The organism is Serratia sp. J2 (assembly GCF_046269175.1).
GTDB lineage: Bacteria > Pseudomonadota > Gammaproteobacteria > Enterobacterales > Enterobacteriaceae > Chania > Chania fonticola_C.
The window spans coordinates 57,672-114,128 of sequence record NZ_JBKABN010000009.1 but is presented as its reverse complement, the minus strand read 5'-3'; the positions used below and the strand labels follow the sequence as shown (position 1 = coordinate 114,128).

The following is a 56,457-nucleotide window of genomic DNA, read 5'->3' as shown; positions in this document are numbered from 1 at the left end:
TTCGCGGCGCCGTGGCTCTTGATCACGGTCCCCCGCAATCCTAACAGACATGCACCATTATACTGGTCGGGGTTCAGATGACCAAAACGCCTTGCCACCCTTTTTTGTAACCAACGACCCAACAATTTTAACCACCACGCCTGCTTCCCCCCTTCGGAGGATGACTTGAGTAGCGACAAGAACAGTCTTATCACACCTTCCATGGTTTTCAGAGTGACGTTGCCGACGAAGCCGTCGCAGACCATCACATCGGTTTTGCCAGTGAGCAGGTCGTTGCCTTCCAGATAACCAATATAGTTGATTGCCTGAGTTTTTTTAAGTACGGCGGAGGCTTCGCGGATATTATCCAGCCCTTTGGTTTCTTCTTCGCCGATATTGAGCAGTGCCACACGTGGCTGCGCGATACCCAATACCTCTTCCGCCATCACGGCTCCCATGACCGCGAACTGCACTAGCATCGTGCTGTCGCACTCTACGTTGGCTCCCAGATCCAACACCACGGTTTTACCGCGCTGCTGGTTAGGTATCACGGTCATCAACGCCGGGCGTTCAATGCCGTCCAACGGTTTGATCAGCAGCTTGGCCAGCCCCATCAACGCCCCGGTATTCCCTGCACTGACACAAGCCTGCGCCTCACCGCTTTTAATCAACTCCAGCGCAATACGCATAGAGGTACCTCGGCTGGCCCGGATCGCTTGTGAAGGCTTGGCGTCACCGGCAATAACCGATTCGGCAGGTACGACTTGCAAGCGTTCCCGGACAGACGGATCGGCTTTGGCAAGTAACGGGGAGATGACGTCGGGATCGCCGACTAACAGGAGATGAAGCTGTAAATTAGAGGCCAGTGCCTGCAATGAAGCAGGCACTGTGACGCAGGGACCGAAATCCCCGCCCATTGCATCTAACGCCAGGGTTAGACGAGTCAAAGTATCGCTGACTTAGCCGATAACCTTGCGACCGCGGTAGAAACCGTCGGCAGTGATGTGGTGACGACGATGAGTTTCACCGGAAGTCGCATCTACAGACAAGGTGGTGGTGGTCAGGGCATCGTGTGAACGACGCATGCCACGTTTGGAACGGGTTGGTTTATTTTGTTGTACGGCCATGGACCTTACTCCTCGATTACTTACGCTTTAAACTGGCTAATACGGCAAATGGATTTGGTTTCTCCGCCTCAGGAGGCAGTTTGCCAAACACCATGTCCGCTTCGGACACTTCACAGTGTTCAGATTCATGTACCGGAACGACAGGCAGTGAAAGAATAATTTCATCTTCAATCATTGCCAACAGATCGACTTCGCCAAACTCGTCAACTTCGATCGGTTCGTACGCTTCCGGTAATGCCTCAGCCTGCTCATCATTGACGACCGGGCTAAAACAATATGTTGTGTGGACCTGATGTGCAAACGGGACACCACAGCGTTGACACATCAGCGTTACCGCGACGTCCGCATGCCCTGTTATCACCGCGAGGCGCTGGTTATCAATATCAAACGACAACTGCACTTCGACATCACTGTCCACACTGACCACGGAGTCGGCAACACGTGTAACCAGCTCAGGCGCATAGGAACCAACATAGTCCAAGCGTTTCTGAGCGGTACGTACCGCATCAATGGTCAAGGGTAATTTTACCTTTTGCATAGGGCGCGCATATTAACTTTGTAACGTCATAGAGTCAAAGAAAAAGGCCCTAAAACGGCACCTTTCACCAATATTCGCTTCCAGAGCGGCCGACAGTTTAAGATGAGCGACATATTTACGCTACGGTTTGTGGAAAAAATTATGCAAAGACTCTTACTCGCCTCAACGTCAATCTACCGCCAGCAGTTGTTGGAGAAGCTGCACCTGCCCTTTATTTGTGCAGCGCCGCAAACCGATGAAACACCGCTGCCTGGGGAAAGTGCCGAGGCTTTGGTACTGCGCCTGGCGGCGGCCAAGGCTCAGGCGCTGGCTATAGCCTACCCTGATTATCTGATTATCGGTTCCGATCAGGTCTGCGTGATTGCCGGAGAAATCACCGGTAAGCCCCATAGCGAAGAGAACGCCCGCCAGCAGTTACGCAAGGCCAGCGGCAAGCAGGTGACCTTCTATACCGGTTTGGCGCTCTATAATAGCCGTAGCCAACGCCTACAGGTGATGTGTGAGCCTTTCCACGTTCATTTCCGTACGTTGAGCGAAGTGGAGATCGAAACCTACGTGCGCCTCGAGCAGCCGCTCTTTTGTGCTGGCAGCTTCAAGAGTGAAGGTTTGGGGATTGCGCTATTTGAAAAGCTGGAGGGCCGCGACCCGAATGCGCTGATTGGCCTGCCGCTGATCGCATTGCTGGAGATGTTGCGGGCTGAAGGGATCAACCCGCTGGTATAAGCTTATTTCTTGGCAGCGGCGGTTCTTTGCCGCAATACCTGCAGGCAATGACGTAGTTCGTCATCCATCGGCGCTTCGATGCGCATCGTTTCGCCGGTGGCAGGATGTTCAAAGCGCAGCGCCGCCGCATGCAGGAACAGGCGCTTCAGGCCGGTGCCCGCCAATTGGCGATCGAACTCCCGGTCACCATAACGGTCGTCAAAGGCGATCGGATGCCCGGCATGCAAGGTATGCACGCGAATCTGGTGGGTACGCCCGGTGATCGGACTGGCCTTCACCAACGTGGCATGTTCAAAGCGCTCTTCGATCTTGAAGCGGGTCTCCGAAGGTTTGCCTTCGCTGTTGACGCGGACAATGCGCTCACCGCTCTGCAAAATATTCTTCAGCAACGGTGCCTGCACCGCTTTGCAGTGCGACTGCCACTCGCCGCGCACCAGCGCCATATAATCCTTCTGCATCCCCTTGAGGCGCAACTGCTCGTGCAGCGAACGCAGCGCCGAACGCTTCTTGGCCACCATCAACACGCCGGAGGTATCGCGATCCAAGCGGTGCACCAGCTCCAGAAAACGTGCTTCCGGGCGTAATGCACGCAATCCTTCGATCACCCCAAAACTCAGGCCGCTACCGCCGTGCACCGCCGTTCCCGAAGGTTTGTTCAGCAGTAGCAGGTGATCGTCCTCATAAAGGATACAATCCGCCAGGGCTGCAACTTTATCCAGCTTGGCGGAAACCGGTGCATCTTCACGCTCGGCGACCCGAACCGGAGGAATGCGCACCACGTCGCCCGCTGCCAGTTTATATTCAGCCTTGATGCGGCCTTTATTGACCCGCACCTCGCCCTTGCGCACGATGCGATAAATCATGCTCTTCGGCACGCCTTTCAGGCGGGCAAGCAAGAAATTGTCGATTCTCTGACCGGCTTCGTCGTCAGAAATCGTCACTAATTGTACTGCGGGAATGTTCGTTTTCATGGGGCGGGATTCTAAATAGAGCGCGTCAATAGCGCCACCTCTTTTTATGTGCTTAACTGTCTCTCAGACTGTGAAAGAAACGCCAGCGAACAATAAGGCAGCAAGCCAGGTTGATCGTTTGCGGTTTCGATCATAGTTAAGGAAAAGTCACCTTGCTATAAAGGTGCTTGCAATGGAATAATGCTGTAACTTTCCGTGCAGATCCCCTTGAAACGAGGAGAATTGCGGAATTATACAGTTTGTCTGGTTGCACAAAAACGCAGCAATGGCGTAAGACGTAATGTGAAATCAAACAATTAGCGGGCTGCGGGTTGCAGCTTGGCCGGCAAATGGAATCAGATCTGTCATCATAAATCAGAGGCTATTCCCTGAGTCAAAAGCGCTGTGTTTCACAAAGAAATACAGGCTTACCGAGATAATGCGCCCCTATGCAGGCGACAACCGTGAGGTTGACGGCTTTGCGAGAAGACACGGGGTTTTCGGTTTTAACCTGGCCATGAGGTTATTTTGCCCGCAGCTTTGTCGATAATGTAAAAAAAACGAGTAAGTTAAGATGAAAAGAATGTTGATTAACGCAACTCAGCAGGAAGAGTTGCGTGTTGCCCTTGTAGATGGACAGCGGCTGTACGATCTGGATATTGAAAGCCCTGGCCATGAGCAGAAAAAAGCGAATATTTACAAAGGTAAAATCACTCGTATTGAACCTAGTCTAGAGGCCGCGTTCGTTGATTACGGCGCTGAAAGACATGGTTTCCTCCCGCTAAAAGAAATCGCTCGCGAATACTTCCCAAGCAATTACTCTTCCCATGGTCGCCCAAACATCAAAGATGTGCTGCGTGAAGGCCAGGAAGTCATCGTTCAGGTTGATAAAGAAGAACGGGGTAATAAAGGCGCTGCCTTGACTACCTTCATCAGCCTGGCCGGTAGCTATCTGGTTCTGATGCCGAACAATCCGCGTGCCGGTGGTATTTCTCGCCGCATCGAAGGTGACGACCGTACCGAACTGAAAGAAGCGCTCTCCTCGCTGCAATTGCCAGACGGCATGGGATTGATTGTCCGCACCGCTGGCGTAGGCAAATCTGCCGACGCTCTGCAATGGGATCTGTCATTCCGCCTCAAGCACTGGGAAGCGATTAAAAAAGCCGCCGAAGGCCGCCCTGCTCCATTCCTGATCCACCAGGAAAGCAACGTTATCGTGCGAGCATTCCGCGACTACCTGCGCCCGGACATCGGCGAAATCCTGATCGACAACCCGAAGGTACTCGATCTGGCCAAAGAGCACATCGCTGCCTTGGGCCGCCCGGATTTCAGCAGCAAGATCAAATTGTACAGTGGCGAAATCCCGCTGTTCAGCCATTACCAGATCGAATCGCAGATCGAATCCGCGTTCCAACGTGAAGTGCGTCTGCCTTCCGGTGGTTCCATCGTGATCGACACCACCGAAGCCTTGACCGCTATCGACATCAACTCCGCGCGTGCAACCCGCGGTGGCGACATCGAAGAAACCGCATTCAATACCAACCTGGAAGCCGCAGATGAAATTGCTCGCCAATTACGCCTGCGCGACCTGGGTGGCCTGATCGTTATCGACTTTATCGATATGACCCCGGTTCGTCACCAGCGTGAAGTGGAAAACCGTCTGCGCGATGCCGTCCGCCAGGATCGTGCGCGCATTCAGATTGGCCGTATCTCGCGCTTTGGCCTGCTGGAAATGTCCCGTCAGCGCCTCAGCCCGTCACTGGGTGAGTCCAGCCACCACGTGTGCCCGCGCTGTACCGGTACCGGCACCATCCGTGATAACGAATCGCTGGCGCTGTCTATTCTGCGCCTGATCGAAGAAGAAGCGCTGAAAGAGAACACCAAAGAAGTTCACGCCATCGTACCGGTTCAGGTTGCTTCCTACCTGCTGAACGAAAAACGTGATTCTGTCAGCGCGATCGAGAAGCGCCAGGGTGGCGTGAAAGCGATCATCGTGCCAAACGATCAGATGCAAACTCCGCATTACTCCGTGCTGCGCGTACGCAAGGGTGAAGAAACACCGACCCTGAGCTACCTGCTGCCGAAGCTGCATGAAGAAGAAATGGCCCAGCCGCAGGATGATGCGCCAGTCGAGCGCAAACGCGAGCAACCGGCTCTGGCTTCCTTCTCCCTGTCACAGGATGCTCCACCGCAGGAAGAAGAGCCTGTGGTTAGCAAGCCTGCCGTTGCCGCCAAACCGGCAGTTGCATCAACCCCCACTGCTGAGGCCAAACCTGGCCTGTTGAGCCGTCTGTTCGGTGGCTTGAAGTCACTGTTCGCCGGTGAAGAAACGCCGGTGGTTGAAGCTAAACCGGTCGTAGCTGAGAAAACGGAAGACAGCGACAACCGTCGTCAGGATCGTCGTGGTCAACGCCGCCAAGGCTCTGGCCGTAAAGGTGAACGTGGCGAGCGTAAAGAACGTGGCGAAGGGCGTGACAACCGTGAACGTGGTGATCGTGAACCACGCGAAAATCGCGAACCGCGCGAACCGCGTGAAAGTCGTGACGATCAGCGCCGCAACAACCGCCGTAACGCACAACAACAGACTGCACCAGCGGCTGCCAACACCGAAGTGCAGACTGAAGAAGCGGCCAAGGCACAGCGCGAAGATCAGCAACAGCGCCGTGAACAACGTGCCGAGCGTCAACGCCGTCGTCAGGAAGAAAAACGCCAGGCTCCACAAGACGTCAAAGTGCCGGAAACTGCGGAAGTCGTTGTTGCCAGCAATAGCAATGACGAAGATGAAGACCGTCATCAGCAGCCAACGCAACGTCGTCAACGCCGTCCACTCGCGCAGAAAGTTCGCGTCCTGTCGGCGGAAGAAGAACTGCATCGCGCCGCTGAAGAGCTGTTAGCGCCTAAGGCACCGGTTGCCAAGGTTGAAGAACGCCAGGCTCCGGTATTGGCTGAGAGCGTTAAACTGTTGCCACAGGCCATTGCGGCCCAGGCTGAAGATGACACGCAAGCTGACAACCGTGGTAACGGTGAAAACGGCATGCCACGTCGCTCTCGTCGTTCTCCACGCCATCTGCGCGTCAGTGGTCAGCGTCGTCGTCGCTATCGTGACGAGCGTTATCCGAACCAGTCGCCAATGCCGTTGGCCGGGGCGTTTGCCTCACCAGAGATGGCTTCAGGCAAGGTTTGGGTCAGCTATCCTGTGGCACAAGCAGCCGTCTACGTTGAACACGAAGAAGCTCAAGCGCCAGTGGCAATTGAAACCGTAGCCGTGGCTGCTGCACCGGTGGCTGTTGAAGCCGCTCCTGTTCAGCCTGTGGTCAACGAAGCGCCAAGCGTAGTTGACACCGCTTCGGTAGTGGCTGAATCTGTGGCAACACCGGTAGTTGAAGCCCCGGTAGAAACTGCACCTGTTGAAACCGATGCCGACGCTGTCGTCGCTGCCGAATCAGCCGCTGTTGTGGTAGATGAAACCGTTGTCAGTGAAACAACTGAAGATGAGACGGTTACAGATGCTGCAGTACAAGCTGAGCCGGTTATCACTGAATCCTTGGTGCAAGAGCCTGTAGTTGAAGAAGCGGTAGTTGAAGAAGTTGTAGTGGAAGCCGTTGTGGCTGCCCCTGCAGAAACTGCTGTAGCCGCAGAGCCGGAAGTCGTGTCAGCACAGCCAGAGGCTGCTCCAGCTCCTGTGCAGGCGGCCCCAGTGGTTGCACAACCGCAACCGGCGCTCTACAAGCATATCGCTACCGCCCCGATGACCAAAGCGCCTGCGCCGGATTATCAGCCGGAAGCCACCAAGACCAGCGAGTGGCAGCGCCCTTCCTTCAACTTTGACGGAAAAGGTTCTGCTGGCGGCCATGCAGCGGCTAATCAGGCCACTGCTCCAGCGACCAAACCGCAGCCAGTTAACGACTAAGTTAATCCCTGCCCTACAAAACCCGCCTAAATGGCGGGTTTTTTTCACCCCTTTCCAGAAGATGCCCCCTCCCTAGATCTGGCCTGAGATAATCAGTGCTTCCCGGTTACCCAAGCTCTCGCAGCCAACTGATTTCAATTTGCCATTAACTAACAGATGCATCCGGAACGTTTTCCGCTTATCCTTTCACCCCGGCGTGAATAACCCAAAATTATTCGCTTTTACTAAGATTTTTTGACCGCCGGAGCTCTGCACCATGACCGCACAACCCCAAGCCCTGAAAATCCGCCGCCCTGACGACTGGCATATCCATTTGCGTGACGACAACATGCTGAAAACGGTTCTGCCCTATACCAGTCAGGTGTTTGGCCGGGCGATTGTGATGCCGAACCTGGCCCCACCGATCACCACCGTTGCCGCAGCACGTAGCTATCGTGAACGCATTCTGGCAGCCCTCCCGCCGGAACATAACTTCACGCCATTGATGACCTGCTACTTGACGGATTCACTGGCTGCTGCGGAGCTGGTCAAGGGGTTTGAGCAAGGGGTGTTCACCGCCGCCAAACTCTATCCAGCCAATGCCACTACCAACTCCAGCCACGGCGTGAGCGATGTGACCGGAATTTATCCCCTGCTTGAGCAGATGCAGAAGATCGGTATGCCGCTGCTGATCCATGGAGAAGTCACCGATGCCAGCGTGGATATCTTCGATCGCGAGGCTCGCTTTATCGAACAGGTGATGGAGCCGGTGCGCCGCCAGTTCCCGGAATTGAAAATCGTATTCGAGCATATCACCACCCGGGAAGCCGCTCAGTACGTGCAGGAAGGCAATCGTTTCCTTGGTGCCACCATTACGCCACAGCACCTGATGTTTAACCGCAACCACATGCTGGTCGGTGGGATCCGTCCACACCTGTTCTGCCTGCCGATCCTCAAACGTAACATCCATCAGGAAGCGTTACGCAGCGCCGTTGCCAGCGGTTGTGACCGCTTCTTCCTAGGCACCGACTCGGCACCTCATGCCAAACACCGCAAAGAGACCAGCTGTGGCTGTGCAGGGGTATTTAACGCCCCTAACGCGATGCCCGCCTACGCCACCGTGTTTGAGCAATTAGACGCGCTTGAGCATCTGGAAGCCTTCAGCTCGCTGAATGGCCCACGCTTCTACGGCTTGCCGGTGAACCAGGACTTTATCACGCTGCAACGCCTACCGGTGGCCCAGCCAGAGGAGATAACTCTGGGTAATGAAGCCGTGGTGCCCTTCCTGGCGGGTGAGATCATTAACTGGTCAGTGACCGACTGCTAAATATTTTATTTCTGCTCTTGCCTCCGGCGTCATTTGACTGTATAAATATCCAGTATACAGTTCCGGGGGCAATTATGCGTGTTGAAGTCACTATAGATAAAACCAAACCACTGCCGCCGGGGGCTATCGAAGCCCTGACCGGTGAATTCAGTAAACGGGTCAATCGCCAGTTTCCTGACACTACCGTCCAGATCCGTTATGCCGGTGCCAATGGCCTTTCCGTAATGGGCGGTGCCAAAACAGATAAAGACCTGATCGAGGAGATACTCCAGGAAACCTGGGAAAGTGCCGACGATTGGTTCAGTGCAGAATAATTCTGCAATGTCGTTGTTGCCGGGGGTCGCTCTCCGGCTTTTTTGTTTCCGCCGTATTGCCCTTTCCCCTGGAACAAACAGCACTTGTGGTCTGTAATGATTAGACGACTTATGGTGCAACAAAGGTGTAAACAATGGTTCCGGATAAAGACAAACCCGAAGAAGCGATGACCTTTGGCGAGTTGCTGGCCCTGATCGCCGATCAAAAACGGCGGCTGAACGTGCTCGAGGTCGCTTTCTCTTATTTGTCTTTTGGCTTGAATGACAAAACCAATCAGTTGCTGATCCACAGCCTGAAACTGGAAGCACAAAATCAGAACCGCGATCCTGAGATGCAAAAGCATTTCGCTCATCTGGCAGCCGAATTGGAAAGCCATGCGCACGTGCAACTTCCTCCCGCATCCGAAGAGTAATATTTGAACGGGCGCAGCATTCAGCGCCCCTACCATTTGCCGATTAATTGCGCAAAAAATATTTATTTGCAATAAACCGCAGGAAAACACCCCACGTCAGATCCCGGATGCGTATACTGTAAAAGCTCACCATGAAGATGAGACGCATTGATCCTCGTTAGTAACTCCAGCTAGTCACTACTTGATAAGGGGTCTTTATGGACAGAAATGATGAAGTAATACAGACACATCCGCTTGTTGGCTGGGATATCAGTACCGTCGATGTTTATGATGCCATGATGATTCGCCTTCATTACCTGTCTTCACTAGACCAAACAGCCGAAGAAGCGCAAGTGGATCGGACTCTTTGGCTAACCACAGACGTTGCCCGCCAATTGATCAATATTTTAGAAGCTGGCATCGCCAAGATAGAATCTACGGATTATTTAGACCTTGATCGAAGAAAACATTAACCCATTCACCCTCAACCGCTAAGGCGTCGGCAATTAACCGGCGCCTTTTCTTTTGTATCGGCTCGCATCGGTTCATGGTGCATTACCGCCGCCAAACTTTTATCATAACGGCCATCAGCGACACATCAAAGAAAGGACATGGCACGTGGAATATGACTTGATCATCGTGGGTAGCGGCTCGGTTGGGGCTGCTGCAGGCTATTATGCGACAACCGCAGGCCTTAAGGTCTTAATGATCGACAGCGCTTTCCCCCCGCATCGTCAGGGCAGTCACCACGGCGATACCCGCATCATCCGCCATGCTTACGGTGAAGGCGAAAAATATGTGCCTTTTCTGCTGCGTGCCCAGGCACTGTGGAACGGATTGGAACAGAAAAGCGGCGACAAGCTGTTTCATCCCTGTGGCGTACTCACTCTGGGGCCACAAAACAGTGAGTTTGTCACCACGGCACAGCGCAGTGCCAAAAGCTTTAACCTCAATACACAGTTACTGAGCGCCGAACAGATCCAACAGCGCTGGCAAGAGTTCACTGCGCCAGCGGGTTATGTCGGCCTGTTCGAACCGGATGCAGGAATACTGCGTTCTGAGCTGATTGTCGCCAGCTATATCAGACTGGCCAGAGAAGCGGGCTGCGCCCAACTGTTTAATTGCCCGGTGACCGCGATAGAGCCAATCGAGCAAGGGGTTGAGGTCGTTACTTCAGAAGGGCGCTACCAAGGGCGTAAAGCCGTGGTCTGCGCAGGTACCTGGGTCAAAAATCTGTTACCACAGCTTCCTGTTTCACCGGTACGTAAGGTGTTTTCCTGGTATCAGGCCGATGGCCGTTACAGCGAAAACAACCGCTTTCCGGCGTTCACCGTTGAAGCGCAAGACGGCTGCCACTATTACGGTTTCCCATCGGAGAATGACGGCTTAAAGGTCGGTAAACATGAGGGTGGACAACCGATGGAGACAGCAGATCAGCGTAAGCCGTTCGGCTCCCTGGCCAGCGACGGTACCGAAGTATTCGGCTTTCTGCGCCACTTCTTGCCTGGGCTTGGCGTTTGTCTACACGGTGAGGCCTGTAGCTATGATATGAGCCCGGATGAAGACTTTATCATCGACACCCTGCCTGACTGTCAACAGTTGATGGTGATCACCGGCCTGAGTGGCCACGGCTTTAAGTTTGCCAGTGTACTGGGCGAGATAGCAGCGCTGTTTGCGCAAGATAAGCCTTCATCCCTGGATATCACCCCCTTCAGCCTGCGGCGTTTCTGACCGATCAATCCCCTGTTCGCACCGCTCTGGCCAGCGGCAGGGGAAAACCACAGCGATAGAAATACGACAACATACTGATATTACTGAAAAATAGGCTATGGACGGAAATATCTTCCTATAGCCACTGGATTTCCGAATTGATCCTACTGCCGGGTAAGGCCTATTTTACATAATTAGGCTCTAGCCCGTTTTGTATCTTCAACAAGGACGTCACCATGAAACTACTCGTTGTAGACGAATGCTGTTTCACTCGTATTGGGATCGCCAGCCACTTTACTGACAACGTGTTTGCGTCAGTAAAATGCTGCCCAGACATCGACACCGCGCTCCCTCTACTGGCCAGTTTCAAACCCAGCCATATTTTGGTGAATCTAACCAACTACTGCCGCTGTACAACAGATAATCAACTGCTTTCAGCGTTTATCACGGCGGCCTGGCGTGCAACGGTACATATTTACCTTGATGCTCCTTATCCCTATAGTGAAAGCCCGCTGCGCATCGCCAGCAATACTTTTTTATTCAACAAAGCCGTGTTACCCATTGCGCTAAAAACGCTAAGTAAAATCCCCAGTGAGCTAATGAAGGATCAAGAGGCTCATTCGCTTTTCAGCCCGCAAGAATTGACGGTAATGCGCTATTGGATGTCCGAAATGCCGAATTACCGCATCGCCAAGAAATTACAGATCAGCTCCCATACGGTGTACGTGCACAAGCGCCATATCACCGAGAAAATCAACGTGCGTAACCGGCTGGAATTTTATTCACTGTATAACATACTGCGCTATTTCTATCCGCCAGAACCCACCACCTTTAAACAGGTGGGTTCGGCTTCGTTAGCACTGCAGGCCGTCGTTTAAGCCTCATTTCGGCGTAATTTCGTTTATCTCGCGCCCATCACCGAGGAGCATTGCCACCTTGCGTCCTCCATCCATGGTTTCCAACGTGATGCGCGCGATAATGGTCAAGGGGACCGAAAGCAGCATCCCCACGGGCCCCATCAGCCAGCCCCAGAAGATCAGGGAAAGGAACACCACCAGCGTAGAAAGCCCCAGCCCACGGCCCATGATCCGCGGCTCCAGCATATTACCGATGATCAGGTTGATCAGAATATAGCCCGCAGCCACCACGGCCGCATCGGCAAAGCCGTTAAACAGCAAAGCCTGGATCAGCGGCGGAATAGCGGCAATGATCGAACCAATATTGGGCACATAGTTGAACATGAACGCCATCATGCCCCAGATAAAGGCAAAACGAACGCCAACCCAGCTCAGAAAGCCCCAGACGATCAGGCCAGTTGCCAGGCTGATGGCGGTCTTGATCACCAGATAGTGTGTAACCCCTTGCAAGGCCCGGCGGATAGTGGCCATCCCTTCGGTGGGATTATCCAGCGCCTGCTGCAGCTTAAAGGGCAATACCTTCACCTCAAACAGCATAAAGACTACCGTCATCAATAACAGGAAGATGCTGGTCATCGCCCCGGAAAGGTGCCCCAGCAGGCGGGTCACCAGGTTCATGGTGGCACCAGGATCGACGTATTTGACCACCGCTTCTGCCGAGAAGTTAATATCCAGATTGAAGCGCTGCGCCTGGTATTGCAGTTCACTCAGCTTCTCCAGCATCACGCCCCGATACTGCGGCAATGAGCGAGCAAACTCATTTAATGAAGCACCCAGCATACCGATCAAGGTCAGCAACAGCACGACGATGGCAATCACCAATAGCGTCACCCCCAGCGCTCTAGGCACACGAAAGCGTTCCAGTAGCAGCACCAGCGGGTTTAACACGATGGCCAAGAACACCGCCAGCAGGAATGGCACCACAATATCTGCCGCCGCCTTTATGCCAGCCAGGATCACCACCAGCATGGCCAGCATCATGATCAGACGTAACTTGCGGTCATTAAACTCGGGTATGCCCATGAAATTTCCTTGTGTGATACAGGCCCGCCAGAGCCGTCGATAAATACATGTTAGCAAATTATTCCTTGCTGTCGCAGGCATATTACCCTCAAGTTGCTGAAGGAATTAAATTAATCCTGGTAGATAAGGCGAACAAATAATCGGCGTTAGTCGTTTTTCAATTATTTGCCAAGGTTTCTGGTGGTATTTACGAAAAATGACAAAAGCTGACAATTAAGAATAAAGTCGATAGATTTCAATTGGCCAGAGTTTCTCCAGCATTGCCAGAAAAGCGCCCTCTCCAACGATTCCTTTGACCAACTCGCCACAACTCAAACAAATCTACTGATTAATATTTTTATGCAGTAACTTAGTTAAATTTATTATTGATTTATATTTCTTAAAGTTTAAGTATTGCTGTCGGTAAATGAGATTTGTAAGGAAAACTGATGCTCTGGAAAAATACCGCCGACCGCTTTGGTCACGTTTCTGTGCTGATCCACTGGCTGGTGGCACTGACCGTTTACGGCATGTTTGCCCTCGGATTATGGATGGTGACGCTGGGTTACTACGACGTTTGGTATCACCAGGCGCCGGAGATCCACAAAAGTATTGGCACGCTGCTGTTTATCGTAATGGTGGTACGAGTGGTTTGGCGCTTTATCTCGCCGCCGCCCAAGCCCCTGGCCAGTTATAGCCGTCTTACGCATATCAGTGCGGTACTCGCCCATATCGCGCTTTACACCGTGCTATTCGCCATCCTGATCAGTGGCTACCTGATCTCGACCGCCGACGGTCAGGCAATCAGCGTATTTGGCTGGTTTGACGTACCGGCCAGCGTGACCGGTTTGCCACAGCAGGCCGATACCGCCGGGACTATCCATCTTTATCTGGCTTGGGCCGTCGTCGTGCTTTCGGTACTGCACGCCCTTGCTGCGCTTAAACATCACTTTATTGATGGTGATGTTACTTTGAAACGGATGCTGGGTCGCAGCACCGATTAACCCTTTGGATTTATGGAGATATTGCTATGTTGAAGAAAACCGTATTAGGCCTGGCCGCGGGCGCTCTGCTGTTAAACGCCGGTTCCGCCCTGGCTGCCAATTATAAAATCGACAAACAAGGCCAGCACGCCTTTATCGAATTCCGCATCCAGCACCTGGGTTACAGCTGGATTTATGGTTCTTTCAAAGATTTTGACGGTGGCTTTACCTTCGATGAAAAAGACCCGGCTAACGATAAAGTCAACGTAACCATCAACACCGCCAGCGTAGACACCAACCACGCCGAGCGTGACAAACACCTGCGCAGCGCCGAATTCTTGAACGTTGAAAAGAACAAGCAGGCCACCTTTACCTCTACCGAGGTGAAAAAAGACGGTGAAGGTTATGCCGTAGTCGGCAACCTGACGTTGAATGGCGTGACCAAGCCAGTCACGCTGGCAGCCAAACTGGTCGGCGAAGGTAAGGATCCTTGGGGCGGTTACCGCGCCGGTTTCGAAGCCAACGGTAAAATCAAGCTGAAAGACTTTGGCATCACCACCGACCTAGGCCCAGCCTCTCAGGAAGTTGAGCTGATCATCTCGGTCGAAGGCGTTCGCGAGAAGTAATACATTCTTTATACAACAAGGGCGCTGAATTTCAGCGCCCTATTTCTATCCTATGAGCAACACCCTACTCTTTCGGTTCTGGGATATGCATGGTGGTTTGCAACAGCCCTTTGGACTTATTGAAGATTTTTACGCCATTCTCGCGGCCAGCCCGGCGGGCTCGCTGTTCTTCACGCGGTAGTTTCAGTTCTTCACGGCAGGTCTCGCTGCAACAGCCAGCAAACTTCTCGGCACAGCTTGGGCACTGGATAAACAGCAGATGGCAGCCGTCGTTCAGGCAGTTGGTGTGAGTATCACATGGCGCACCGCACTGATGGCAGTTGGCAATCACGTCCTCTGAGATACGTTCCCCCATGCGCTCGTCAAACACAAAGTTCTTGCCGATGAACTTCAATGGCAACCCTTGCGCCTTCGCCTGGCGGGCATATTCGATAATACCGCCTTCCACGTGATAGACGTTTTTGAAGCCATTATGCAGCATATAGGCGCTGGCTTTCTCACAACGGATCCCACCGGTACAGTACATGACAATATTCTTGTCTTTCTGCTCCTGTAGCATTTCCACTGCCATCGGTAGCTGATCGCGGAACGTGTCGGAAGGCACTTCGATCGCCTTCTCAAAGTGCCCAACCTCGTACTCATAATGGTTGCGCATATCAACAAACACCGTATTCGGATCGTCGATCATCTGGTTAACACGATCGGCCTGCAGGTACTCACCCACATTGGCAGGATTGAAGGTTTCATCTTCAATACCGTCGGCCACAATACGTTCACGCACTTTCAGGCGCAGTACCCAGAAGGATTTGCCGTCGTCTTCCAGCGCAATATTCAGGCGCACTTGATCCAGCGCCGGGTGCGAAGCAAACAGCACGGTTTTGAACGCGTCAAAATGACTCTGTGGCACGCTGATCTGCGCATTGATGCCCTCTTTGGCCACGTAGATACGGCCAAACACCTTCAGTTTATCGAACTGAATATACAGGCTATCGCGAAATGCCTTTGGGTCGTCAATGGTGAAATATTTATAAAAAGAAACTGTGGTGCGTGGCTCGGTTTCGGCCAGCATACGCGCCTTCAGTTCCTCATTAGAAATTCGGTTATGTAACACTGGCATGGTGTACTTTCCTGTCTTTCGGGAGGTGACTGATTGAGTGCCCACGGGCCGTTAGCCCGCGCGCGGCGCACATCATACCCGAAAATAGGCTGCAACACAGCATTAACCCGGCGGCAATCATTTCCGCACAAAGCTTGACGTTATTGGCAAATACCGATAAGCCTAGTGCAAGTTGTAGCAACGAATTTTGACGGACCATGAGGAAATTATGAGCCAGCTGTTTACTCCGATCACCCTGGGGCTACTGCGGTTGCCTAACCGCATCATTATCGCCCCCATGTGCCAGTACTCTGCCGACAACGGCAAAGCCACCGAATGGCATACGATGCACCTCGGCCATCTGTCCCTTTCCGGGGCAGGTTTGCTGATTGTGGAAGCCACTGCGGTTTCACCGGAAGGACGTATTTCTCCGGGAGATCTGGGCCTGTGGGACGACGATACCGAACAGGCACTTGCCGACGTGGTTCAGGCGGTAAAAAAACACGCCACCATGCCTTTGGGGATCCAACTGGGGCATGCTGGCCGCAAAGCTTCTTGCGCCCTTCCCTGGCATGGCGGTGCCCAACTGACCAGGAGTGAGGGTGGTTGGCAAACGCTCTCTGCCTCTACCCAGCCCTTTAACCCTCTGGATGAGACTCCACAGGCTATGAGCCTGGAGCAAATTGAGCAGCTGAAGGCACAGTTTGTTGCAGCGGCACGGCGTGCCGACCGTCTCGGCTTCGAGCTGATCGAACTGCACGGGGCACATGGTTACCTGTTGCACCAGTTCCTTTCGCCACTGGCCAATCATCGCACCGATCAATATGGTGGGTGCCTGCAAAATCGTATGCGATTGTTGCTGGAGATTTTTAGCGAGGTGCGGGCGGTATTCCCGGCCAACAAAGCGCTTGGCGTGAGGATCTCCGCCAGTGACTGGGTTGAAGGAGGCTGGGACGAACAACAATCTGTTGAACTGGCCAGCGCTTTAAAGGAGTTGGGCTGCGATTATATTCATATTTCCAGCGGCGGCCTGTCACCACAGCAAAAAATCCCGGTGGGGCCGAACTATCAGGTGCCGTTTGCCGAAACCATCAAACATAAAGTGGGGATGCCAACCATCGCCGTGGGGTTGATCACCGAACCAGAGCAAGCGGAAGCGATCGTCGCCACCGGTCAGGCCGATATGGTCGCGCTAGCGCGCGGTATTCTCTATAACCCTCGTTGGCCATGGCACGCGGCCGCAAAACTGGGGGCCCAAGTGCAGGCTCCGCCACAGTATTGGCGCTCAGAACCGCATCGGGTAAAAGGTTTGTTCAAAGACCATTAAAACGACCTCAAGCGGGTGTTTAGCGCCCGCTTGACCATTCCGTAGCCCCAGAGATAATCGCCCCAGACAGCAGTCCGGTTCCCGCTACGGCCAGCAAAGGGTTGTACTGCAAATATGCCCCTAGGCAACCAAGCAGCCCCCCCATCACCAGCAGTCCAACACTTAACCATGATGCCAACATAGTTACCTCCTGAATCAATGAACGCATAAAACGCCGTCTGATTTATAGGTCGATCCTCACTGGATTTGGCGAAAAAACCAGCGCCCACGCCTGATTTTGGCCAAAAAAGGGTGTTTTAATGCGGTGAGTTTTCCTGTTACAAAAGAAAAATGCCACAATACGCTATTATAAGCGGCAGAAAACCATCGCATAGACTGAGTCGTTCTAGCAACCCGTTGTCACCAAAAGTGCTGCTGGCGACCACCAACTCGACGTATCTATGCATTTTATCTGTTATTACTGTTAAATGACTGCTTCTAAGCTGAGAACCCATGACGCAAGTTCCTTCTTTCAATCGATCTTTACTGCATCCGCGCTACTGGCTTACCTGGTTTGGCATTGCCTTACTCTACCTGCTGGTCCTGTTGCCATACCCAATGATTTATCGTTTGGGGACCGGGTTGGGTCGCTTTTCAATGCGTTTCCTCAAACGCCGGCGAGCGATAACCGAGCGTAACCTGGAACTGTGCTTTCCGGATATGCCAAGAGCCGAACGTGATGCGTTGATAGTCAAGAACTTCGAATCCGTGGGGATGGGGCTGTTTGAAACCGGCATGGCCTGGTTCTGGCCCAACTGGCGCATTGAGCGCTGGTTCAGCGTCAGCGGTCTGGAGCACATTCAAAAGGCACGGGACAATCATCAAGGAGTGCTACTGATCGGCCTGCACTTCCTGACTCTGGAGTTGGGTGCGCGCATCTTCGGTATCCACAATCCAGGGATAGGCGTCTACCGTCCACACGACAACAAGCTGATGGATTGGCTACAGACCTGGGGCCGTATGCGTTCAAACAAATCCATGCTGGATCGTAAAGACGTCAAAGGGATGATCCGCGCCCTGAAACAAGGAGAGATCATCTGGTACGCACCGGATCATGACTACGGCCCGCGCAGCAGCGTGTTTGCTCCGCTGTTTGCAGTGGAAAAAGCAGCGACCACCACAGGCAGCTATGTGTTGGTGCGCATGGGGAAACCGGCGATCATTCCCTTTACGCCTCGCCGCCTGCCAGAAGGGAAAGGGTACGAACTCATCATGCAGCCAGCGGTGGAGAACTTCCCGCTGGATAACGAAGTCGAGGCTGCGGCCTTTATGAACAAAGTGGTAGAAAAAGAGATCCTGATGGCACCGGATCAATATATGTGGCTGCACCGCCGCTTCAAGACCCGCCCAGAAGGTGAGCCCTCTCTCTATTAATCACCACGGGCCAGGATGGCCCACATGATATTGTCACTTTTCCAGCAACAGGAGCTTCTATGTATATCGTCAGCCTGACCTACCACCGCCCGATTGAAGAAGTAGAAAGCCATCTTGAAGGGCATATCGCCTGGTTGAAGCGCTATTTTCAAGCTGGCAGCTTTATTGCCTCTGGCCGAAAGAATCCGCGTACCGGCGGCGTGATCCTGGTAAAAGATATGGAACGTTCCACGCTGGATGCCATCCTGGCGGAAGATCCCTTCATCGCCGTGGCCAATTATGAGGTGACAAACGTCGCCCTCACTACCACCAGCGCCGGATTCGAAGCCTTGGTCGGCGCCTGAGCCCCCGTTCCCGCGTTATTCTGCGCGGGAATAATTGTCATTCCCCGTTTTAAAACTTTATTTCATTTTTACTCAAAATCACACAGTTGCTCAATTGATAACCTGCGTTATTAAGTGCATACTTACCAGGCTAACTTTTTTTTGCCTTGCGCGATCGCCAGGCTCCCCTATCCCGCACGGAAACCTATGGCCCCGGCAGCAGAACCTATCAATTGGCAACGTAACCTGTTCATCACCTGGCTAGGCTGCTTTCTGACCGGTGCGGCCTTTAGCCTGATCATGCCGTTCCTGCCGCTGTACGTTGAAGCTCTTGGCGTTACCGGCCATCAGTCGCTGAATATGTGGTCCGGATTGGTGTTCAGTATCACCTTCCTGTTCTCCGCCATTGCCTCACCGTTCTGGGGCAGCCTGGCCGATCGCCGTGGGCGTAAGCTGATGTTGCTGCGTTCTGCGCTAGGAATGGGCATTGTGATGGTGCTGATGGGCATGGCGCAAAACATCTGGCAGTTTCTGGCACTGCGCGCGGTGCTAGGGCTGCTCGGCGGCTTTATTCCCAACGCCAATGCGCTGATTGCTACCCAGGTGCCGCGCCATCGCAGCGGCTGGGCACTGGGCACCCTATCGACCGGCGGCGTCAGTGGTGCCCTGATTGGCCCATTGATTGGCGGTTTGCTGGCTGACCAATATGGCCTGCGCCCCGTGTTCTTCATCACCGCTACGGTGCTGTTTATCTGTTTCCTGCTGACGCTGTTCTGCGTGCGGGAACAGTTCACTCCGGTGCAGAAAAAAGACATGTTGCATGCGCGCCAGGTCTTCGCCTCGCTCAAAAGCCCCAAGCTGATCCTCAGCCTGTTTGTCACCACCATGATCATCCAGATCGCCACTGGCTCGATTGCCCCAATCCTCACGCTTTACGTGCGTGAACTGGCGGGCAACATCAGCAACCTGGCGTTTGTCAGTGGTTTGATCGCCTCGGTACCCGGCGTTGCTGCCTTGATGAGTGCGCCACGGCTGGGCAAGTTGGGCGACAGGATCGGCCCGGAGCGGATTCTGGTGTTTATGCTGGTGATTTCCGTGCTGTTGCTGATCCCTATGGCCTTTGTCCAGACCCCCTGGCAACTCGGCGTATTGCGTTTCCTGCTCGGCGCTGCCGATGGCGCACTGCTGCCTGCGGTACAAACCTTACTGATCTACAACTGTACCAATCAGGTTGCCGGGCGAATATTCAGCTATAACCAATCTTTCCGGGATATCGGCAACGTTAGCGGCCCACTGCTCGGCGCAGCCGTCTCTGCCAGCTACGGATTCCGCGCGGTATTCTGCATGACGGCGCTGGTGGTGCTATTTAACGCGTTCTATTCCTGGTGGTGTCTGCAACGGCGGCCAGCGAGAATGCGTGAAGACACGTTACAAGAAGAGTAATAGCGCTATTTATCGCCAGTTGTTGTGATAAATATTACCCAAGCCCCATTTCCCTTACTTTTATTGTTGTTACCCTCCCGCTGTAACCCGGCCCCAACCTCTAAGAATAATATTATTAACACCTTGTTTTTAGACAAAAAAATTACAAACAGAGCAATAAACCACCTGTCAATGGAAATAACGCCACAGCCAACATAAAAACCAATAAAGTAGATGTTTGTCGACTTTTCGTCTAAAAAATGGGATACAGGTACTAGACAAAACCACCATTCAGTTATCAAATGGTTAAATAATATCACGCCAGAAGTAACATTCTGACCAAGTGAATAAAATAGCCTGCAGGGTTTTCAAGCTTAATAGGCACTGCGGCTGAGGTTTTGTCAGGTAATCCGCCTCAGCGGGATTTCCTCACTTACAGACACAGACATACCACAGTATCTGCTGCCAGCGCGCAGCACATTATATTGGGAAGACTTTATGCAATCCTCTGTTAATCAGAAAGAAAGCCGGACGTTCCTCGGCCATCCATATCCCCTCGGCTCCCTGTTCTTCACTGAAATGTGGGAGCGTTTCTCGTTTTATGGCATTCGTCCGTTACTGATCCTGTTTATGGCCGCTACGGTTTATGACGGCGGGATGGGGTTGGCGCGCGAAAACGCCTCGGCGATCGTCGGTATCTTTGCTGGCAGTATGTACCTGGCGGCACTGCCGGGTGGCTGGTTAGCCGATAACTGGCTCGGCCAGCAAAAAGCCGTTTGGTATGGTTCAATCCTGATCGCTCTGGGCCACCTGTCAATTGCCCTGTCCGCTATTATGGGCAACGACCTGTTCTTCGTCGGCCTGATGTTTATCGTGCTCGGTTCCGGCCTGTTCAAAACCTGTATTTCGGTGATGGTTGGAACCCTGTACAAGAAAGGCGATGCGCGCCGTGACGGTGGCTTCTCGCTGTTCTACATGGGCATCAACATGGGCTCCTTTATTGCCCCGCTGATTTCCGGCTGGCTGATCCGTTCACACGGTTGGCACTGGGGCTTCGGCATCGGTGGTATCGGGATGTTGGTAGCTTTAGTGATCTTCCGGGTGTTTGCCGTACCGGCCATGAAGCGCTATGACAGCGAAGTAGGCCTGGACTCAACCTGGAATAGCCCGATTGCCAAGAAAAATGGCGTGGGTGGCTGGCTGATTGCGCTAGCCGTGGGCGTTGCCGCAATCGTGATTATGATCTCCCAAGGCATCATCGTGATTAACCCGGTCGCCGTTGCCAGTATGCTGGTTTACGTCATCGCCGCCTCGGTCACGCTGTACTTTATCTATCTGTTCTTCTTTGCTGGCCTGAGCCGCAAAGAGCGTGCGCGTCTGCTGGTCTGTTTTATCCTGCTGATTTCTGCCGCCTTCTTCTGGTCGGCCTTCGAACAGAAACCGACCTCGTTCAACCTGTTCGCTAACGATTACACCAACCGCATGATCGGCGACTTCGAGATCCCGGCGGTATGGTTCCAATCGATTAACGCATTGTTCATTATCCTGTTGGCGCCAATCTTCAGTTGGGCCTGGCCGGCTCTGGCTCGTAACAAAATCCGCCTGAGCAGCATCACCAAATTCGTGATCGGTATTCTGTTTGCCGCCGCAGGTTTTGGCCTGATGATGCTGGCCGCGCAACAGGTGTTGGGCAATGGCGGCGCTGGCGTGTCACCGATGTGGCTGGTGGGCAGCATCCTGATGCTGACGCTGGGTGAGCTTTGCCTGAGCCCGATTGGCCTGGCAACCATGACGCTGCTGGCACCGGACAGAATGCGTGGCCAGATGATGGGCCTGTGGTTCTGTGCCAGCGCGCTGGGCAACCTGGCTGCCGGCTTGATCGGTGGCCACGTGAAAGCGGATCAGTTGGACATGCTGCCAACCCTGTTCGCCCGCTGCTCTATTGCGCTGGTGATCTGTGCCGCCGTGCTTATCCTGCTGATCGTCCCGATCCGTCGCATGCTGGAAAATACCCAGGGTAAAAGCGGTGATAAACCGGTCACGCACGCCTGATAGATACTGAGTATTCAGCCTTAAGCCAGCGTTCTTCGCTGGCTTTTTTTATGTCTGCCAGGCACGTGCTTGCAACACCACGCGATAGCCATCCAAATCTTCAAACGTTTGCCCATGCACATCCCAATAAGGGTTGTATGCCTGCACGCGCTTAAAGCCACTGGCTATCAGCCGATCGCACCCTCTCTGCCAACTTGCAACCTCCGGCACATAAAATACCAACAGGTTGTCTTGCGTAGGTGCGCGCCCCACCAGTACACCGCGGTGATGAGTGAACTCCAGATGATAGGCATGGTGCGGATGACCAAGCATAATGCCATCGAACCCCTGGTGATCTTCAAACTCACCCAGTTGTTCAAACCCCAGGCCCTGGCAATACATGTTGGCAATCGCGGCCAAATGGTCGGTGGGCCGGGCAATGCGTAATACCGCGTTGGCAAGTTCCATATTTCCTCCCGTTGGCAAACAGTTAGCCTAAGCTGTTTCATGGCAAAACGGCGTACAGGAAATGCGCTTTGCGGTAGCGGCAAGACATGGCATGCTGCAACAAACACGTCATCAGGCTCCAGAGGAGAAACAATGCTGTTTAACGTCGATTTTCTCCCAGAAAATCAGTCTATCGTGCCATTTTCAAAGGACTATCAGGATGGTGATAGCGAACCTGATCACTGCCACAACTGCGCCCAACTGATCCATGGCCTTAGCGGCGTAGTACAGGTGAATACGCGTGTAGGCAGTTGGGTTGTTCCCCCAGGCCGTGGCGTCTGGTTACCGGCCAAAGTGGAACATAACCTGCGTTTTAGCGGTAACGTAGCAGCACGCACGCTGTTCGTCGATCCCCTGGCCCGTGCCGATTTGCCTGCTCAGTGCCAGGTCGTGCAGATTTCTCCCTTGTTACGTGAACTGATTATCAGCGCGATGGATATTCAGCCAGGCTATCGGCCCGGCGGACGCGAAGAGCGCATTATGGAACTGATCCTCGATGAGTTACGTATGCTGCCGATCCTGCCTCTACACCTGCCCGAGCCACGCGATGGCGTCTTGTTGGCCCTGTGCCAGCACATTCAGCAATCTTTGGCACAGCCTTGGGAGTTGGAACTGGCGGCGCAGCACATCAACGTCAGTGGCCGTACGCTGTCCCGTCGCTTCCAACGTGAGACTGGCCTACGCTTTAGCGACTGGGTGCGTCGTGCCCGCCTGCTGGCAGCACTCAACGCCCTGGCTGCCGGAAGGTCGGTGCTGGAGGTGGCTTTGGATCTGGGTTATGACAGCCCCAGCGCGTTTAGCGCCATGTTCCGCCGCCTGCTTGGCGTTTCCCCCAGCACCTATTTTGCCCAGGCTCAGCCTGCGATCACGGCAAACAGCGGCCAGCCACGTTGAACAGAGCCTGGAGCGAGGCGCTGGCCGAGTCGGCGTCAATCCCAACTCCGTAAATTGCCTCCCCTTTTGCTGGCGTACAACGGATATAGGTTACTGCCCGGCTATGGCTCTGATGGCCCAGGGTATGTTCATGGTAGTCGTCGATAGCCAGCACCAGGCCAAAGCGTTGGCAGAGCGCATCTACCGCGCTGGACAACAGCCCGTTCCCGCTACCTTGCAGCTGCATTGGTTCTCCTGCCAGAGCTACCTGCGCCGTAAAGCTGTAAGCCGCCCCACCCTGGCTTTGCGTTTGATAGCTAAGCAGTTGCAAACGCGGCTGTTCCACCAATCCATAGCTGTTGCGGAACAGCCGCCAGATCTCCGCCACCGTCATTTCCTTGCCGCTTTCATCCGTGGCCTGTTGCACCACTTTGCTGAAGTCAATCTGCAAGCCACGCGGCAAGCGCAATCCATGATTCTGCTCCAGCAGCCAGGCCGCTCCGCTCTTGCCAGACTGGCTGTTAACGCGGATCACCGCCTCATAGCTGCATCCCACGTCTGCCGGGTCGAGCGGCAGATAAGGCACCTGCCATAACCCATCTTCACGCTGCTGCTGGGCGGCGAAACCTTTCTTGATGGCGTCCTGATGCGAGCCCGAGAACGCGGTAAACACCAACTCCCCGGCATAAGGATGGCGCGGATGCACCGGTAACTGGTTGCACTGTTCCACCACTTCAACCACTTCTTTCAACCGGCTGAAGTCCAGCTCTGGCGCGATGCCCTGGGTGTACAAATTGAGCGCTAACGTCACCAAATCGACATTGCCCGTGCGTTCGCCGTTGCCAAACAGGCAGCCTTCCACTCGGTCAGCCCCCGCCAGCATGGCCAACTCGGCGCAAGCGACACCGGTACCACGATCGTTATGCGGATGCACGCTGATGGTCACCTGTTTCCGCTGGCTGAAGTGGCGACAGAACCATTCGATCTGGTCAGCATAAATGTTCGGGGTACTCATCTCCACGGTGGCCGGCAGGTTGATAATCATGGGCCGCTGGCGTTCAGGTTGCCACACGTCTGCCACCGCCTCACAGATTTGCAGGGCAAACTCCAGCTCGGTAAAGCAGAAGGTCTCTGGCGAATACTCAAAGCACCAATCAGTTTCCGGATGCCGATCGCACCATTGGCGAATACGGCGTGCGCCATTCACCGCCAGCGCCACGGTAGCGGCCTTGTCCTGCTTGAAAACGATATCGCGAAACATCGGGGCGGTGGCGTTATACAGATGCACTATGGCACGTGGAGCCCCTTGTAACGACTCCATCGTGCGGTCGATCAGATCGTCGCGCGACTGCGTCAGCACCTGGATTGAGACATCATCCGGGATCAGCTGTTGCTCTATCAAGTGCCGCACGAAATCAAAGTCGGTTTGCGATGCGGAAGGAAATGCCACCTCGATTTCCTTGAACCCGCAGGCCAGTAACAGTTGATAGAACTGTAGCTTGCGAGCGTTATCCATCGGTTCGGCCAACGCCTGATTGCCGTCACGCAGATCGCTGGAACACCAGCGCGGTGCCTGCTGCTGGGTGCGCCCCGGCCACTGACGATCGGGTAAATCGATGGCCGGGAATGGCCGGTACTTGCTTGCTGGGTTGGCTAACATCCTGATTCTCCTACAGACCAAAGGGTGTAGCCATTATTTCCTGCCCGTAGCCCGGCGTCTCCCGGCTGATGGACAACTATCGTCGCAAAACGGACAACAAAAAATTTGCATCCTGCGGCGATGCGACAACAATTAATGCTGGTGTCCCCCCAAGATGATTGAAAAAGGAGATGAGCATGAGCCTGTATGCCACGCTGGAAGAAGCGATCGAAGCCGCTCGCGAAGAGTTTATCGAAACGGCGGAAGGCGGCGATGATGAGCCGCCGGTACCTCAACAGTTTAACCTGCAAAAATACATCATGTTGGATGGCGACACGATGTGGCAGGCCGAGTTTTTCGAAGAAGAAGGCGAGTCTGTCGAATGCATGACGATGCGCAGCGGCGCTGCCGCCCAGGCCATTTTTGACGGTGACTACGACGAGATTGAGATCCGCGCCGAGTGGATCAACGAAAATACGCTGCATGAGTGGGAGGAAGGGGATTTTCAGCTCGATCCGCCGCTGGATACCGAAGAAGGCCAGAGCGCTGCCGACGAATGGGATGAACGTTGAGCCCGTTGGGTGGGCGCCTGGTTGCCCACCCTCGCCTTGACGACCCTGGCTACACATTGCATGCTGCTACATTCTCCCCTTAACACAGGCAGGTATCATGCTCATCAGGCAAGCGGTTCCCGGTGATTATCCCGCAATTCTGGCTCTACAGGCGCAAAACACCCCAGAGAACCTCAACGCCCAGCAGCGGCAACAGGGTTTTATCGTCTCGCAGATGAACGAAAAACAGCTGGCAAGCATCAATAACGGCCTGGGTATTCTTATCGCCATTGAGGATGAGCAGTTGGCTGGGTTTGTCTGCCTGATGCCAACCAACGCCCAACCCCGACCGCCGGTCGTGGATGCCATGCTGCACACGTTGGCCACGCAACGCTTTCAAGACCAGGCGTTGGATCAACAGCGGGTATTTCTATACGGCCCGGTATGCCTGAGTGCCGAATGGCGGGGAAAAGGCGTGCTACGCCAGTTGTTTGCCGCGGTGAAAGCGCAAACTCAGCAGGATTTTGACGTTGGCGCGCTGTTTGTTAGTAAGGACAACCCGCATTCGCTGGCCGCCCATGTCGCTGGGCTGGGGATGACGGCGTTGACCTCTTTCCACTGTAACAGCCAAAGCTATCAGTTGGTGGTCTTCGCAACCAGAGGCTAAAACCTATTCGTAAGGCCCGTGCTGCGCATCAAACGGCAGCATAAAGGTATCCACCACCAGCGAGAGCGGTACATCAATCACCATAACACTGCGCCAGGGAGTATCACGCAAATCCCACTGCACCCCTGGATAATATTGGTGCCCATGGCCTGCGCCAGGTACCGTGCGGCTGATAATGCTACCGCAGCCAGATAATGCCGTCGTCATAGCGGCCAACAGTGCCAGACGGACTAGTGAAGCCATTTTCAACAACCAAGCCTTTTTTGAGATTGCAACGAAAAAGGGGAACACGCAGCGCGCATTCCCCCTGTAATTAACGCTAACCGTCAGCGTTGGCCGACGGGGTGAGCCAGTTCATTATGCGGTAACTGCCGATAATGCTCGCGCCAGGCTTCGCCCTGCGGCAGCAGCCAAATACGCTGATGCAGGCGTGACAACGCCACAGGATCGCTTAACAGCTCAAGGCGTTTGGCTTTTGCCAACTTCTCTGGCCCGACTTCCAGCGCCTCGTTCACCCGCTCTTCCCGCGCCCGATCGATAATGGTACGCAGATGGTGACGAGCCGTTGCCAGCGCGGCAGCCAAGGCGTTGTAGGACGGGTCCACCGCCGCATGCATAAAGCCGTTGCGCAAGGCACGCTGGCGATTAAGTTGCAGATAGGTGTCTGTGGCAACCAGTTCACGCGGCGGATCGTACTCTTCCGGGATCAGGAACAGCTTGGCTCGCTTGCTCTTGAGGCCGAGCGTAGCGCGGCTCGACAGCGCCGAAACAAACGGTGACAGGATCAGCGAGAAGACGATCGGTGACAGCCACCACAGGAAGTTCAGATCCAGCAATGCCATACCGCCGCCCCAAACCAGACCCAGCAGCATTTGCGAACCGTGACGCTTGAAGGCTTCGCCCCAAGGGGTGTCATCATCATCACGCTGCGGCGAGTTCCACACCACTTCCCAGCCCAGGAACGCGCTGACCACAAACACGGTATGGAACAGCATGCGCACCGGCGCCAACAGCACTGAGAACATCACTTCCATCAGCATGGAAATCAGCAACCGGATCGGCCCGCCATACTGCTTCGAGCCTTTCGCCCAGACCAGCACGATGCTCAGCAACTTCGGTAAAAACAGCAGTACCATGGTGGTGGAGAACAGCGCAATAGCCAGTTCTGGCTTCCACTGTGGCCACACCGGGAACAACTGCCGGGGTTGCAGGAAGTATTGCGGTTCCACCAGCGTATGCACTATCTGCAACGCGGTGGACAGCGCCAGGAACATAAACCACAACGGTGCCGACAGGTAGGACATTACCCCGGTCAGGAACACCGCACGGTGTACCGGGTGCATACCTTTTACCAGGAACAGGCGGAAGTTCATCAGGTTACCATGACACCAGCGGCGGTCACGTTTCAGCTCGTCCAACAGGTTAGGCGGTAACTCTTCATAACTGCCCGGCAGATCGTAGGCAATCCACACGCCCCAGCCAGCACGACGCATCAATGCGGCTTCCACAAAGTCATGGGAGAGGATGGAACCGGCAAACGAGCCCTCACCCGGCAACGGCGCTAAAGCACAGTGCTCGATAAAGGGTTTCACCCGGATGATGGCGTTATGACCCCAGTAATGGGATTCGCCCAACTGCCAGAAGTGCAGACCAGCGGTGAACAGCGGGCCATAAAGGCGCGTGGCGAACTGCTGCACACGGGCATACAACGTATCCATACCCGAGGCTTTTGGCGCAGACTGGATGATACCGGCGTTCGGGTTAGCTTCCATCAAGCGCACCAGGCCGGTGAGGCACTCGCCGCTCATCACGCTGTCCGCATCCAGGATCACCATGTAGCTGTACTCACCGCCCCAACGACGGCAGAAGTCGTCGATGTTGCCGCTTTTACGTTTCACACGACGGCGGCGACGGCGGTAGAAGATACGTCCATGCCCCTCAACATCGCGGCACAGCTCCATCCAGGCCTTCTGTTCAGCGACGCAGATATCGGGATCGTAACTGTCGCTAAGCACATAGATATCGAAATGCTCAAGCTGACCGGTCGCCTTCACCGACTCGTAGGTTGCCCGCAACCCGGCAAATACCCGTTCAACGTCTTCGTTACAGATCGGCATGATCAACGCGGTACGGTGCGCTGGATCGATCGGCTCATCGCCTTTGATAGTCGAAGAGATGCTGTATTTATCTTTGCCAATCAGCAGTTGCAGGAACCCCATCAGCGCCGTCCAGAAACCGGCTGAGACCCAGCAGAACAGAATGGCAAACAGGATCAGAATACCGGTCTGCAAAAGATAAGGTAATATTTGCAGCATCGACTGCATCAGATCCTGATCCAACATGGCGATAGGATCGATCAGCGCCCAGCCCTGATAAGGCAGGATGGTTTTCATGTACCAGGTGGCGATGCCGGTTTGCACCAGCATCAGGATTAACAGCACGTAACGGCGCATTGAACCGACAATACGCCAGCGGTTTTCCGCCTCGGCTTCTTCTTTGCTGGCATGACGATTATGCGTCTTACGGCCCAGCAGAGTATCCCAAAAACGCCCCACCGGGTTGGTGCGCCAGGCTTCGGGGAACATGGTAGTACGTTTTACCGGCGGCGTGGCTTTCAGGATGGTGCGCCCTTCCGGGTCACAATCAAAATCGTCGTCATCGACGGCATCCGGCCAAGCCTGGCTTATACGCGCCTTGACCGAGGCCAGGGCGATGTCATCTGCAGACAGAGACGCAACATTGGCATCAGAGGTTCCCATCTGACGATGCAAAGCCTCCAGTGCCGGGGTATCGCCTGCCATTACTTGTTGTTTGAGCACCCCTGACCGCTCATCGGTCAGGGGCATTGCCGCAAGATATTCCTGGGCAGTTTCAGTAGACTTATTCATTGGCAGGTAGCTGATAGCTCCAGGTTTCCGTCAAGGTCTTGTCACCGTTGACCAGCGCAGCACGCATTTCTACCGGTTGTTTGTCGTCTTTCACTTTCAAACGCACCGTCAAACGCCAACCTTTGGTGACCGGATTGTAGCGAACGCTGTTTTCCACCATTTCGCCGTTGTCACCAATGCTGATCTGAGAAGCTACCGGCGTATTGGCATCCAGCGCTTTCAATGCCGGGCCGACGAAGTCAACCAGGAACGCCACGCTGCCGTCCGGCTCGCGGATCAGGTTTGACTGCTTCACATCACCGGTTGAACGCATGGTTTTACCCACGTAGCCGATATCCTGTGAATGCAGTTTCTCTTCGTCGCGGGTGAAGTACAGGCGGTAGTTCAATGCCAACGGCGTTTTTGCATCAGGCAATACGTCCGGCGTCCAGAACGCCACGATGTTATCGTTGGTTTCATCTGCGGTTGGGATCTCTACCAGCTCAACCTTGCCCTTGCCCCAATCGCCGCGCGGTTCAACCCAGGCGCTTGGACGCAGATCGTAACGATCGTCCAGATCCTGATAATCGCGGAAATCGCGGCCACGCTGTAACAGACCAAAACCTTTCGGGTTTTCGATGCTGTAAGTGCTGACCGACAGGTGCTTAGGATTGTTCAGAGGACGCCAGATCCACTCGCCGTTACCGGCATGGATCGACAGACCGTTGGAGTCATGCAGAGCCGGACGGTAGTTCAGCGTTGGCGAAGGCTGGCTCGGCCCGAACAGGAACATGCTGGTTAACGGTGCCATACCCAACTTGCCCACCTTGTCGCGCAGGAACACTTTGGATTGGACATCTACCGTGGTATCGCGGCCGGGGTAAACCACAAAACGGTAAGCGCCGGTAGCACGTGGAGAATCCAGCAAGGCATAAATCACCAGATGCTTGTCGCCCTGCTTGGGACGTTCGATCCAGAACTCGCGAAAACGCGGGAACTCTTCGCCAGATGGCAAGGCGGTATCGATAGCCAGCCCACGAGCAGAAAGCCCATAAACCTGCCCTTTACCCACTACGCGGAAATAGCTCGCGCCCAGCATGCTCATGATTTCGTCGTTCTTATCCGCACTGTTGACCGGATAGAGCACTTTAAACCCGGCGAAACCGAGTTTCTTCACCGAGTCGGGATCGTGCTTGACGGAACCAAAGTCGAAAAAGTCCGGGCTGTATTTGATCTCTTTGACGGCGGTGGCCGTGACCTCGTTGATGATAACCGGCGTGTCGAAGTACATCCCTTGATGGTAGAACTCAAGCTTGAAAGGGGTTTTCAGCTTACTCCACACGGCTTTGTCGTGATTGAACTGGATCTGTTGATAGTCCGCGAACTTCAGTTCACGGAACTGGGAAGGAAGGTTGCTCTTCGGGGCTTCAAAGCCTTTTCCTGCCAGATCCTGCGCCTGTTTGGCCACATCGTCGATAGAAAAAGCCCAAGCCTGCGAACTCAACAACGTGCACAAAACGGTAGCACCTAACCAACGTACGCTCGTGGCGCGTGGTTTTTTTGATAATAGATTTACTAGCACATCCCCCCCTATTCGTGTGCTCAAAATATTCAAAATCCATATTAATGGATTATTCAGCTCGCCGACAACATGATAAACGTGAGTTGATGTTTACGGCTTAGAGTTTAAGCAGTTGTGCAGCGTAGCAAGCCGGGCTCCAAGACGCTATGGAAAAATGTCGGTCGCTATAGTAGGGTTTAGGTTTGCGATTAGCCCATTGCCGACTTATTAAGCGGGTTTACACTCCCCCAGATGCAACCACCAGCGGTAACCTATGACTGACAGCACTAACCAGCGCGAGTTTTTCCTGGATTCGATCCGGGCCTATTTGATGCTGCTGGGCATTCCTTTTCATCTTTCTCTGATTTACTCCAGCCACTCGTGGGCGGTAAACAGTGCGACCCCGTCGTTTTCGCTGACGGTGCTGAACGACTTTATTCACGCCTTTCGCATGCAGGTGTTCTTCATTATCTCCGGCTACTTCTCCTACATGCTGTATGAACGCTATGACAGCCATCGCTGGTTGAAGGTACGCCTGGAGCGGGTTGCCATCCCGCTGTTGAGCTCTATCCCATTGATTACCCTGCCACAGTTTTTTTTACTCAAGAACTACACCGATAAATTAACCGGCTGGGATGATTTTACCCCCTATCAAAAAATAAACGTGGCGGTTTGGGAGTTGGTCTCCCATCTGTGGTTTTTATTAACCTTATGCTTATTGACCTGCGCCTGTTTTTATCTGTTTAAAAAAATTAAAGCGATAAAAACACCGATGGCACCGCAGCCAATAAATAAGATGACCAATCTCAGCAATATCTCATTGTGGTTTTTATTGTATGCCTTTATATACTGCGTGTTTCATCGCATTATTTTAATCACCGCCCCGCATTTACTGTCTAATGGGCTGTTCAACTTCGTGGTGATGGAAACCCTGTTCTACCTGCCGTTCTTCATTGCGGGTGCCTATGCCTTCAAGTATCCATGGCTGAAAGCGGTGTTCCTCAAGCCCTCATGGCCAGCCGTACTGGGCTCGCTGCTACTGTTCGTGGCCTACATGCTCAACCAGAAACTGTTGGCGCACAGCAGCTTCGGGTTTGAACTGGAAATCATGATCAAAGCCGTGCTCGGGGTTCTGATGGCCAACGTGGTGTTCGCATTTGGCCATGCGCTGCTCGATTTCCATTCGCCTCGCATTACCTATCTGGTCAACGCTTCACTGTTTATCTATCTGGTTCACCATCCGCTGACGCTGATATACGGGGCCTTCATGACTCCGCTAATCGATAATAATCTGCTGGGTTTCCTGCTGGGTCTGGTGTTCGTCTTTGCCTGCGCCTTCCTGTTATATGAGCTGCACAAGCGCATCCCGCTGTTACGCTTTCTGTTCTCTGGCAAAGCCTAGCCTCTGTTGTAAAGGCGTTGCTTGCAGCGCCCTGCAAACATGACATTCCTCAATGTGGCCCTTTCGCAGGAGCGCCGCATGCTGCTCCCGCTTAGCTATAATTGATCGGTGTTCAGCGCACCTATTGCTCAACCTATCGCGAGCCGTTGATGCAAAGTTGTGCTGGAGCATATTGCGGTGAGTTGTTATAACTACAGTGCATAAGAAAAAATCCACATCCCTGCCTTACGGTAGCGATTGGGCTCACGAACCCTAAGGGATGGCGCATCACCATCGCGTGCGCCGGTAACATTTCCCTTCCGTCACGACAGAGAGGATTTTTAATGACCGATAAACCAACCGCGGCAACCGAAACCGTAGCAGAAAACGCCACACTACTGAAAATCTTGGGTAGACTGCTGTCCGCACTGGATTCCTCCATCAGCGGCAAAGATCGTAGCGTATTGGTAACCGAGCTTTCCAGCCTCAACCTGGACGGGATCTCCGAGGCCGAAAGGAAACTGGCAGCAGAATTAATCAAGCGTGCCCTGCAATCACTCGATCACTAACCTCCCGCCTGCAAACCATTAAGCCTCCTGCTGGGGGGTTAATGGTTTTTCATCAATAACCTGTTTGCTACCGTCCTCAATGATCTGATAAATAGGCACAAAAGCCACAAGACCCACATTTCACCTCTCTTTTCATCACATTTTGCGGCAAGTAGCCATAATGACATCATTTTTTGGCAATCAGCCTTGGCGTTGCACAGGAAAAACAGGCTATTATGACCCGGTGTCTTTGCTTTGGCGCCCCCTTTCAGCTCAACTCGCAGGAGAACATTATTTTGGATGCCAGCACGATCAATAGCTTGTTCATCATCGGTGCCGTGTTGGTGGGAGCAAGTATTCTGCTCAGTTCTTTCTCTTCACGCCTGGGTATTCCCATTCTGGTGATCTTCCTGGCGATAGGCATGCTGGCCGGTGTTGACGGCCCTGGTGGTATCGCCTTTGATAACTATCCCGCCGCCTATCTGGTCAGTAACCTGGCTCTGGCAGTGATCCTGCTCGACGGCGGTATGCGTACCCGCGTCAGCTCCTTTCGTGTCGCGTTGTGGCCAGCATTGTCACTGGCCACCATCGGCGTACTGATCACCGCCGGACTGACGGGCCTGGCCGCCGCCTGGCTGTTTAACCTCGATTTGATCCAGGGGCTGCTGATCGGTGCCATTATTGGATCGACCGATGCGGCCGCGGTGTTTTCACTGTTGGGTGGCAAAGGGCTGAACGAGCGTGTCAGCGCGACGCTGGAAATTGAGTCCGGCAGCAACGATCCGATGGCGGTGTTTTTAACCATCACCCTGATTGCCATGATTTCCGCTGGCGAAACCTCGCTGAGCTGGATGTTCATCGTCCATCTCTTGCAGCAGTTTGGTATGGGCATAGTGATTGGTCTGGGCGGAGGCTGGTTGCTGATCACGCTGATCAACCACATCAAGCTGGCGGAAGGGTTGTATCCGCTGCTGGCGGTGAGCGGCGGCATCTTGATCTTTGCCCTGACTACCGCTCTGGATGGCAGCGGCATTCTGGCGGTCTATCTGTGCGGCCTGCTGCTGGGTAACCGTCCAATCCGTAACTACCATGGCATTGTGCAAACCTTCGACGGTCTGGCCTGGCTGAGCCAAATCGGCATGTTCCTAGTGCTCGGGCTGTTGCTTAACCCGCACGACCTGTTGCCTATCGCCATCCCTGCCCTGCTGCTCTCGCTGTGGATGATCCTGTTTGCCCGCCCGATTTCGGTGTTTATCGGCCTGCTGCCGTTTCGCAACTTCAACCTGCGCGAACGGATGTTTATCTCCTGGGTGGGGTTGCGCGGCGCGGTGCCGGTGATCCTGGCGGTATTCCCGATGATGGCCGGGCTACCCAATGCCAATCTGTTCTTTAACGTCGCGTTCTTTGTGGTGTTGGTTTCACTGCTGTTGCAGGGTACTTCGCTGTCCTTTGCCGCCAAAAAGGCCAAGGTGGTGGTGCCACCAGCATTAGCCCCGATCTCGCGCGTGGGGCTGGATGTTCACCAGGAAAACCAATGGGAGCAGTTTGTCTATCAGCTAAGCGCTGAAAACTGGTGCGTCGGCGCAGCGCTGCGCGAACTCAAGATGCCGCCGGGAACGCACATTGCCGCGCTGTTCCGTGGCAAAGAACTGTTACACCCGAGTGGCAGCACCCGCTTGCTGGCAGGCGATACCCTGTGCGTTATTGGCCATGAACACGATTTGCCTGCGTTGGGCAAACTGTTCAGCCAGGCACCTACGGTTACGCTGGATGAGCGGTTCTTCGGTGATTTCATTCTGCAATCCGATGCGCGCCTGAGTGATATTTCTCAGGTTTACGGCCTGAATCTGCAAGAGGGCGTGGACGATCAGCAAACGCTCGGCCAGTTCGTCACCCGGTTAATCGGGGGAGAAGCCGTGGTGGGGGATCAGGTGGAATGGGATGGTTTAACCTGGACTATCGCGGAGATGGATGCTAATCAAATCAGCAAAATAGGCGTCAAGATCGTTACCGATTAACCCGTTGAACGCCATTAACCATGCCGTTGCGGGAACTAATCCGGCCCGGATAACTCTTAATGACTGTCATTAATGCCCACCTCAACGCTGAGGTGGGCCGTTTGCGGCACATCAACCGTCGGATAAGATCTTGAGCAGCAAAGCGAAGTTCTTTTCAGCCTTGACCGTCATCGCTTTTAGCGTTGCCTTACTGGATTTGGGTATCGCCGATTTGGTCCATCGAATACTACTTGGATGATGTAACCTGATGCAAAAACAACAAGAGAAAGATTTACTGGGAAAAGTGCTGCTGACCGTGTCTGCACTATGCCTCGTTACCGTGGCTGGGCTGTTGATCTGGGGTTTTGTGCTGGATTGAGGCAATGTCTGGCGGGTGGGCATAAAAAAACCGCCGCAGCGGTTTTTTTGGCAATTCAATCAGATTTTGCAGCCTTCGCAGTCTTCTTCATCCTCAAGAATTTCAGGAACTTCCCTGGCCTTCTGCGCCGCGTTTTTTTCCGCTTTGGCTAATTCATCATCAATGTCAAAATCAAAAATATCATCACTCATCGCTATTTCCTAAGAATAGTCTCATAACCAACAACTATTATAACCAACATCGACACCCGCGCAACCTATTCAGCTCAGCAAGGCCTGCGGTGCTGACGGGGTGGATAACCTTTTGGCATAGGCCAGATCGTAAACGTCATAGAAATCAATCTCGCCCTTGTTGGCGATGATTTCCTGCATACGGGTTTTCAACACCGGGCTCACCGTAGGTTCGTTCAACAGTGCCTGGATGGCCTGCGGCGACAGCGCGCGCGTAAAGTACCATTCCCCATTGTAACAAACTCGCAGATCCAGCACGCCGATGTCCTCAAAACGGTAAACCGGTTTGATTTCAATCAGCAGCATGGCAAACATAAACAGCACAAAGGCAGTAAAACCCAGGAACGAATACAGCCCCATATAGGGCACCGGATACATCACCGCGATCACCGCAAAATAGCCAGCGAACATGGCAAAACACAGCCAACGGTGGGTACGCGCAAACTCGCTGTTGAAACGCGGCTTGCCGTCACGCCCTTCCCGCCGGTTAATCTGTTCTATCTCTGTAACCAGGATGTTCTTAATCGTATCCATCGCTATACCTTAATGCCTCAGCGCATCGTGACTATCACCAATCTCAGCCCAAGCTATCACAATGACAGTTTATTGAGGTAGATCAATTCCTGCATTATTCGCCGCAAACTGTTATAGGATCAGCGTGACTGTGATGCCCTTCCCTGCCCCTGCGCGACCATAAACATACGCTGTGCCACATCATCCGCCTGCTTGATTTTACGTTTCTGCAGTTCGTCACAGCGATGCGCAGCGCGTACATAGGCGATTTCATGTGCCTGATCGATCATTGAGATCACCTTGTCGCACGCTGTTTTATCCATATTACCTAATAGGGTGGTGATGATTGCCTGGTAGGCATTGGAGGCCGCAGTGAGTGCCTGTTCACGGGCTTCCAATGCCTCTATACGCTGCAAAAGCACTTGAAGCAGTTCGGTATCAGACATATCCACCTCCACTCACCAGGCAACGCTGCCTGTAATAAGTGTAGCAAGGGTTGCACTATCAAGATGGGTTTCAATATGTTGCTACTGGGATAGAATAGCGGGACATCCTCTGGAACCTTCAATACCTATAACAAGGAGCTTCACATGTTATCGAAACATTACCGCTCGATCCCGTTGTTAGCCACGTTATTGCTCTGCGCTTGCACCACCTCACAAAACAGCGTTGAAAGACACGCCCGCCATGCCACCTTCCAGTTGGCGGAGGCACATTTCGGCCCCGATACACGCACCGATATCTCAAAATCGACGAAAGCCTCCATCCCATTCTTTGAGCAGTTTTATCAGATAGGCAAAAAAGATCGCCAGGATGGGCTGACCCGCGAGCAGGCACAGCAAAGGGTGAATGGGTTCCGCAGCCCTGATTTTTTACCTGAGTCGGAGCAAAAGGCGACGATGTTTAATCAATCCTATACGGCTGACTCGCCGAAAAAACAGCGTGAGATCCTGCTCGAAAATGCTATCGCCACTTACTGGGATGGCTATGACGGCAAGCCTTAACCGGACGAACTGCTAGCAGCACCGCCCCCTGATTTTGCATTCGTGAGGGGGCCTTAACCCTGTATCATTCCTGTACTGTTCGGGGACAGTGTAGACAGGTGTTCGGAGACATACTGAACACGTTTTAACACCCTTTATTGATGAAAACTGGCCCATCCCTCAGATAATCCTGCCGTAAAAGCCACTGAAAAACATAACATTTTTTACTCAGTTTGATTCAAACTCCAGATAACGCTAAGCTATATGACAAGAAAAACTAATCCTGAGGATGACATTTTTTGTTTAAAACCCTATTTATTGTGATGAGACTCTCAGAAAAAAACCACGAGGACGATCTGCAAAACAGAGGTGACATTAGCCTGACTGATATCTTGACCAATAAAAATGAGCGGGCCGACGAACTCGCCTACGATCAATTTTGCATGGGATGATTTATGAAGCTAAGAAAAAAAAAGCATAAACCACTACAGATTAATGACATCACGATTATTGATGACAGCAAGTTAAAGAAAGCCATTACCGCCGCCGCGTTAGGCAACGCCATGGAATGGTTTGACTTCGGTGTTTACGGCTTTGTCGCCTACGCACTAGGCCAGGTGTTCTTCCCTGGCGCCACGCCCGGCGTGCAGATGATTGCCGCTCTGGCCACCTTCTCGGTTCCTTTCCTGGTACGTCCTTTGGGCGGCGTCTTCTTCGGTGCCATGGGCGATAAATTCGGCCGCCAGAAAGTGTTATCCATCACCATCATTATTATGGCGATCAGTACCTTCTGTATCGGCCTGATCCCGTCCCACGCCTCGATTGGCATCTGGGCCCCTATTCTGCTGTTGCTGGCCAAACTGGCACAGGGCTTCTCCGTCGGCGGGGAGTATTCTGGCGCAGCCATTTTTGTAGCCGAGTATTCACCAGACCGTAAACGCGGATTTATGGGCAGTTGGCTCGACTTTGGCTCCATCGCCGGCTTCGTATTAGGAGCGGGTGTGGTGGTACTTATCTCCAGCATCGTGGGTGAGGCCAACTTCCTCGACTGGGGCTGGCGTATTCCGTTCTTCCTGGCAGCACCGCTGGGTGTGATTGGCCTGTATTTGCGCCACGCCTTGGAAGAAACGCCGGCATTCCAGCAGCATATGGACAAAATGGAACAGAACGACCGTGCGGCAATTGAGAACCCGCCGAAAACTTCGTTCAAAGAGATCGCCACCAAGCACTGGAGAAGCCTGCTGGTGTGCGTAGGTATCGTGATCTCGACCAACGTGACCTACTACATGCTGCTGACCTACATGCCAAGCTACCTGTCGCATAACCTGCACTATTCCGAAGACCACGGCGTGCTGATTATCATTGCCATCATGCTAGGTATGTTGTTCGTCCAGCCATTGGTCGGCATGACCAGCGACCGCATTGGCCGTAGACCTTTCATCATTGGCGGTAGCGTCGGTCTGCTGTTGCTGGCCATCCCTAGCTTTATCTTGATCAACAGTAACGTTATCGGCCTGATTTTTGTTGGCCTCTTGATACTGGCCGTGTTGCTCAACTCCTTTATCGGGGTGATGGCCTCCATTCTGCCTGCGATGTTCCCAACCCACATCCGTTACAGCGCGCTGGCGATTTCATTCAATATCTCGGTACTGATTGCGGGCGTCACACCTACGCTGGCCGCATGGCTGGTCGAAAGCACCGGTAACCTGTATATGCCAGCCTATTATCTGATGGTGGTGGCAGCAATTGGTCTGGTTACCGGCCTGTATATGAAAGAAACGGCCAACAAGCCGCTGCGCGGTGCTGCTCCAGCCGCCTCTGACCGCTCAGAAGCCAAAGAGCTGCTGCAGGAAACTTACGATAATATCGAGCAGAAAGTCGAAGATATCAGCCAGCAAATCGCCGATTTGGAGAAGGAAAAGCAAACGCTGATCGATCAGCATCCAAAACTGGATTAATTCTCCCCGGTGAACAAACAGGCCAGAGCTCGTTAGCGTAACGACTCTGGCCTTTTTATTACTCTCAATGGGGGCAGCATGAAGCCGGTCAAGACTTTGCCAGCCGCCTCGCTCTGTTTGCTTCCCCCCTCGAACATGCTAACTTGCCATGACTTTTCAGGAAGGCCACAGTTATCAGGTTCGGATACCTCATTGCTTTGCGCCCCTTAACTTCAACAGTAATGATTAAGGGGGTGCCCTTGCCCGCCCGACTTTTCAATCCCGTCGCCATGTACCAAGGGTTACCAAACGACGTCTATTTTATTGCCTTAGCCAGATTTGTTCTTGGTCTTGGCAATTTCATCATACCGTTCATGGTACTGCTGCTAACGCAAAAATTAGGCTATTCAACAACCATGGCAGGCGGCCTGGCGATGGGAGTCACCGCATTCTATCTTTTGGGGAATCTGGTCGGCGGCAAGATGTCCGATAGTTTCGGCCATAAGAACATGATGATTTGGGGAGAGATCATCGGTTCGATAATCTTGGTCGTGAGTGGTTTCTTTACCGATTGGCACAGCCTGCTACCCGCGTTGCTTTTTGTCAGCTACTTCTTTTTTGGTGTAGCCCTCCCGGCAAGTAATGCCCTTGTCGCCGATCTATCTACCCCTGCCAATCGCAATGCGGTGATGTCGTTAAGCTATCTTGCCTACAATCTGGGCTCTGGGGTTGGTCCGGTTCTGGCTGGCTACCTTTTCTGGAACTACACGGCCTGGATTTTTTGGGGCAATGGTCTCGCTGGCCTGATAGGCGTAGTCATCGTTTTATTCTATGTCGCTAATCCCGCCGACAATCGGGCAACAAACGATCGGGAACACACCGAACTGGAAAAAGCCACAGAGGCTTCTGTATGGCAGGTGTTCAAGCAAAGGCCTCGGTTGCTGGTATTCGGCGTGTTATGTATGCTGCTGTGGTTTTCATTAAACCAAATGACCATGACTACCCCGCTCTACCTTAGCCATATTTTTGGCCAACAAGGGCCGGTCTTGTTTGGCCAGTTAATGACTTTCGCCAGCATTTTGGTGGTGGTGATGACACCGTTGATTATCAGAATGACCATCAACATCTGCGACATTAAAAGTCTGGCCATTTCCGCGTTTGCGTTAGCATTGGGATATGGCATTACCCTGCTATCCCCTCTGGTTGCCATGCAGTTTATTGCCTGGTTTTTCCTTACCATCGGCGAGATCTTGCTCGTCACCAAGGAGGGGATTTATTTAGCCAATAACTCTCCACGCAGCCATCGTGGACGCATCAGCGGGATAATCACCACCATTCGGAGCCTTGGCTTAATGCCCACGTATATCTTGATGGGGGCGTATATACAAAGCTATGGTTACCCGGATGCCTGGAAATTAATCATTGGTATCTCATTGATTACGGGGTTGATGTTGGTAGCCCTTTCGGCCCAGCAGAGAAAGGTTGGCGAGAAATGATTAGAACAAGTCCAACTCACAGACGTAAGCAGGCCAAGGTAACTTGGCCAGACTGATAACGCTACGGAGTCTTAATGCCACTTGCCGATGGCTTTACCGTCACAATAAAAATACCCGACATGATGACCAGCAGGCCAATACCCAGCGTGAGAGTCAATTGCTCCCCCAGGAAGATAACGGACATCAGTAAGCCTATTACCGGCACCCCAAGCATCGCCGTCGACATGCTGGTGCTCGACAACCACATGCTGGCGGCATTCACCGCAACAAAGCAGAACGCGGTCGCCAGCGGCCCCATAAACAGCAGTATTTCGATTAACGATGTAGAACCATCGCCGGTATACGGCCCTTCGAAGACTCGAGCCATCAACGCCAACGGCACGCTGGCCAGCAGCATCTGCCAGGGAGCCAGCTCATACGCGCTGCACACCCCTTTATGATAACGCAGGTGCAAAATGCACATAGCCCAGGCAAAAGAGGCCGTAAGCAACATCAGGTTCGCTACGATGAGAACCTTATCGCCCCAGTTAAACGTGAACGGGTTGAACAACACAATGACCCCTACACCACCGAGTAACGAGCCCATCAATTGCCGACGTGAAAGCGACTGACGGAAAAACAACACTGCGATAGGCGTGACCCAGAGCGGCGTGGTGTAAGCCAGGATAGCGGATCGGCCAGCAGGCACTTCGGTCATGGCAAAGGCACCGAGCACGGTAAATGTCAGCATTTGCAACAGCCCTACGCTCACCACCAACGGCCAATCCTTGCGTGGCGGGAATCGCAGCTTCTTGGTCAATATCTGCAGAGCAAACAGGCACAGCGCGCCACTGACAAATCGGGCAGTAGAAAGCCAAATCGGCGTCATATGAGAAAGCCCAGCCTTCATCACCGGCCAGTTCGCCCCCCAAATCACAATGGCCCCAACCAACAGCAGGACGCCTTTGATTTTCACGCTATCGGGCGCGTAGCTCGACACGTTTGGCGAGCCGGTTAAGTATTTACCCTCAGTATCCACAGCGGTTTCTCATCCATTCATTCAATATGCTAATTTTATCTGGATAACCGGGGAAACTTTCTCTTATTATGTTCATACAATCGGATTTTATGAGTCAATTTAACCTCATAAATCACATTTTAAGGGTAAATTTTCTCATATGAAGAAGCTTGATCGCACAGACGTCGCCATTCTGAACTCGATGCAGACGAACTCGCGGATCACCAATGCGGAGCTTGCCCGCTCGGTCAATCTGTCCCCAACTCCCTGCTTCAACCGTGTAAAAGCCATGGAAGAGTTGGGCATCATCAGGGGGCAAGTGACCTTGCTGGAACCGGCTGTGCTTGGGCTCCATGTGAACGTATTTATTCAGGTGAGTTTGGAAAAGCAGGTTGAAGGTGCACTCAGCAACTTTGAACAGGCCATTGATCAGCGCCCAGAAGTCATGGAGTGTTACCTGATGACGGGCGATGCCGATTATCTGTTGCGGGTATTGGTACCCGATATTCGCGCGCTAGAGCGTTTTATTCTGGATCATCTGACCAAGATCCCGGGCGTAGCCAACATCCGCTCCAGCTTTGCCCTCAAGCAGGTGCGCTATAAAACGGCGCTGCCGCTACCGGCAGAAGGTATCAGCATAGTCTCTACGAAATAGTCGTTTGATCCAACCGACTCAAGACGTAGGGGCGCTGCTGCGCCCAATCTTGAGTAAGTTGCGCGAGCATAGAAGGATTATTTTTTCTTGGCAGTAGTCGGATTTGGTTTGGCTTTCTTTGGCTTGGCGACGACTTCTGCAGCAACGGTTGACTCTTTAACCGCTGGCGCCGATACCTTGGTTCTCGCTTTTGCCTCTGCGGAGGGCTTGGCAACATTGCTTTTTGCTTTGGCCGCAACCGCAACAGGTTTACTTGGCGTTGTAGCCATCTTAACCTCCGAGGCAGGGGGCTCTATAGCGTTGTCCTTAGCCTGAACAGCACCGGGCTGTGCAGCTAATGCTTTATATTTTTCCACCAGATTTTGGTAAGTATTTAACGCTTTGGCGCCATTAAAGGAGTTGTCAATTTTCCCAGCGCGGATCAACTCGATCACCACCTGCTGGGCCGCTAGTTCTGGGTGTTTCGCCGGATTAATAATCTCAATTTCAAATTCCATCGTCATCTCCTGATTGAATAGCCGAGTTTTGTAGCATACCAGTTGCCGCGAGCAACAAAATCGGGCTGAATCCATTCAATTTATAAATCGACGATAGAGAAATCATAGCGCTACGTGATTGAATTCAACCATCGATTGAGAAAATGCCTCGCTACTTGTCGACTCGCGTAAGGGCTAATGAATGCTAGATTTAGATATGCGCCTCAGCCACCGAAATACCCAGTCCTTTTCCGTGGCAATGGTTCGGCTCATTTTAGGAGGAACTACAATGTCAAAAAATGCAGCTCTTATGCTGACACTTACCCTACTTGGCATCGCCCCAGCCCACGCCATCAACGCAAAATTTGCCCAGCAGCTTGAGCGTTCTGGCTGCACCCAAGTGACCGAGGCCCAAGGCTGTGACATTCACAAAACCAAGGCCGAGAATGCCAAGGCCGGTTTTGGAGCCGCCCCCGCTGCTGACACCAGTGCCAGCCCATATACCGGTGAGTGGGTTGCCACATTCCCACAGACAGGTGCCACGGTAGCGACAATCAGTATCGATGCCAAGGATCATGTCTTGGTCAACGGTAAGCAGGTCAAAGCAAAGAAATCTGATGGCGCGCTGGTGTTCAGGAACGGTCACGTCACTTATACCATTCAAGGCGACCGCCGCCTCAAGGGGGAAGATGTCTGGGTGGATAATGATGCAGGCAGCAAAGGAGTGATTAACGCCAAATAAAATGCGGCTATCAGCTTGAAAGGAGGCGCCGGCAAAAAAACCGCCTCTCGGCGGCACAAAATTATTACATATTGCTCTGATTATTCTATATTTACTTTCCTGGCCGGGCGAGAGATGACCCCGTACAGCCATCAGTAGATGAATTAATCCCAGCGTTGCCAAGATCAGAAGACCGAAGTAAAAATTTCTTCGACCACGGCCTAAGGCCTGCGATACAGGCCTTAGACTGGCTCCCTCAATCATCCGTCCGTGAGCACACCATGATGGGAGAGTGCATATTTCCAATCATATACGCCTTGTCATTCCAGCGTGAAACACGAAACACCCTCGGTATCTTCCCGCTAATGCACCCCAACAGGTAGGTATTAATCACTCTTTTCGGGGTATTATCACCTTCCTCAATGGCATCATCACTGCGGCGCACATCAAACCAACCTTGCTCAGCATCGAGGGTTCGATAGTGTACGATGACAGTATGCAAGACACGGTGATTCTGCCCCCCTATCGTCAGCATCCCCGTTATACCGATGACACCACTGCCGTTGCTATTAAGCCGCAATGCGTAAGTTCCATTGAAGATCGGTGAATCAGGCTTCTCGTCAAAAATAAGTTTCGCTTGAGAGCGGCAACTCAGTATTGTTTCAGGTTTCTTATTACCGACTTTCCAGTAGCCTATCATTATCGCAATGATGCCACACAGTAGTGCCCAGGTAGGCCAGCGAATTTTCATTTAGGCACCATTGAGTAAAAATAGTAATTGTAACAAAAATCGGTTATTTTTTTATCAAAATTGCAAATAGAGAAGAACGCGCGATTATTACCTTCAAGCGTTTCGCGTAAACCATGTTCATCTTGCACATACATCAATAAAATATCATCAGGCGCGCAATGCTTACTTTGCGACTGTAGAAAGTATTCGGCATAATGCCGATATTTATCTTTTTGGTCGTCATCAAGGGCATAAACAGAATAAGTCCTACATCCTGCTACCTTTGCGACGTAGTGTCGGACTTCATTAGCAGGCTTGGGCCAGTAAAAAACAGACATGGCTGACAATAAACCTAGCAACAGCAGAACACAGATGAACAGGGTACGTTTATTTTCCACCGCAACATGCCGCACGTGTTGCCATCTTTTATACAGTGACAACTCTCTTTGTGGAGTGTTGATTATTTCATTATTAGAAAAATAAACATCTTTCTCTTCATCCCGCAGTAATGTTGCCACTGGCTGACAAACCTTAACATCAACCATTTCCCCTAATTTAAAACCTAACCGATGCACCGCAATAATAGCATCATTAATTCCAAGCTCCTTTAACGACTTCCTTAGGAAGGCAACATTATGATTTAGACTGCTATTCGATGGAGGGTAGCTATTCCTCTCCCAGACTCTATCCAGCAGAACATCTCGATGAATGGGCTCACTCTGCGCTTTAATGATTTCTGCCAACAGACCTGATTGCAATACAGACAGCTTAATAGCAGCGTGGTTTTGGTTTTTATAACGTAACCCTTCATTTTCTTTGAAGATAACGCTGTCATTGAAAATATACTCCATAAATTATCGCTGTAGGCGTTATCGCTCAGCCTATCCTCACCTCAGGTAAAATTTTAATCACTTCGCCATAGCTCCCCCATGTAGTCAACTAGGAGAAGTCTCATGATCGCTTATCACATAACTCCCAAACGAATGCAATTGACAGATGCAAATAAAAAACCATAGAGGGATTTTTATCCATGTTATTCAATGCAATTAAATGCTGCTTTTTCCTGCTCACAGCCATTTGCGCTTCAACATTGTACACAATAGTCATTAAAACTTCAATTATCAAAATAACAGATAAAAACACTTCATTTCACTTCAATTGTGAATGGTTATTCCAATATCAACCTTTGCATGTCTACAATACTCACCATCTGGAACAGTCCTAACTTGCGGATTAACCGGATAAAAAACAAATGACCGCACAGGATACAATCCTGGGGAGTCACTTTGCGTGGTGGTTAAAGAAAAGAATAACTATTCATTTCTACCTCCTAACAGAGTTTTCCCTGAGAGAGAATCCAGTGCAATATCATCTTGATGGATGAGTGAATTTCCACATGGAGAGAGACAATGAAATTTAATCAATACGCACTGATTTTAGGTATGGGCATGTTTTTCTGCGCTGGCGTTGCCAATGCAGTACCAAGCAATCAGGTACCGAAAACCATCCACCTTACTGCAAACATTAACGACGCGCTGTTTGTGTCTAAACCAGACGGTTCAAGTTGGTATGATGTAGAAGAAGTTAAGGCTGTGGATTATAAACAGCAAAAATTTGCTACAACGCTGCCGATCCGCGTATGGAGTAAAAATGAATCCTTTAAATTGACGCTGGCACAGCCGTTGAAAATGAGCAACGGTAATTATGAGATGCCCAATGCTAATATCACCGTAGATACGGGTGCAGGTTCTAAACCCTTGGCCACAGGGACTGCCACAGAAATAAAGCAAACGGAAAAATCAGGTTCTGAATATGATCAGGTTTATAACCTGAACATTAACCTTGACGCCCCTGTTGAAGCTAATGGTTTAAGCACCGGCGGTAATTACAGCGGCGATCTGGTCATGCTGTTTGAACCCGTAGTTACCGGGCCATAAGTTCCGTATGGCCACTTTGTCTAGCGAAGTGGCCTTTAACACTTTTTTATATTTAATTTGCCTGGAATGCATAATTAATGTTCATCAAGGAAAAGAAATGTTCTAAAAAAGGAGAGGTTTATCTGACGCTATGCCGGTCGATATTCCTGACGTTGATTATCACAACTCATGCGCAGGCTAATAACCCATTAAAATTCGTCTATGGTGTTCCAGCCGGTTTTAGCGAATCCGAAATTGATGACACCGCAAAATATGTTGCCACCATTGATGGCCTTACCTTGCCGGATTTTATCAGTTATTCACCACAACTGAATAAGCTCAGTTTTGATCAGGAAAAATATCGCAGCAATGCCGTTACCCCCGAAGTCATCACTAAAATGCAGAAAATATTCGATCAACTGGACTACAAAAAATGCCAGAACGGTTGCGATCTCACGCTGGAGGGTCAATACGTGACGGTGGATAAATTACGGCGTGCCATTACCCTGCGCAGCAGTGAAAGCGACTACATTTTGCCTGCAACCTCATTGGGATTGGTACACAACCAAAACGTGGATATCCGCACCTCCAGCGATCGTTATCGCGCCGCAAATATCAATAGTAATGCCTGGCTGGGCATGCCCTGGCAAAGTTTTGCCTACCTCAACTGGTACAGTAACTACAGCAGCATGCGTGGAGAAAACTCTCACCGTCAGGGCATTTCAACCTACTACCTGCAAAAAAACTTTACCTCTACTTATTTACGTGCAGGCCGGCAGAACAGCATCGACTATAACTCGGGCAGCGTTAGCACCACGCTCTCCCCCAGCTTTGATCAGTTTGTGACCCTCGGCAGCCAATCGAACCTGCGTGTCGGCGGCGACAACGGTGAGCTAGTGCTGTTCTCCGCCGCTGAGGGCAACTACGAGTTCTATCGCGATGGCCGTATGATCCTCAAGCGCCCGGCGGTTCTGGGGCGCAATGCTATCAGCGTTAACGATCTGCCAGGTGGCTACTATTCGGTCGAAGTTCGCTTGGTCGATCGGAACGGCAATATCATCAACCGCGAAAACCACGCCATCAGTAACGTCAATTTTGGCGGTTATCCCGGCTATGTAGCCTGGCATCTGACGGCGGGTAAAGATCTTGGCAACGATGGGCATTTGCTGGAAGGTGGTTTCAGCCGTGATGTGCTGTGGTTTTTCTTCAATGGAACCGTTATCAGAGGTTCACAAGGGAAATGGGCTACCGAAGGGAATATCACACGTCCAGGCACGCTGGGGGATGTCCAGATCGCGCCAACACTTGGAATAATGAGCGGTGAAAAGGGCACTGGGGGTTATCTCAACCTGTCGTTGAACGGTAACACACTGGGCAACCTTTCTTACAGTCGTTATCAGCACAATAACGTTTCTTATTACAGCTATGGCTCATCAAGCAGCGCGCTCTCTTACAGCCGTGGCCTGGGAGGCACGCTGCTCTCGTACAACTACAGCCAATACTCCAGTGGCGAATCGCATCAGGTTGAATCACGCTGGAACTATCGCCCCAATGGCCTGTGGTCAACCTTCTCACTGGGTGTACAAAAAGGGGGATACCGGCAGTCCGGCGGTAACTACGGCATTTTTTTCAATACGACCTGGACGCTGGATCGCGTACAGGGCAGTTTCTCCGCCGCGCGTTCCGGTGGACAAACCCAACTCAGCGGCGACTATCGCCATGCCAGTACCGATACTTTTGGCACTACCACGTTAGGCACCACCATCAGCCGAATTAGCGATACCAATAACGTGAACTTGTATGCCACTCGCGAAGGTAGCCGTGGCGATGTTGCGCTGAATCTGGGCCGTAGCGCGAGCAACAATAACGCCGATCTCAACTACCGCGGCATGGTTGCCGCCAATACCCGAGGGATCGCACTTGGCCGCTACAGCAACAGCGGTACCGCCATGTTGCTCTCTACCCCCAGGCTACAGGGGATGGATTACGGCTTTGAGGTTGAGGGTGCTCCCGTTGGCAGTGGCAGCGTTTACGCCGTGCCTATCAACAGCTATCGGGATATCGCTTTTGCCCGTGTCAATAGTCAGGATCGCGAGCAGGACATCAACGTTGAAGTGCCTGCCAATATCACACGCGCCCATCCAGGCCAGGTCTACGCAGCCAAAGCCAGCGTGGATATTAACCTGCTGTATAACGGATTTTTGCAAGACGCGCAGGGGAACCCGGTGAGTGGAACTGTCCAAGAAACCGGTGACATTGCCTACCCAAATGGCCTGTTCTCCATCGCTAGCAAGCAGCTATTACCCGCCATCGAGGTCGAAAACCAAAACCGTCGTTTTCGCTGCGATCTGAGCAAACCCAATAACAATGTTTACACCTGTTCGGCACTGTAGTGCCAGGCATTGCCCTACCGGAGTCATGATGAAAAAAACACTTTTACTGCTTCCCCTGTTGGCCAGCCTCAATGGCTTGCCTTTAAACGCCAGTGCGGGGCCACAATTGATGGTAACGCCAATCAGCCTCAAGGTTTTTAACCAGCATGAGCAACGCGTCTCGGTGCGTAACACCGGCGATGCCCCGCTCTATCTTTCGATCTCTCTGGCAAAGGTGGATAACCCCGGTGAAGCGCAGGAACACAAAACACTCATCAGCCAACTGCCACATCCAGAACTGATGGCCACACCCAACAAACTGACGCTGGGGCCTAACCAGTCGCGGGATATCCTCCTCACGTCGTTGCAAGAGCCAGCAAGCGAGACTGTGTATCGGCTTTATGTTGTCCCCGTTAAATCCCTGGAATTCAGCGGAGCCACAGACGATAAAATTACTGCCCCGGTGACGCTTTCTATAGGGTATGGCGTATTGATACGCCATCTGCCCGCCCCAGCCAATCAGCGCACTGCGCTGGAGCACCGTTGCGGCGTTAATGAGCTCACCTTGCTCAATAGCGGCAATACTCGTCTACTCCTGCGCCAGGTTAAAGCAACCCCAGCCAGTAATACGGTGACTGACGTATTGGCGCTGTTTCCCGGTACGCCACAGACCTTGAAAATCAGACAGTTTAGCGCCGATCTCGATGGCAAACCGGTTGAAATCACATGTCCCTGATCTTCTGGCGCGGGTTAAGCGTATTGATGGCGCTGCTGCTGGTACACAGCAGCTACGCGGGGGGGTTATTAAGCCTCTCACAGGCTGAGTTGACCGTCCCACTCCAAGGCCGGTTACCCGAACTGGTAGTGGAAAACCGCGGGGACGGGCCACTGTATCTGGAGGTCCGGCAGCAGTTGCTGACCAATCCGGGACTCCAACCCGAAACATTGATTGACGTAGGTCATACCGAGTCTCCCTCATTGCTGGTCATGCCATCGCGTCTGATCCTTGGCCCTGGTCAAAAAAGAACGATGCAGTTACGTGTGCTTTCAGCACCGGCGAAAACCCAGGTATGGCGTATCACATTTCGGCCACAACAACATCTGAGCGTGACCACCGCAGGATCAACGCCTGCAGGCCTGCCTTTGCTGGTCAGCATCGGCTATGGGGTGGTGATTTATCAGACAGGGAGTCAATCATGAAGCAGCGTTGCTCGCTAGCCTGCACACTGTTGCTGGCATCGGCCCTGCTCTCGACAGCCGGTGCCAATGTAGTGATGCTTAAAGGCAAAACGACCAGTCGCGTCAGCGCTACCGTCGTTAAAGCCAATCGACTCATCGTCAATGATGCCAACGGCGGTTGGTATACGCAGGAAATGGAGATGTTCCAGTACGGTGCGGCTAATTCCCCCTATCAAATCGAGTTGCCACTGCGCATCACCTCCAGCAACGGTGTTTTTCAGGTGAGCCTGGATGAGGCATTGATCCTCCGCCAAGCTCAAACGCCAGCACTGCAATTTCAGCCCGCCCAGATCAGCATGGCCAATGTGGGAAACGCAGCGCAAACACTGTCGGTAGGCGCACCGGTGCAGTTCCATAACCCCGCTTCGGCGCAGCCATTGCAGGACACCATGGGGGATTACACCCTCAACATCAGCGCACTGCCACCTGATGGGGATTTCAAAACTACGGCGGGGATTTATCAAGGGGAGCTGAAGCTCACTTTTGAACCTGTTGCCAAGGCGCAGCCATGAAGCCGCATCTTTTATCCTGGTTCCTCGGCCTGAGCTGCGCGCTTCTGCCCGTTGGCGCAATAGAGGCGGCGATCGACATTTCACCGAAACGCATTGAGTTGCGAGGTGACGAACCGCAGACCATCACGGTCAGCAATAATGGCGATCGGATTGAATACGTCACTATCGCAACCGAGTTAGTGACCAACCCAGGCGTTCACTTTTCCCAGGAACAACGTATTCCTCTGGGGCTGGTCCGCCAACCTACGCTGTATGCCTCGCCGTTCAAACTGACCCTCAGCCCGCAGCAGCATAAGGTGATCACCCTGCGGCCATTGAAAAGCGTGGAAAGCGAAACGGTCTATCGTCTCAATGTACGCCCAATAGTGCAGTTGCAGGGCACCTCAGCAGAACGTGCAGCATCGGGCATCGCCGTGAACCTGAGCTTCAGCGCGATCATACGCCAACGACCAGACCGCGAAAAAACCGGGCTTGATATCCAATGCGAACACGAGGGTGCACTCCTCACCGCAACGGGGAATGTCCACGTCACCCTCAAAGGAATACTGACTGACGGCCTCCCGGTTGCAGATCTCAACATCTACCCGGGAACACCGCAGCGCTTGCCGGGCAAACAAATCACCTTACCTGGCTATCGCGGTTGCCTCGCCAGTAAACGCACGGAAAAAGAGTTATGAATATTGCTATCTTCGATCAAAACCATTTCTACGCCAATGGATTGAAAGTGATCATCAATGAGTTTCTTTCGCAAGGCGCTAATATCACCATCAACGAGAGCTCCTTACTGAGCACAGCGCACCTGGTTATCCGCACGCCCGCCCTTTCAAGTTGGGAGGAATGGCAAAGCGCCTTTAACCATCCCCAGACGCTGTATATCTATCATCGCCTATTGCCCGCGGACCCGCTTCGCCGGGATAACGCACTGTATCGCGGTGATCCGTTAGGGATGACGTTAAACACGCTGAAGCAACATTTGCACCGTTGCCCTGATGAAGAAATTCCCCCTCCATCAATAAACCGCACGCTGTCAGATACCGAGATCCAAGTGCTCAAACTGATCAAGAGGGGTTGGTCTGACAGAGTGATTGCAGCTCATTGCCGGCTGCGCACCAAAACCGTCAGTCTGACACGATGCAACGCGATCAAAAAAATGGGGTTACACAATCGCCTTGAGCTTTATCAGTTGCTCAGCAAACTGCATTTCTAATTTGTCGAATCTAACAGGTATTATTATGAAACACCTTCCCATTCTTTTTTCATTGCTGCTTTTTAGCGCCGGTTCAGCCTTTGGTGACAACCTCCCAAGCAAACCCGACAAAGTCGTTTCTGATATCAGTAGCTGCCAAGTGACTAACATCGGCACCAATACCTGGAAAGCGACCTTTTCTGTCAACTGGTTGCCAATGCCGGTTGAAGCACCAGGAGGGGTTAATTGGAGCGTACGTGTCGGGAGGGGGTTGGTGATTTACCTCTATGATAGCAAAGGCAACGCCATCTCTACCTATATTCCTGCAACTGACGTCACTATGAACAGCTATCCCCCAGGAGGTGCTCAGGCCGCTTTTACGAAAGGTAAGGGCTTTCTGTCTTATGGACTCCAAGCATCCAATGGGTGGGGCAACTTTGCCGCCTATTCGACTAGCGTCGAGGTCAATGTAAAACGAACTGACGTGAGCATAATGGCTATATATCCCATGAATGTTTATAATTCAGGTATGGCATACGACCAAGCTGGTGCGGTCTATTTTGCAGCCTCACAGGCAACATCCAAGTGCCAACTGATGACCAACCCCGACACCCGCCCGGTGATCGTGAATCTTACGATGAATGCCCCTGACTGGGACTTAGGCGAGATCGCCACCGGCCAGCAACAGAAAGTCATGACCAACAACGCCGATCGCCTCTGCATCAGTTATCTTTCCACTGAAAGTGCCGGTAAGGATTTTATCGTTAATGCCACTAACGCTAACGGGATGGTGAATAATCGCTTTCTCCTCAAGCACAGCCTGACCCCCACCAATACGCTTCCCTATACCCTGACGCTGGACAGTATGGGCAAACAGATCCTGCTGCCGAATACTGACAATTCCAGCATCAGGTTTGAAGACAGCGGCAACCAAACCTGCTTTACACCCACGTTTGATCTGTATGGCAGTGACGACCAGGAGTTAGGCGACTACACCGACGTAATCACCTACGAGATCGTGGCCAAAAGTTAAACTATTCGACCTTCGTCAATATTTAGGCATACAAGTATGGTAAACCATAAGACACCGGAGTCTCGGTATTCTGGCGGGTAGACAAAGATGCAGATTATAGCGTACTTAAATTATGTTGCTTTGGAAAATACAGATGTATATTCAGCCGTACATCATCCAATGGTGCGCAACATTCTGAAATACGCGTCGTGGAAGAACTATATAGCCGTCACCAGCGTGCTGAAACTGTGTATCAGGCTCCGACCGATGACTCGGCGTGAAAAGTTATTTATCTGGAGATAAAGGATGCTTCAAAAATGGAGTGCATCGTTCCAGAACTGGCGATGATCCATTTTATTATTGAGTTTGGTGACCGCCTGAGCGGTCACCTTTAAAATAGGTTGGCAGTTACACAGAATTATGGATGGGCTCCTTATAACTCTGTATTAGTTACATTTTTACCAGAAAAAGAATTTAAAGGTTTTTTTGCTGAAAACTGCTAGTACTTCTAAGGATCTTTCAGCGATCAAACCTAAACCACTTCCTACGTTAGCGCCAGCGATAGTGACCTTTTGGTCATTGTTGCCAATGACCAAACCAAGTAACATACCCACCCCGGCACCAATATACTCACTTGCGTCAGCAATCACACCACAACCACTGACCAACTCTACTTCTAAAGTTTGTAACTCTCTCATTAGCTTTATATCCATAAATTAACAGCAAAAATACTGTGGTGGATTTATAACATCTTGTCAGGCCCTATCATATAGACTTTCTACGATTATTCATAAAAACAGTTTGCATTATGGAGATCCTCTTGTGCATGTTAGGCCAAACACGTTTTCTTGGGGAAGTACTGCCGAATAAGATCGTTAGTGTTTTCGTTAGTACCCATCGGATCGTTATCAGTTTTCAGACCATAGTTAAATGCCGCCATCAGATAGGAACGAACCCGGTTTGCGTGAACAACAGCATCACGCTGGATAATACCTGAGAGGATGGTTTTGATCTGCAGAAGCGTCACGCCCTTCGCTTTGGTATCACGAGGAATAACCGAGTAGCACTCTCCCTCCATGCGCTTCAATACATCAGCCCACGTCCGCTTGTTGTCGAGCTTCATCTTATTGACGTAACCATGCACCAGTTCTTCAAACGATCCCTGAGAACGATGTAGCTGCATGATGTGCTGTTCGGCCAAGCGTTGTTGCTCAAGCTCTTGCTGGGGTTCTTTTCCTTCAACAAGCCAGGCACCATACTACCCTACCTGCTCCAGGCTCTTCATGTAATCCGCATACCACTGCATCATATCCCGCCTGCCGTCCAGATAATGCGCATGGTTGTAAGCTCCACGAATAGCATTCTATCCACATGAACAAACTGCGTCTCAATCCAAGCCCAGTTATATCCTTACTCAAACAGGATGGCACTTATGGCGTGGCGGAAACCATGGTCGGTCACCGCCCAAGCTTGGAATAATCAAACGGACTAACTGCCCTCACCCGGTTCGCATCCAGAAAATCTGCCCACCACTGCAGCATCAGTCTGCACTCATGCCTTATGGATATACACCGCACGAACACCATTACGTTCTTGGTGACTCATTTGGCGTTCCACCGCATCCCTCGATCACAACCCCGACTCGATCAGTGAACTACAGGCCATGGTGCGAAAGCCGTGACCGCAAACCTCGGTCTTAGTGTCATAGCCCATGGTTTGCAGCGCCTTGTTCACCGTCCCTTCACTCAGCGGTTTTCGCGATGAATGGTCACCAATAAAGATCAACTCACAGTGGCCACTCACTTCCCGAATATTTTTGAAGATTTCCAATGCCTGACGGCTGAGCGGAACAAGATGAGGTGTATGCATTTTTGATCCCCGTTCAGAAAACTTCACTCCAGGGATCGGAGTTCGCTCTGCAGGTATCGTCCATAATGCGCGCTTGAAATCGATCTCCGGCCAGCGGGCAAAACGCAACTCGCTAGAACGCACAAACAGAAGCAGCGAAAGATTGATGGCCCATTGGGTGAACAACCTTCCTTTATATACATCAACCCGGCCAAGAAGCTCATGAAGCCGTTCAAGCTCCAAAGCTGGGCGATGCTCTACTTTGCCAGGCATAAGCGCCACAGCCATATCCTGAGCCGGATTGTAATTAATCAGCCCATTCTGTACGGCATAGGTCATTATCGCGGTAACTCGCTGTTTTAGACGTTTGGCAACCTCTAAACGTCCTGAACGTTCGACGCTTTTGATCGGTGCCAACAGATCACGGGTCTTCAGATCTGCTATGTGCGTATTACCAATAGAAGGGAAAATTTCGTCAGCCAAATTTTTCAGGATACGTTCAGCATGCAAAGCCGACCACTTCTTGTTATCGGCATGCCAGGCACGGGCTACTGCCTCGAAGGTTTTCTCATCGTCCTGCAGTTTGGTTTTGATCGCTTTCTTGTGTTCTCGCGGATCGGTGCCAGCGGCAACCAGCTTCCTGGCTTCATCACGTTTCTGACGGGCTTCTGAAAGGGAGACTTCTGGGTAGACACCAAGTGCCATGAGGTGTTGCTTTCCGCCAAAACGAAATCGCAACCGCCAGTACTTGGAACCATGGGACGGACCAACAGAAACATCCCGTCTCCGTCGGTTAATGAATACTCTTTGTCTTCGGGTTTTGCCGAACGCACCTTGATATCTGTCAGGGCCATATCCATGTCCTCGCATGTGCTTGCGGTGAGTATACAGAGAATCATATAAACAACGTATATACTCAAATGTATACTTGCAAGCAGCTTGATGTAGGTTGAATTGCGTTGACTTACGGAGAGTAAAAAAGGAAGGAAAGTGTGTGATACCGTTGGTTTTAGACAAAAAAATAGACGTCGGTTGACGTCTATTGATTTCGAGATGGTACCCGGGGCGGGACTTGAACCCGCACAGCCATAAGCCGAGGGATTTTAAATCCCTTGTGTCTACCGATTTCACCACCCGGGCTCGGGAAAATTGGAGGCGCGTTCCGGAGTCGAACCGGACTAGACGGATTTGCAATCCGCTACATAACCGCTTTGTTAACGCGCCTTAATTCTGTTTGCCTTTGCAGGCTAAAGCTCGTAATTAATCACCAGCTTTACTAAATTTGGAGCGGGAAACGAGACTCGAACTCGCGACCCCGACCTTGGCAAGGTCGTGCTCTACCAACTGAGCTATTCCCGCATTAATCAGAACTTGCTGATTTTTTTAACTCTTTTGGCAACTCACCGCTGCCGTCTGATGCGATGCATTCTACTTATCTGGCGTGGTGAGTCAATAAAATTGTTGTCTCACCAGGTTCGTTTGCCGATTTTTACATCGCTTCGATCAAGGTTCCAGCAAATCGCGGCGTGCCGCGTTCAAATATTGGAACATCGACCAGAAGGTCAGCACGGCGGCGATGTACAGCAAGCCGAACGACAGATACTCCACCGTAGGCTCTGGCCGCCACAACAGGCCAACCAATGACATCATCTGCGCCATGGTTTTCACCTTGCCAATCCACGAAACCGCCACACTGCTGCGCTTGCCGATTTCCGCCATCCATTCGCGTAACGACGAGATTATGATCTCGCGGGCGATCATGGTTGCCGCAGGCAGAGTGATCCACCAGGTGTGATAATGCTCCGCTACCAGCACCAGGGCCACCGCCACCATCACCTTATCGGCAACCGGATCGAGGAACGCACCAAAGCGGGTTGTCTGCTTCCAGCGACGGGCTAAAAAGCCGTCAAACCAATCGGTTACAGCAGCAAACACGAAAATGACCGCACAGAGCATCGGAGCCCAGACGAACGGCAGGTAAAACGCCAGTACGAAGAATGGGATCAAAACTACGCGGAACAGGGTAAGCCAAGTCGGTATATTCAATTGCATAATGCTGGTAACTATCTGGCTGGAGTGGAAATTAAGAGTATGTTGCTACATTGCCCTCAGTGTTTCAATGCATTGTAGATCTTTTCTGCCAATGCTTGTGAAATACCCGGCACTTTTGCAATTTCCTCAACGCTGGCGTTCAATAATGGTTGAAGTCCACCCATATACTTCAACAGCACCTGACGCCGTTTTGGCCCAACGCCGTCGATCAGTTCCAAAGCGCTGGTGTTTTTGACTTTCGCCCGTTTCTGGCGATGGCCGGTGATCGCATGGTTGTGTGAGTCATCACGAATATGCTGGATCACGTGCAGTGCCGGCGAGTCCGAAGGTAGCGAAATCCCCTCCCCCTCAGGGACGAAGAACAACGTCTCCAACCCGGCTTTACGATCGCTGCCTTTGGCAATACCGATCAGCAACGGTTTGTGCTTGTCCCAGGTCACGTTCAGCGAATTGAACACGTCAATCGCCATACCCAGTTGCCCTTTCCCGCCATCAATAAAGATGACGTCAGGGATTTTGCTCT

At 52.3% G+C, this 56,457-nt stretch carries 57 protein-coding genes, 3 tRNA genes and 3 pseudogenes (2 of these 63 running past the window's edge); 35 read left to right on the top strand and 28 right to left on the bottom strand.

The window, feature by feature from the left end; translation table 11 throughout:
* The 3 genes in view from plsX to yceD are tightly spaced (at most 16 nt apart) and all read right to left on the bottom strand, a layout consistent with a single transcriptional unit that may run on beyond the window.
* Positions 1-926 carry the 5' portion of a phosphate acyltransferase PlsX gene (plsX, locus tag ACKWMY_RS11875; protein WP_409486335.1) on the bottom strand. 109 nt of this gene lie to the left of the window's left edge, so 926 of the gene's 1,035 nt are visible here — the first part of the coding sequence; its start codon is at positions 924-926; its stop codon lies off the left edge, out of view.
* A 12-nt stretch (positions 927-938) separates the two neighbouring features.
* On the bottom strand, positions 939-1,106 hold the full coding sequence (gene rpmF, locus ACKWMY_RS11870) for a 50S ribosomal protein L32 (RefSeq protein ID WP_004943042.1): 168 nt from the start codon (positions 1,104-1,106) through the stop codon (positions 939-941).
* Positions 1,107-1,122: 16 nt separating this feature from the next.
* The gene (yceD, locus tag ACKWMY_RS11865) at positions 1,123-1,644 is read right to left on the bottom strand and encodes a 23S rRNA accumulation protein YceD (protein WP_024485941.1); all 522 of its coding nucleotides are present in this window, start codon (positions 1,642-1,644) and stop codon (positions 1,123-1,125) included.
* A gap of 141 nt (positions 1,645-1,785) precedes the next feature.
* Here yceD and ACKWMY_RS11860 point away from each other — a divergent pair, with 141 nt between their 5' ends.
* A complete protein-coding gene (locus tag ACKWMY_RS11860) occupies positions 1,786-2,367 on the top strand; it encodes a Maf family protein (RefSeq protein WP_024528540.1) in 582 nt (193 codons plus the stop codon).
* Positions 2,368-2,369: 2 nt separating this feature from the next.
* Here ACKWMY_RS11860 and rluC read toward each other — a convergent pair whose 3' ends face one another.
* Positions 2,370-3,338, bottom strand: a complete 969-nt coding sequence (gene rluC / locus ACKWMY_RS11855) for a 23S rRNA pseudouridine(955/2504/2580) synthase RluC (RefSeq protein ID WP_024485939.1) — start codon at positions 3,336-3,338, stop codon at positions 2,370-2,372.
* A gap of 553 nt (positions 3,339-3,891) precedes the next feature.
* On the opposite strand from rluC, the gene rne reads away from it, so the two are divergent.
* From rne to ACKWMY_RS11820, 7 genes are all read left to right on the top strand, one after another.
* Complete coding sequence (rne, locus tag ACKWMY_RS11850; RefSeq protein ID WP_409486334.1) at positions 3,892-7,227, top strand: ribonuclease E; 3,336 nt, start codon at positions 3,892-3,894, stop codon at positions 7,225-7,227.
* A 256-nt stretch (positions 7,228-7,483) separates the two neighbouring features.
* Complete coding sequence (pyrC, locus tag ACKWMY_RS11845) at positions 7,484-8,533, top strand: dihydroorotase (RefSeq protein WP_409486333.1); 1,050 nt, start codon at positions 7,484-7,486, stop codon at positions 8,531-8,533.
* Between the two features lie 74 nt (positions 8,534-8,607).
* Complete coding sequence (dinI, locus tag ACKWMY_RS11840; protein ID WP_021178315.1) at positions 8,608-8,847, top strand: DNA damage-inducible protein I; 240 nt, start codon at positions 8,608-8,610, stop codon at positions 8,845-8,847.
* Between the two features lie 134 nt (positions 8,848-8,981).
* A complete protein-coding gene (locus tag ACKWMY_RS11835) occupies positions 8,982-9,260 on the top strand; it encodes a hypothetical protein (protein ID WP_024528537.1) in 279 nt (92 codons plus the stop codon).
* A 197-nt stretch (positions 9,261-9,457) separates the two neighbouring features.
* Positions 9,458-9,712 (top strand): biofilm formation regulator BssS, encoded by a 255-nt coding sequence (gene bssS, locus ACKWMY_RS11830; RefSeq protein WP_024485935.1) that lies wholly within the window; start codon positions 9,458-9,460, stop codon positions 9,710-9,712.
* Positions 9,713-9,857: 145 nt separating this feature from the next.
* Positions 9,858-10,970, top strand: coding sequence for an N-methyl-L-tryptophan oxidase (gene solA, locus ACKWMY_RS11825; RefSeq protein ID WP_024528536.1), 1,113 nt, complete (start codon positions 9,858-9,860; stop codon positions 10,968-10,970).
* A 215-nt stretch (positions 10,971-11,185) separates the two neighbouring features.
* Positions 11,186-11,827 (top strand): helix-turn-helix transcriptional regulator, encoded by a 642-nt coding sequence (locus ACKWMY_RS11820; RefSeq protein WP_074031317.1) that lies wholly within the window; start codon positions 11,186-11,188, stop codon positions 11,825-11,827.
* Between the two features lie 3 nt (positions 11,828-11,830).
* Here ACKWMY_RS11820 and ACKWMY_RS11815 read toward each other — a convergent pair whose 3' ends face one another.
* Positions 11,831-12,889 (bottom strand): AI-2E family transporter, encoded by a 1,059-nt coding sequence (locus ACKWMY_RS11815; RefSeq protein ID WP_074031316.1) that lies wholly within the window; start codon positions 12,887-12,889, stop codon positions 11,831-11,833.
* A gap of 428 nt (positions 12,890-13,317) precedes the next feature.
* Here ACKWMY_RS11815 and ACKWMY_RS11810 point away from each other — a divergent pair, with 428 nt between their 5' ends.
* Positions 13,318-13,872 carry a cytochrome b gene (locus ACKWMY_RS11810; protein ID WP_021804727.1) on the top strand — a complete coding sequence of 185 codons (555 nt, stop codon included), beginning with the start codon at positions 13,318-13,320 and terminating at the stop codon, positions 13,870-13,872.
* 26 nt (positions 13,873-13,898) lie between these two features.
* Positions 13,899-14,477 (top strand): YceI family protein, encoded by a 579-nt coding sequence (locus ACKWMY_RS11805; protein WP_024528533.1) that lies wholly within the window; start codon positions 13,899-13,901, stop codon positions 14,475-14,477.
* A 64-nt stretch (positions 14,478-14,541) separates the two neighbouring features.
* On the opposite strand, the gene ACKWMY_RS11800 is transcribed toward ACKWMY_RS11805, so the two are convergent.
* Entirely contained in the window at positions 14,542-15,594 is a 1,053-nt protein-coding gene (locus ACKWMY_RS11800; protein WP_024528532.1) for a rhodanese-related sulfurtransferase, read from the bottom strand.
* A gap of 208 nt (positions 15,595-15,802) precedes the next feature.
* On the opposite strand from ACKWMY_RS11800, the gene ACKWMY_RS11795 reads away from it, so the two are divergent.
* Positions 15,803-16,900 (top strand): NADH:flavin oxidoreductase/NADH oxidase, encoded by a 1,098-nt coding sequence (locus ACKWMY_RS11795; RefSeq protein WP_024528531.1) that lies wholly within the window; start codon positions 15,803-15,805, stop codon positions 16,898-16,900.
* Positions 16,901-16,919: 19 nt separating this feature from the next.
* Here ACKWMY_RS11795 and ACKWMY_RS11790 read toward each other — a convergent pair whose 3' ends face one another.
* Positions 16,920-17,081, bottom strand: a complete 162-nt coding sequence (locus tag ACKWMY_RS11790) for a histidine kinase (protein WP_409486332.1) — start codon at positions 17,079-17,081, stop codon at positions 16,920-16,922.
* 311 nt (positions 17,082-17,392) lie between these two features.
* Between ACKWMY_RS11790 and ACKWMY_RS11785 the strand changes: the two genes are divergently transcribed.
* From ACKWMY_RS11785 to ACKWMY_RS11770, 4 genes are all read left to right on the top strand, one after another.
* A complete protein-coding gene (locus ACKWMY_RS11785) occupies positions 17,393-18,313 on the top strand; it encodes a Kdo(2)-lipid IV(A) acyltransferase (protein WP_199063134.1) in 921 nt (306 codons plus the stop codon).
* 59 nt (positions 18,314-18,372) lie between these two features.
* Positions 18,373-18,657 carry a YciI family protein gene (locus ACKWMY_RS11780; protein ID WP_024528529.1) on the top strand — a complete coding sequence of 95 codons (285 nt, stop codon included), beginning with the start codon at positions 18,373-18,375 and terminating at the stop codon, positions 18,655-18,657.
* A gap of 186 nt (positions 18,658-18,843) precedes the next feature.
* The gene (gene mdtG, locus ACKWMY_RS11775) at positions 18,844-20,079 is read left to right on the top strand and encodes a multidrug efflux MFS transporter MdtG (RefSeq protein ID WP_024528528.1); all 1,236 of its coding nucleotides are present in this window, start codon (positions 18,844-18,846) and stop codon (positions 20,077-20,079) included.
* Between the two features lie 477 nt (positions 20,080-20,556).
* Positions 20,557-22,110, top strand: a complete 1,554-nt coding sequence (locus ACKWMY_RS11770; RefSeq protein ID WP_024528527.1) for a peptide MFS transporter — start codon at positions 20,557-20,559, stop codon at positions 22,108-22,110.
* 48 nt (positions 22,111-22,158) lie between these two features.
* On the opposite strand, the gene ACKWMY_RS11765 is transcribed toward ACKWMY_RS11770, so the two are convergent.
* The gene (locus tag ACKWMY_RS11765) at positions 22,159-22,557 is read right to left on the bottom strand and encodes a VOC family protein (RefSeq protein WP_074031312.1); all 399 of its coding nucleotides are present in this window, start codon (positions 22,555-22,557) and stop codon (positions 22,159-22,161) included.
* A gap of 132 nt (positions 22,558-22,689) precedes the next feature.
* Between ACKWMY_RS11765 and ACKWMY_RS11760 the strand changes: the two genes are divergently transcribed.
* Complete coding sequence (locus ACKWMY_RS11760) at positions 22,690-23,490, top strand: AraC family transcriptional regulator (protein ID WP_074031311.1); 801 nt, start codon at positions 22,690-22,692, stop codon at positions 23,488-23,490.
* On the opposite strand, the gene leuA is transcribed toward ACKWMY_RS11760, so the two are convergent.
* Complete coding sequence (gene leuA, locus ACKWMY_RS11755) at positions 23,462-25,129, bottom strand: 2-isopropylmalate synthase (protein WP_308869992.1); 1,668 nt, start codon at positions 25,127-25,129, stop codon at positions 23,462-23,464. The genes ACKWMY_RS11760 and leuA overlap by 29 nt on opposite strands.
* 176 nt (positions 25,130-25,305) lie before the next feature.
* Between leuA and ACKWMY_RS11750 the strand changes: the two genes are divergently transcribed.
* Both ACKWMY_RS11750 and ACKWMY_RS11745 read left to right on the top strand, forming a co-directional pair.
* Positions 25,306-25,680, top strand: coding sequence for a MysB family protein (locus tag ACKWMY_RS11750; protein WP_024485685.1), 375 nt, complete (start codon positions 25,306-25,308; stop codon positions 25,678-25,680).
* Between the two features lie 97 nt (positions 25,681-25,777).
* Positions 25,778-26,326 (top strand): N-acetyltransferase, encoded by a 549-nt coding sequence (locus ACKWMY_RS11745; protein ID WP_309047566.1) that lies wholly within the window; start codon positions 25,778-25,780, stop codon positions 26,324-26,326.
* A 3-nt stretch (positions 26,327-26,329) separates the two neighbouring features.
* Here the strand turns inward: ACKWMY_RS11745 and ACKWMY_RS11740 are convergent, their stop codons facing one another.
* From ACKWMY_RS11740 to ACKWMY_RS11730, 3 genes are all read right to left on the bottom strand, one after another.
* Positions 26,330-26,569, bottom strand: coding sequence for a YceK/YidQ family lipoprotein (locus tag ACKWMY_RS11740; RefSeq protein ID WP_029711076.1), 240 nt, complete (start codon positions 26,567-26,569; stop codon positions 26,330-26,332).
* Positions 26,570-26,652: 83 nt separating this feature from the next.
* Positions 26,653-29,214 carry a glucans biosynthesis glucosyltransferase MdoH gene (mdoH, locus tag ACKWMY_RS11735; protein ID WP_199063129.1) on the bottom strand — a complete coding sequence of 854 codons (2,562 nt, stop codon included), beginning with the start codon at positions 29,212-29,214 and terminating at the stop codon, positions 26,653-26,655.
* A complete protein-coding gene (locus ACKWMY_RS11730; RefSeq protein WP_024528520.1) occupies positions 29,207-30,775 on the bottom strand; it encodes a glucan biosynthesis protein G in 1,569 nt (522 codons plus the stop codon). Before ACKWMY_RS11730 ends, mdoH begins: the two co-directional genes overlap by 8 nt.
* Before the next feature lie 253 nt (positions 30,776-31,028).
* Here ACKWMY_RS11730 and mdoC point away from each other — a divergent pair, with 253 nt between their 5' ends.
* The 3 genes from mdoC to ACKWMY_RS11715 all read left to right on the top strand — a co-directional run bounded on the left by mdoC (position 31,029) and on the right by ACKWMY_RS11715 (position 34,701).
* Positions 31,029-32,156 carry a glucans biosynthesis protein MdoC gene (mdoC, locus tag ACKWMY_RS11725; protein ID WP_199063128.1) on the top strand — a complete coding sequence of 376 codons (1,128 nt, stop codon included), beginning with the start codon at positions 31,029-31,031 and terminating at the stop codon, positions 32,154-32,156.
* Between the two features lie 323 nt (positions 32,157-32,479).
* On the top strand, positions 32,480-32,704 hold the full coding sequence (locus tag ACKWMY_RS11720; RefSeq protein ID WP_024528518.1) for a hypothetical protein: 225 nt from the start codon (positions 32,480-32,482) through the stop codon (positions 32,702-32,704).
* Positions 32,705-32,979: 275 nt separating this feature from the next.
* Positions 32,980-34,701 (top strand): potassium/proton antiporter, encoded by a 1,722-nt coding sequence (locus ACKWMY_RS11715; RefSeq protein ID WP_024528517.1) that lies wholly within the window; start codon positions 32,980-32,982, stop codon positions 34,699-34,701.
* Between the two features lie 417 nt (positions 34,702-35,118).
* On the opposite strand, the gene ACKWMY_RS11710 is transcribed toward ACKWMY_RS11715, so the two are convergent.
* The 3 genes from ACKWMY_RS11710 to ACKWMY_RS11700 all read right to left on the bottom strand — a co-directional run bounded on the left by ACKWMY_RS11710 (position 35,119) and on the right by ACKWMY_RS11700 (position 36,248).
* Positions 35,119-35,250 (bottom strand): hypothetical protein, encoded by a 132-nt coding sequence (locus ACKWMY_RS11710; protein WP_021178340.1) that lies wholly within the window; start codon positions 35,248-35,250, stop codon positions 35,119-35,121.
* Between the two features lie 69 nt (positions 35,251-35,319).
* Positions 35,320-35,823, bottom strand: a complete 504-nt coding sequence (locus ACKWMY_RS11705; protein WP_409486331.1) for a YlaC family protein — start codon at positions 35,821-35,823, stop codon at positions 35,320-35,322.
* A gap of 119 nt (positions 35,824-35,942) precedes the next feature.
* Positions 35,943-36,248: a hypothetical protein gene (locus tag ACKWMY_RS11700; protein WP_065685119.1), complete on the bottom strand. Its 306-nt coding sequence runs from the start codon at positions 36,246-36,248 to the stop codon at positions 35,943-35,945.
* Positions 36,249-36,392: 144 nt separating this feature from the next.
* Here ACKWMY_RS11700 and ACKWMY_RS11695 point away from each other — a divergent pair, with 144 nt between their 5' ends.
* From ACKWMY_RS11695 to ACKWMY_RS11685, 3 genes are all read left to right on the top strand, one after another.
* Complete coding sequence (locus ACKWMY_RS11695) at positions 36,393-36,806, top strand: Exc2 family lipoprotein (RefSeq protein WP_024528513.1); 414 nt, start codon at positions 36,393-36,395, stop codon at positions 36,804-36,806.
* Positions 36,807-37,240: 434 nt separating this feature from the next.
* A complete protein-coding gene (proP, locus tag ACKWMY_RS11690; protein WP_409486330.1) occupies positions 37,241-38,743 on the top strand; it encodes a glycine betaine/L-proline transporter ProP in 1,503 nt (500 codons plus the stop codon).
* Positions 38,744-38,982: 239 nt separating this feature from the next.
* Entirely contained in the window at positions 38,983-40,218 is a 1,236-nt protein-coding gene (locus ACKWMY_RS11685) for an MFS transporter (protein WP_308869977.1), read from the top strand.
* 61 nt (positions 40,219-40,279) lie between these two features.
* Here the strand turns inward: ACKWMY_RS11685 and ACKWMY_RS11680 are convergent, their stop codons facing one another.
* Positions 40,280-41,236 (bottom strand): DMT family transporter, encoded by a 957-nt coding sequence (locus tag ACKWMY_RS11680; RefSeq protein WP_024528509.1) that lies wholly within the window; start codon positions 41,234-41,236, stop codon positions 40,280-40,282.
* 139 nt (positions 41,237-41,375) lie between these two features.
* Between ACKWMY_RS11680 and ACKWMY_RS11675 the strand changes: the two genes are divergently transcribed.
* Entirely contained in the window at positions 41,376-41,870 is a 495-nt protein-coding gene (locus tag ACKWMY_RS11675) for an Lrp/AsnC family transcriptional regulator (protein WP_024485698.1), read from the top strand.
* 77 nt (positions 41,871-41,947) lie between these two features.
* Here the strand turns inward: ACKWMY_RS11675 and ACKWMY_RS11670 are convergent, their stop codons facing one another.
* Positions 41,948-42,367, bottom strand: a complete 420-nt coding sequence (locus ACKWMY_RS11670) for a hypothetical protein (protein WP_024528508.1) — start codon at positions 42,365-42,367, stop codon at positions 41,948-41,950.
* 268 nt (positions 42,368-42,635) lie between these two features.
* Between ACKWMY_RS11670 and ACKWMY_RS11665 the strand changes: the two genes are divergently transcribed.
* Positions 42,636-43,088, top strand: a complete 453-nt coding sequence (locus tag ACKWMY_RS11665; RefSeq protein ID WP_409486329.1) for a hypothetical protein — start codon at positions 42,636-42,638, stop codon at positions 43,086-43,088.
* Between the two features lie 235 nt (positions 43,089-43,323).
* Here the strand turns inward: ACKWMY_RS11665 and ACKWMY_RS11660 are convergent, their stop codons facing one another.
* Positions 43,324-43,818: a hypothetical protein gene (locus ACKWMY_RS11660; RefSeq protein ID WP_024528506.1), complete on the bottom strand. Its 495-nt coding sequence runs from the start codon at positions 43,816-43,818 to the stop codon at positions 43,324-43,326.
* A complete protein-coding gene (locus tag ACKWMY_RS11655; protein ID WP_309206501.1) occupies positions 43,815-44,648 on the bottom strand; it encodes a transcriptional regulator in 834 nt (277 codons plus the stop codon). Before ACKWMY_RS11655 ends, ACKWMY_RS11660 begins: the two co-directional genes overlap by 4 nt.
* A 558-nt stretch (positions 44,649-45,206) precedes the next feature.
* Between ACKWMY_RS11655 and ACKWMY_RS11650 the strand changes: the two genes are divergently transcribed.
* The 9 genes and pseudogenes from ACKWMY_RS11650 to ACKWMY_RS11610 all read left to right on the top strand — a co-directional run.
* Positions 45,207-45,734 (top strand): hypothetical protein, encoded by a 528-nt coding sequence (locus tag ACKWMY_RS11650; RefSeq protein WP_409486328.1) that lies wholly within the window; start codon positions 45,207-45,209, stop codon positions 45,732-45,734.
* Between the two features lie 77 nt (positions 45,735-45,811).
* Complete coding sequence (locus ACKWMY_RS11645) at positions 45,812-48,106, top strand: TcfC E-set like domain-containing protein (RefSeq protein ID WP_409486327.1); 2,295 nt, start codon at positions 45,812-45,814, stop codon at positions 48,104-48,106.
* 25 nt (positions 48,107-48,131) lie between these two features.
* Positions 48,132-48,821, top strand: coding sequence for a pilus assembly protein (locus tag ACKWMY_RS11640; protein ID WP_309206500.1), 690 nt, complete (start codon positions 48,132-48,134; stop codon positions 48,819-48,821).
* Positions 48,812-49,285: a hypothetical protein gene (locus ACKWMY_RS11635; RefSeq protein WP_074031300.1), complete on the top strand. Its 474-nt coding sequence runs from the start codon at positions 48,812-48,814 to the stop codon at positions 49,283-49,285. The genes ACKWMY_RS11640 and ACKWMY_RS11635 overlap by 10 nt, the downstream gene beginning before the upstream one ends.
* A complete protein-coding gene (locus tag ACKWMY_RS11630) occupies positions 49,282-49,836 on the top strand; it encodes a hypothetical protein (protein WP_199063800.1) in 555 nt (184 codons plus the stop codon). Before ACKWMY_RS11635 ends, ACKWMY_RS11630 begins: the two co-directional genes overlap by 4 nt.
* A complete protein-coding gene (locus ACKWMY_RS11625; RefSeq protein WP_199063801.1) occupies positions 49,833-50,513 on the top strand; it encodes a hypothetical protein in 681 nt (226 codons plus the stop codon). The genes ACKWMY_RS11630 and ACKWMY_RS11625 overlap by 4 nt, the downstream gene beginning before the upstream one ends.
* A complete protein-coding gene (locus tag ACKWMY_RS11620) occupies positions 50,510-51,043 on the top strand; it encodes a helix-turn-helix domain-containing protein (protein ID WP_199063802.1) in 534 nt (177 codons plus the stop codon). The genes ACKWMY_RS11625 and ACKWMY_RS11620 overlap by 4 nt, the downstream gene beginning before the upstream one ends.
* Before the next feature lie 25 nt (positions 51,044-51,068).
* A complete protein-coding gene (locus tag ACKWMY_RS11615; RefSeq protein ID WP_199063803.1) occupies positions 51,069-52,055 on the top strand; it encodes a hypothetical protein in 987 nt (328 codons plus the stop codon).
* 159 nt (positions 52,056-52,214) lie between these two features.
* Positions 52,215-52,429: pseudogene (locus ACKWMY_RS11610) on the top strand (hypothetical protein); the annotation flags it as partial.
* A gap of 63 nt (positions 52,430-52,492) precedes the next feature.
* Here ACKWMY_RS11610 and ACKWMY_RS11605 read toward each other — a convergent pair.
* The 9 genes and pseudogenes from ACKWMY_RS11605 to uvrC form a co-directional block, all read right to left on the bottom strand.
* Complete coding sequence (locus ACKWMY_RS11605) at positions 52,493-52,732, bottom strand: hypothetical protein (protein ID WP_409486326.1); 240 nt, start codon at positions 52,730-52,732, stop codon at positions 52,493-52,495.
* Between the two features lie 131 nt (positions 52,733-52,863).
* Positions 52,864-53,235: a hypothetical protein gene (locus ACKWMY_RS11600; protein WP_409486355.1), complete on the bottom strand. Its 372-nt coding sequence runs from the start codon at positions 53,233-53,235 to the stop codon at positions 52,864-52,866.
* A 57-nt stretch (positions 53,236-53,292) separates the two neighbouring features.
* A pseudogene (locus ACKWMY_RS11595) lies at positions 53,293-53,495 on the bottom strand (integrase); the annotation flags it as partial.
* Positions 53,492-54,736, bottom strand: a pseudogene (locus ACKWMY_RS11590) (tyrosine-type recombinase/integrase). The pseudogenes ACKWMY_RS11590 and ACKWMY_RS11595, both read right to left, overlap by 4 nt.
* 200 nt (positions 54,737-54,936) lie before the next feature.
* Positions 54,937-55,022 (bottom strand) — tRNA-Leu (locus tag ACKWMY_RS11585).
* Positions 55,023-55,032: 10 nt separating this feature from the next.
* Positions 55,033-55,106: transfer RNA gene (locus ACKWMY_RS11580), tRNA-Cys, on the bottom strand.
* Between the two features lie 59 nt (positions 55,107-55,165).
* A tRNA-Gly gene (locus ACKWMY_RS11575) sits at positions 55,166-55,241 on the bottom strand.
* A 144-nt stretch (positions 55,242-55,385) separates the two neighbouring features.
* A complete protein-coding gene (gene pgsA, locus ACKWMY_RS11570; protein ID WP_021804755.1) occupies positions 55,386-55,934 on the bottom strand; it encodes a CDP-diacylglycerol--glycerol-3-phosphate 3-phosphatidyltransferase in 549 nt (182 codons plus the stop codon).
* Between the two features lie 56 nt (positions 55,935-55,990).
* On the bottom strand, positions 55,991-56,457 hold the end of the coding sequence (uvrC, locus tag ACKWMY_RS11565; protein ID WP_074031293.1) for an excinuclease ABC subunit UvrC. It continues 1,366 nt past the right edge of the window; only the last 467 of its 1,833 coding nucleotides appear in the window; its start codon lies beyond the right edge, outside the window; the stop codon is at positions 55,991-55,993.

Coding starts and splice junctions, on each gene's coding strand:
- rpmF (WP_004943042.1), bottom strand. CDS start 1,106: ATGGCCGTACAACAAAATAAACCAACCCGTTCCAAACGTGGCATGCGT.
- yceD (WP_024485941.1), bottom strand. CDS start 1,644: ATGCAAAAGGTAAAATTACCCTTGACCATTGATGCGGTACGTACCGCT.
- ACKWMY_RS11860 (WP_024528540.1), top strand. CDS start 1,786: ATGCAAAGACTCTTACTCGCCTCAACGTCAATCTACCGCCAGCAGTTG.
- rluC (WP_024485939.1), bottom strand. CDS start 3,338: ATGAAAACGAACATTCCCGCAGTACAATTAGTGACGATTTCTGACGAC.
- rne (WP_409486334.1), top strand. CDS start 3,892: ATGAAAAGAATGTTGATTAACGCAACTCAGCAGGAAGAGTTGCGTGTT.
- pyrC (WP_409486333.1), top strand. CDS start 7,484: ATGACCGCACAACCCCAAGCCCTGAAAATCCGCCGCCCTGACGACTGG.
- dinI (WP_021178315.1), top strand. CDS start 8,608: ATGCGTGTTGAAGTCACTATAGATAAAACCAAACCACTGCCGCCGGGG.
- ACKWMY_RS11835 (WP_024528537.1), top strand. CDS start 8,982: ATGGTTCCGGATAAAGACAAACCCGAAGAAGCGATGACCTTTGGCGAG.
- bssS (WP_024485935.1), top strand. CDS start 9,458: ATGGACAGAAATGATGAAGTAATACAGACACATCCGCTTGTTGGCTGG.
- ACKWMY_RS11820 (WP_074031317.1), top strand. CDS start 11,186: ATGAAACTACTCGTTGTAGACGAATGCTGTTTCACTCGTATTGGGATC.
- ACKWMY_RS11815 (WP_074031316.1), bottom strand. CDS start 12,889: ATGGGCATACCCGAGTTTAATGACCGCAAGTTACGTCTGATCATGATG.
- ACKWMY_RS11810 (WP_021804727.1), top strand. CDS start 13,318: ATGCTCTGGAAAAATACCGCCGACCGCTTTGGTCACGTTTCTGTGCTG.
- ACKWMY_RS11805 (WP_024528533.1), top strand. CDS start 13,899: ATGTTGAAGAAAACCGTATTAGGCCTGGCCGCGGGCGCTCTGCTGTTA.
- ACKWMY_RS11800 (WP_024528532.1), bottom strand. CDS start 15,594: ATGCCAGTGTTACATAACCGAATTTCTAATGAGGAACTGAAGGCGCGT.
- ACKWMY_RS11795 (WP_024528531.1), top strand. CDS start 15,803: ATGAGCCAGCTGTTTACTCCGATCACCCTGGGGCTACTGCGGTTGCCT.
- ACKWMY_RS11790 (WP_409486332.1), bottom strand. CDS start 17,081: ATGTTGGCATCATGGTTAAGTGTTGGACTGCTGGTGATGGGGGGGCTG.
- ACKWMY_RS11785 (WP_199063134.1), top strand. CDS start 17,393: ATGACGCAAGTTCCTTCTTTCAATCGATCTTTACTGCATCCGCGCTAC.
- ACKWMY_RS11780 (WP_024528529.1), top strand. CDS start 18,373: ATGTATATCGTCAGCCTGACCTACCACCGCCCGATTGAAGAAGTAGAA.
- mdtG (WP_024528528.1), top strand. CDS start 18,844: ATGGCCCCGGCAGCAGAACCTATCAATTGGCAACGTAACCTGTTCATC.
- ACKWMY_RS11770 (WP_024528527.1), top strand. CDS start 20,557: ATGCAATCCTCTGTTAATCAGAAAGAAAGCCGGACGTTCCTCGGCCAT.
- ACKWMY_RS11765 (WP_074031312.1), bottom strand. CDS start 22,557: ATGGAACTTGCCAACGCGGTATTACGCATTGCCCGGCCCACCGACCAT.
- ACKWMY_RS11760 (WP_074031311.1), top strand. CDS start 22,690: ATGCTGTTTAACGTCGATTTTCTCCCAGAAAATCAGTCTATCGTGCCA.
- leuA (WP_308869992.1), bottom strand. CDS start 25,129: ATGTTAGCCAACCCAGCAAGCAAGTACCGGCCATTCCCGGCCATCGAT.
- ACKWMY_RS11750 (WP_024485685.1), top strand. CDS start 25,306: ATGAGCCTGTATGCCACGCTGGAAGAAGCGATCGAAGCCGCTCGCGAA.
- ACKWMY_RS11745 (WP_309047566.1), top strand. CDS start 25,778: ATGCTCATCAGGCAAGCGGTTCCCGGTGATTATCCCGCAATTCTGGCT.
- ACKWMY_RS11740 (WP_029711076.1), bottom strand. CDS start 26,569: ATGGCTTCACTAGTCCGTCTGGCACTGTTGGCCGCTATGACGACGGCA.
- mdoH (WP_199063129.1), bottom strand. CDS start 29,214: ATGAATAAGTCTACTGAAACTGCCCAGGAATATCTTGCGGCAATGCCC.
- mdoC (WP_199063128.1), top strand. CDS start 31,029: ATGACTGACAGCACTAACCAGCGCGAGTTTTTCCTGGATTCGATCCGG.
- ACKWMY_RS11720 (WP_024528518.1), top strand. CDS start 32,480: ATGACCGATAAACCAACCGCGGCAACCGAAACCGTAGCAGAAAACGCC.
- ACKWMY_RS11710 (WP_021178340.1), bottom strand. CDS start 35,250: ATGAGTGATGATATTTTTGATTTTGACATTGATGATGAATTAGCCAAA.
- ACKWMY_RS11705 (WP_409486331.1), bottom strand. CDS start 35,823: ATGGATACGATTAAGAACATCCTGGTTACAGAGATAGAACAGATTAAC.
- ACKWMY_RS11700 (WP_065685119.1), bottom strand. CDS start 36,248: ATGTCTGATACCGAACTGCTTCAAGTGCTTTTGCAGCGTATAGAGGCA.
- ACKWMY_RS11695 (WP_024528513.1), top strand. CDS start 36,393: ATGTTATCGAAACATTACCGCTCGATCCCGTTGTTAGCCACGTTATTG.
- proP (WP_409486330.1), top strand. CDS start 37,241: ATGAAGCTAAGAAAAAAAAAGCATAAACCACTACAGATTAATGACATC.
- ACKWMY_RS11675 (WP_024485698.1), top strand. CDS start 41,376: ATGAAGAAGCTTGATCGCACAGACGTCGCCATTCTGAACTCGATGCAG.
- ACKWMY_RS11670 (WP_024528508.1), bottom strand. CDS start 42,367: ATGGAATTTGAAATTGAGATTATTAATCCGGCGAAACACCCAGAACTA.
- ACKWMY_RS11665 (WP_409486329.1), top strand. CDS start 42,636: ATGTCAAAAAATGCAGCTCTTATGCTGACACTTACCCTACTTGGCATC.
- ACKWMY_RS11660 (WP_024528506.1), bottom strand. CDS start 43,818: ATGAAAATTCGCTGGCCTACCTGGGCACTACTGTGTGGCATCATTGCG.
- ACKWMY_RS11655 (WP_309206501.1), bottom strand. CDS start 44,648: ATGGAGTATATTTTCAATGACAGCGTTATCTTCAAAGAAAATGAAGGG.
- ACKWMY_RS11650 (WP_409486328.1), top strand. CDS start 45,207: ATGAAATTTAATCAATACGCACTGATTTTAGGTATGGGCATGTTTTTC.
- ACKWMY_RS11645 (WP_409486327.1), top strand. CDS start 45,812: ATGTTCATCAAGGAAAAGAAATGTTCTAAAAAAGGAGAGGTTTATCTG.
- ACKWMY_RS11640 (WP_309206500.1), top strand. CDS start 48,132: ATGATGAAAAAAACACTTTTACTGCTTCCCCTGTTGGCCAGCCTCAAT.
- ACKWMY_RS11635 (WP_074031300.1), top strand. CDS start 48,812: ATGTCCCTGATCTTCTGGCGCGGGTTAAGCGTATTGATGGCGCTGCTG.
- ACKWMY_RS11630 (WP_199063800.1), top strand. CDS start 49,282: ATGAAGCAGCGTTGCTCGCTAGCCTGCACACTGTTGCTGGCATCGGCC.
- ACKWMY_RS11625 (WP_199063801.1), top strand. CDS start 49,833: ATGAAGCCGCATCTTTTATCCTGGTTCCTCGGCCTGAGCTGCGCGCTT.
- ACKWMY_RS11620 (WP_199063802.1), top strand. CDS start 50,510: ATGAATATTGCTATCTTCGATCAAAACCATTTCTACGCCAATGGATTG.
- ACKWMY_RS11615 (WP_199063803.1), top strand. CDS start 51,069: ATGAAACACCTTCCCATTCTTTTTTCATTGCTGCTTTTTAGCGCCGGT.
- ACKWMY_RS11605 (WP_409486326.1), bottom strand. CDS start 52,732: ATGAGAGAGTTACAAACTTTAGAAGTAGAGTTGGTCAGTGGTTGTGGT.
- pgsA (WP_021804755.1), bottom strand. CDS start 55,934: ATGCAATTGAATATACCGACTTGGCTTACCCTGTTCCGCGTAGTTTTG.